Annotated in this window: 60 protein-coding genes (2 of these 60 only partly in view); 35 read left to right on the top strand and 25 right to left on the bottom strand. The window is 67.8% G+C overall.

Translation table 11 applies throughout. The annotated features are described in order from the left end of the window. The 3 genes in view from flgA to B9N97_RS27085 are tightly spaced (at most 45 nt apart) and all read left to right on the top strand, a layout consistent with a single transcriptional unit that may run on beyond the window. Positions 1-273: the end of a flagellar basal body P-ring formation chaperone FlgA gene (gene flgA / locus B9N97_RS27095; protein ID WP_244560951.1), read on the top strand. It extends 429 nt beyond the left edge of the window; only the last 273 of its 702 coding nucleotides appear in the window; the start codon falls outside the window, past its left edge; it ends in the stop codon at positions 271-273. Between the two features lie 22 nt (positions 274-295). Then, complete coding sequence (flgH, locus tag B9N97_RS27090; protein ID WP_085090944.1) at positions 296-1,027, top strand: flagellar basal body L-ring protein FlgH; 732 nt, start codon at positions 296-298, stop codon at positions 1,025-1,027. Between the two features lie 45 nt (positions 1,028-1,072). Continuing rightward, positions 1,073-1,531 carry a hypothetical protein gene (locus tag B9N97_RS27085; RefSeq protein WP_085090943.1) on the top strand — a complete coding sequence of 153 codons (459 nt, stop codon included), beginning with the start codon at positions 1,073-1,075 and terminating at the stop codon, positions 1,529-1,531. A 182-nt stretch (positions 1,532-1,713) separates the two neighbouring features. On the opposite strand, the gene B9N97_RS27080 is transcribed toward B9N97_RS27085, so the two are convergent. Genes B9N97_RS27080 through B9N97_RS27055 form a run of 6 tightly spaced genes read right to left on the bottom strand, consistent with a single transcriptional unit; the run spans position 1,714 to position 6,914 of the window. Next, positions 1,714-2,382, bottom strand: coding sequence for a flagellar hook assembly protein FlgD (locus B9N97_RS27080; protein ID WP_085090942.1), 669 nt, complete (start codon positions 2,380-2,382; stop codon positions 1,714-1,716). Positions 2,383-2,402: 20 nt separating this feature from the next. After that, entirely contained in the window at positions 2,403-3,782 is a 1,380-nt protein-coding gene (locus B9N97_RS27075) for a flagellar hook-length control protein FliK (protein WP_085090941.1), read from the bottom strand. 5 nt (positions 3,783-3,787) lie between these two features. After that, complete coding sequence (locus tag B9N97_RS27070; RefSeq protein WP_085090940.1) at positions 3,788-4,528, bottom strand: MotE family protein; 741 nt, start codon at positions 4,526-4,528, stop codon at positions 3,788-3,790. Further along, positions 4,525-5,175 carry a DUF6468 domain-containing protein gene (locus B9N97_RS27065; protein ID WP_085090939.1) on the bottom strand — a complete coding sequence of 217 codons (651 nt, stop codon included), beginning with the start codon at positions 5,173-5,175 and terminating at the stop codon, positions 4,525-4,527. Before B9N97_RS27065 ends, B9N97_RS27070 begins: the two co-directional genes overlap by 4 nt. Further along, positions 5,156-6,340: a flagellar motor switch protein FliM gene (gene fliM / locus B9N97_RS27060; protein ID WP_085090938.1), complete on the bottom strand. Its 1,185-nt coding sequence runs from the start codon at positions 6,338-6,340 to the stop codon at positions 5,156-5,158. The genes B9N97_RS27065 and fliM overlap by 20 nt, the downstream gene beginning before the upstream one ends. A gap of 19 nt (positions 6,341-6,359) precedes the next feature. Further along, on the bottom strand, positions 6,360-6,914 hold the full coding sequence (locus B9N97_RS27055; RefSeq protein WP_244560950.1) for a flagellar basal body-associated FliL family protein: 555 nt from the start codon (positions 6,912-6,914) through the stop codon (positions 6,360-6,362). Positions 6,915-7,102: 188 nt separating this feature from the next. Between B9N97_RS27055 and fliF the strand changes: the two genes are divergently transcribed. From fliF to B9N97_RS27020, 7 genes are all read left to right on the top strand, one after another. Further along, positions 7,103-8,821, top strand: coding sequence for a flagellar basal-body MS-ring/collar protein FliF (gene fliF, locus B9N97_RS27050; protein ID WP_244560949.1), 1,719 nt, complete (start codon positions 7,103-7,105; stop codon positions 8,819-8,821). Continuing rightward, complete coding sequence (locus B9N97_RS27045; protein WP_085090936.1) at positions 8,821-9,495, top strand: FliH/SctL family protein; 675 nt, start codon at positions 8,821-8,823, stop codon at positions 9,493-9,495. Before fliF ends, B9N97_RS27045 begins: the two co-directional genes overlap by 1 nt. A 21-nt stretch (positions 9,496-9,516) precedes the next feature. Beyond that, complete coding sequence (gene fliN, locus B9N97_RS27040) at positions 9,517-9,855, top strand: flagellar motor switch protein FliN (RefSeq protein WP_085090935.1); 339 nt, start codon at positions 9,517-9,519, stop codon at positions 9,853-9,855. Positions 9,856-9,998: 143 nt separating this feature from the next. Beyond that, positions 9,999-10,778, top strand: coding sequence for a flagellar type III secretion system pore protein FliP (gene fliP / locus B9N97_RS27035; RefSeq protein ID WP_085090934.1), 780 nt, complete (start codon positions 9,999-10,001; stop codon positions 10,776-10,778). A 2-nt stretch (positions 10,779-10,780) separates the two neighbouring features. Beyond that, positions 10,781-11,065 (top strand): hypothetical protein, encoded by a 285-nt coding sequence (locus tag B9N97_RS27030; RefSeq protein ID WP_085090933.1) that lies wholly within the window; start codon positions 10,781-10,783, stop codon positions 11,063-11,065. Positions 11,066-11,074: 9 nt separating this feature from the next. After that, a complete protein-coding gene (locus B9N97_RS27025) occupies positions 11,075-12,103 on the top strand; it encodes a flagellar motor switch protein FliG (protein ID WP_085090932.1) in 1,029 nt (342 codons plus the stop codon). Between the two features lie 30 nt (positions 12,104-12,133). Further along, positions 12,134-12,844 (top strand): hypothetical protein, encoded by a 711-nt coding sequence (locus B9N97_RS27020; protein ID WP_085090931.1) that lies wholly within the window; start codon positions 12,134-12,136, stop codon positions 12,842-12,844. Positions 12,845-12,857: 13 nt separating this feature from the next. On the opposite strand, the gene B9N97_RS27015 is transcribed toward B9N97_RS27020, so the two are convergent. Continuing rightward, the gene (locus B9N97_RS27015; RefSeq protein WP_085090930.1) at positions 12,858-13,301 is read right to left on the bottom strand and encodes a hypothetical protein; all 444 of its coding nucleotides are present in this window, start codon (positions 13,299-13,301) and stop codon (positions 12,858-12,860) included. 388 nt (positions 13,302-13,689) lie between these two features. Between B9N97_RS27015 and B9N97_RS27010 the strand changes: the two genes are divergently transcribed. From B9N97_RS27010 to B9N97_RS26970, 9 genes are all read left to right on the top strand, one after another. Continuing rightward, on the top strand, positions 13,690-14,505 hold the full coding sequence (locus tag B9N97_RS27010) for a winged helix-turn-helix domain-containing protein (RefSeq protein ID WP_085090929.1): 816 nt from the start codon (positions 13,690-13,692) through the stop codon (positions 14,503-14,505). 183 nt (positions 14,506-14,688) lie between these two features. Beyond that, positions 14,689-15,933 (top strand): flagellin N-terminal helical domain-containing protein, encoded by a 1,245-nt coding sequence (locus B9N97_RS27005; RefSeq protein WP_085090928.1) that lies wholly within the window; start codon positions 14,689-14,691, stop codon positions 15,931-15,933. 137 nt (positions 15,934-16,070) lie between these two features. Continuing rightward, positions 16,071-16,478, top strand: coding sequence for a flagellar biosynthesis regulator FlaF (locus tag B9N97_RS27000; protein ID WP_085090927.1), 408 nt, complete (start codon positions 16,071-16,073; stop codon positions 16,476-16,478). Further along, the gene (locus B9N97_RS26995) at positions 16,468-16,929 is read left to right on the top strand and encodes a flagellar biosynthesis repressor FlbT (RefSeq protein WP_085090926.1); all 462 of its coding nucleotides are present in this window, start codon (positions 16,468-16,470) and stop codon (positions 16,927-16,929) included. The genes B9N97_RS27000 and B9N97_RS26995 overlap by 11 nt, the downstream gene beginning before the upstream one ends. Positions 16,930-16,933: 4 nt before the next feature. After that, positions 16,934-17,308, top strand: a complete 375-nt coding sequence (locus B9N97_RS26990; protein ID WP_085090925.1) for a flagellar protein FlaG — start codon at positions 16,934-16,936, stop codon at positions 17,306-17,308. Continuing rightward, positions 17,305-18,096: a DUF1217 domain-containing protein gene (locus tag B9N97_RS26985; RefSeq protein ID WP_085090924.1), complete on the top strand. Its 792-nt coding sequence runs from the start codon at positions 17,305-17,307 to the stop codon at positions 18,094-18,096. The genes B9N97_RS26990 and B9N97_RS26985 overlap by 4 nt, the downstream gene beginning before the upstream one ends. A 39-nt stretch (positions 18,097-18,135) precedes the next feature. Next, positions 18,136-19,290, top strand: coding sequence for a hypothetical protein (locus B9N97_RS26980; protein WP_085090923.1), 1,155 nt, complete (start codon positions 18,136-18,138; stop codon positions 19,288-19,290). A 366-nt stretch (positions 19,291-19,656) separates the two neighbouring features. Next, positions 19,657-21,003 (top strand): GTPase HflX, encoded by a 1,347-nt coding sequence (hflX, locus tag B9N97_RS26975; RefSeq protein ID WP_085090922.1) that lies wholly within the window; start codon positions 19,657-19,659, stop codon positions 21,001-21,003. A gap of 437 nt (positions 21,004-21,440) precedes the next feature. Then, positions 21,441-23,456, top strand: a complete 2,016-nt coding sequence (locus tag B9N97_RS26970; RefSeq protein WP_085090921.1) for a BCCT family transporter — start codon at positions 21,441-21,443, stop codon at positions 23,454-23,456. Between the two features lie 7 nt (positions 23,457-23,463). Here the strand turns inward: B9N97_RS26970 and B9N97_RS26965 are convergent, their stop codons facing one another. From B9N97_RS26965 to fliI, 3 genes are all read right to left on the bottom strand, one after another. After that, positions 23,464-23,838, bottom strand: a complete 375-nt coding sequence (locus tag B9N97_RS26965) for a YbaN family protein (RefSeq protein ID WP_085090920.1) — start codon at positions 23,836-23,838, stop codon at positions 23,464-23,466. 113 nt (positions 23,839-23,951) lie between these two features. Then, positions 23,952-24,542, bottom strand: coding sequence for a hypothetical protein (locus tag B9N97_RS26960; protein ID WP_085090919.1), 591 nt, complete (start codon positions 24,540-24,542; stop codon positions 23,952-23,954). Then, positions 24,539-25,882: a flagellar protein export ATPase FliI gene (fliI, locus tag B9N97_RS26955; RefSeq protein ID WP_085090918.1), complete on the bottom strand. Its 1,344-nt coding sequence runs from the start codon at positions 25,880-25,882 to the stop codon at positions 24,539-24,541. The genes B9N97_RS26960 and fliI overlap by 4 nt, the downstream gene beginning before the upstream one ends. Positions 25,883-26,008: 126 nt before the next feature. Between fliI and B9N97_RS26950 the strand changes: the two genes are divergently transcribed. The 8 genes from B9N97_RS26950 to flhB all read left to right on the top strand — a co-directional run bounded on the left by B9N97_RS26950 (position 26,009) and on the right by flhB (position 32,450). Then, positions 26,009-26,401, top strand: coding sequence for a flagellar biosynthesis protein FlgG (locus B9N97_RS26950; RefSeq protein WP_085090917.1), 393 nt, complete (start codon positions 26,009-26,011; stop codon positions 26,399-26,401). A gap of 23 nt (positions 26,402-26,424) precedes the next feature. Continuing rightward, a complete protein-coding gene (gene flgC, locus B9N97_RS26945) occupies positions 26,425-26,844 on the top strand; it encodes a flagellar basal body rod protein FlgC (protein WP_109154024.1) in 420 nt (139 codons plus the stop codon). An 11-nt stretch (positions 26,845-26,855) separates the two neighbouring features. Then, positions 26,856-27,215: a flagellar hook-basal body complex protein FliE gene (locus tag B9N97_RS26940; protein ID WP_085090916.1), complete on the top strand. Its 360-nt coding sequence runs from the start codon at positions 26,856-26,858 to the stop codon at positions 27,213-27,215. Positions 27,216-27,374: 159 nt separating this feature from the next. Then, positions 27,375-27,641, top strand: a complete 267-nt coding sequence (fliQ, locus tag B9N97_RS26935; protein WP_085090915.1) for a flagellar biosynthesis protein FliQ — start codon at positions 27,375-27,377, stop codon at positions 27,639-27,641. Between the two features lie 8 nt (positions 27,642-27,649). Continuing rightward, complete coding sequence (locus B9N97_RS26930) at positions 27,650-28,405, top strand: lysozyme family protein (RefSeq protein WP_244560948.1); 756 nt, start codon at positions 27,650-27,652, stop codon at positions 28,403-28,405. 90 nt (positions 28,406-28,495) lie between these two features. Next, the gene (flhA, locus tag B9N97_RS26925) at positions 28,496-30,589 is read left to right on the top strand and encodes a flagellar biosynthesis protein FlhA (protein WP_085090913.1); all 2,094 of its coding nucleotides are present in this window, start codon (positions 28,496-28,498) and stop codon (positions 30,587-30,589) included. Positions 30,590-30,605: 16 nt separating this feature from the next. Next, positions 30,606-31,364, top strand: a complete 759-nt coding sequence (locus tag B9N97_RS26920) for a flagellar biosynthetic protein FliR (RefSeq protein ID WP_167393390.1) — start codon at positions 30,606-30,608, stop codon at positions 31,362-31,364. Between the two features lie 3 nt (positions 31,365-31,367). After that, the gene (gene flhB, locus B9N97_RS26915) at positions 31,368-32,450 is read left to right on the top strand and encodes a flagellar biosynthesis protein FlhB (protein ID WP_085090911.1); all 1,083 of its coding nucleotides are present in this window, start codon (positions 31,368-31,370) and stop codon (positions 32,448-32,450) included. Between the two features lie 85 nt (positions 32,451-32,535). On the opposite strand, the gene B9N97_RS35240 is transcribed toward flhB, so the two are convergent. Beyond that, on the bottom strand, positions 32,536-33,063 hold the full coding sequence (locus tag B9N97_RS35240) for a response regulator (RefSeq protein ID WP_143266889.1): 528 nt from the start codon (positions 33,061-33,063) through the stop codon (positions 32,536-32,538). A gap of 332 nt (positions 33,064-33,395) precedes the next feature. Between B9N97_RS35240 and folP the strand changes: the two genes are divergently transcribed. The 4 genes from folP (at position 33,396) to thiD (ending at position 37,668) form a co-directional block, all read left to right on the top strand. Beyond that, positions 33,396-34,553 carry a dihydropteroate synthase gene (folP, locus tag B9N97_RS26910; RefSeq protein ID WP_085090910.1) on the top strand — a complete coding sequence of 386 codons (1,158 nt, stop codon included), beginning with the start codon at positions 33,396-33,398 and terminating at the stop codon, positions 34,551-34,553. A gap of 141 nt (positions 34,554-34,694) precedes the next feature. Next, positions 34,695-35,309 carry an imm11 family protein gene (locus B9N97_RS26905; protein ID WP_085090909.1) on the top strand — a complete coding sequence of 205 codons (615 nt, stop codon included), beginning with the start codon at positions 34,695-34,697 and terminating at the stop codon, positions 35,307-35,309. 158 nt (positions 35,310-35,467) lie between these two features. Then, the gene (glmM, locus tag B9N97_RS26900; protein WP_085091180.1) at positions 35,468-36,841 is read left to right on the top strand and encodes a phosphoglucosamine mutase; all 1,374 of its coding nucleotides are present in this window, start codon (positions 35,468-35,470) and stop codon (positions 36,839-36,841) included. Continuing rightward, entirely contained in the window at positions 36,838-37,668 is an 831-nt protein-coding gene (thiD, locus tag B9N97_RS26895; protein ID WP_085090908.1) for a bifunctional hydroxymethylpyrimidine kinase/phosphomethylpyrimidine kinase, read from the top strand. Before glmM ends, thiD begins: the two co-directional genes overlap by 4 nt. Before the next feature lie 16 nt (positions 37,669-37,684). Here the strand turns inward: thiD and B9N97_RS26890 are convergent, their stop codons facing one another. From B9N97_RS26890 to cyoA, 7 genes are all read right to left on the bottom strand, one after another. Beyond that, a complete protein-coding gene (locus B9N97_RS26890; protein WP_208621268.1) occupies positions 37,685-38,251 on the bottom strand; it encodes a response regulator transcription factor in 567 nt (188 codons plus the stop codon). Further along, the gene (locus B9N97_RS26885; protein WP_244560947.1) at positions 38,238-39,515 is read right to left on the bottom strand and encodes an ATP-binding protein; all 1,278 of its coding nucleotides are present in this window, start codon (positions 39,513-39,515) and stop codon (positions 38,238-38,240) included. The genes B9N97_RS26890 and B9N97_RS26885 overlap by 14 nt, the downstream gene beginning before the upstream one ends. A 91-nt stretch (positions 39,516-39,606) precedes the next feature. Then, positions 39,607-40,377 (bottom strand): SURF1 family protein, encoded by a 771-nt coding sequence (locus tag B9N97_RS26880; protein ID WP_085090907.1) that lies wholly within the window; start codon positions 40,375-40,377, stop codon positions 39,607-39,609. Then, positions 40,374-40,796, bottom strand: a complete 423-nt coding sequence (gene cyoD / locus B9N97_RS26875) for a cytochrome o ubiquinol oxidase subunit IV (RefSeq protein ID WP_085090906.1) — start codon at positions 40,794-40,796, stop codon at positions 40,374-40,376. The genes B9N97_RS26880 and cyoD overlap by 4 nt, the downstream gene beginning before the upstream one ends. Then, positions 40,793-41,452, bottom strand: coding sequence for a cytochrome o ubiquinol oxidase subunit III (gene cyoC, locus B9N97_RS26870; protein ID WP_432264210.1), 660 nt, complete (start codon positions 41,450-41,452; stop codon positions 40,793-40,795). Before cyoC ends, cyoD begins: the two co-directional genes overlap by 4 nt. A gap of 3 nt (positions 41,453-41,455) precedes the next feature. Beyond that, positions 41,456-43,453 carry a cytochrome o ubiquinol oxidase subunit I gene (gene cyoB, locus B9N97_RS26865; RefSeq protein WP_085090905.1) on the bottom strand — a complete coding sequence of 666 codons (1,998 nt, stop codon included), beginning with the start codon at positions 43,451-43,453 and terminating at the stop codon, positions 41,456-41,458. 14 nt (positions 43,454-43,467) lie between these two features. Then, entirely contained in the window at positions 43,468-44,577 is a 1,110-nt protein-coding gene (gene cyoA / locus B9N97_RS26860; RefSeq protein ID WP_085090904.1) for a ubiquinol oxidase subunit II, read from the bottom strand. Between the two features lie 181 nt (positions 44,578-44,758). Between cyoA and B9N97_RS26855 the strand changes: the two genes are divergently transcribed. Then, a complete protein-coding gene (locus B9N97_RS26855) occupies positions 44,759-46,069 on the top strand; it encodes an MFS transporter (RefSeq protein ID WP_085090903.1) in 1,311 nt (436 codons plus the stop codon). 134 nt (positions 46,070-46,203) lie between these two features. Further along, on the top strand, positions 46,204-46,623 hold the full coding sequence (locus tag B9N97_RS26850) for a WD40 repeat domain-containing protein (RefSeq protein WP_143266888.1): 420 nt from the start codon (positions 46,204-46,206) through the stop codon (positions 46,621-46,623). Between the two features lie 2 nt (positions 46,624-46,625). On the opposite strand, the gene B9N97_RS26845 is transcribed toward B9N97_RS26850, so the two are convergent. The 7 genes from B9N97_RS26845 to B9N97_RS26815 form a co-directional block, all read right to left on the bottom strand. Next, on the bottom strand, positions 46,626-47,120 hold the full coding sequence (locus tag B9N97_RS26845) for a DprA-like winged helix domain-containing protein (RefSeq protein ID WP_085090901.1): 495 nt from the start codon (positions 47,118-47,120) through the stop codon (positions 46,626-46,628). Then, positions 47,117-48,619: a nitrilase-related carbon-nitrogen hydrolase gene (locus B9N97_RS26840; RefSeq protein WP_085090900.1), complete on the bottom strand. Its 1,503-nt coding sequence runs from the start codon at positions 48,617-48,619 to the stop codon at positions 47,117-47,119. Before B9N97_RS26840 ends, B9N97_RS26845 begins: the two co-directional genes overlap by 4 nt. A gap of 3 nt (positions 48,620-48,622) precedes the next feature. After that, positions 48,623-49,162 carry a cyclase dehydrase gene (locus B9N97_RS26835; RefSeq protein ID WP_085090899.1) on the bottom strand — a complete coding sequence of 180 codons (540 nt, stop codon included), beginning with the start codon at positions 49,160-49,162 and terminating at the stop codon, positions 48,623-48,625. Positions 49,163-49,171: 9 nt separating this feature from the next. Continuing rightward, positions 49,172-50,344, bottom strand: coding sequence for a zinc-dependent alcohol dehydrogenase (locus B9N97_RS26830; protein WP_085090898.1), 1,173 nt, complete (start codon positions 50,342-50,344; stop codon positions 49,172-49,174). Positions 50,345-50,446: 102 nt separating this feature from the next. Continuing rightward, positions 50,447-51,052 carry a hemerythrin domain-containing protein gene (locus tag B9N97_RS26825; protein WP_085090897.1) on the bottom strand — a complete coding sequence of 202 codons (606 nt, stop codon included), beginning with the start codon at positions 51,050-51,052 and terminating at the stop codon, positions 50,447-50,449. A gap of 75 nt (positions 51,053-51,127) precedes the next feature. Beyond that, complete coding sequence (locus B9N97_RS26820; RefSeq protein WP_085090896.1) at positions 51,128-52,612, bottom strand: glycosyltransferase family 87 protein; 1,485 nt, start codon at positions 52,610-52,612, stop codon at positions 51,128-51,130. A 204-nt stretch (positions 52,613-52,816) separates the two neighbouring features. Further along, on the bottom strand, positions 52,817-53,116 hold the full coding sequence (locus tag B9N97_RS26815) for a hypothetical protein (RefSeq protein WP_085090895.1): 300 nt from the start codon (positions 53,114-53,116) through the stop codon (positions 52,817-52,819). Positions 53,117-53,288: 172 nt separating this feature from the next. Here B9N97_RS26815 and B9N97_RS26810 point away from each other — a divergent pair, with 172 nt between their 5' ends. Both B9N97_RS26810 and B9N97_RS26805 read left to right on the top strand, forming a co-directional pair. Further along, complete coding sequence (locus B9N97_RS26810; protein ID WP_085090894.1) at positions 53,289-53,843, top strand: DUF1003 domain-containing protein; 555 nt, start codon at positions 53,289-53,291, stop codon at positions 53,841-53,843. Positions 53,844-54,044: 201 nt separating this feature from the next. Further along, positions 54,045-54,358: the 5' portion of a metal-dependent hydrolase gene (locus B9N97_RS26805; RefSeq protein WP_085090893.1), read on the top strand. The gene runs 304 nt beyond the window's last position; the window shows 314 of its 618 coding nt (coding positions 1-314); it begins with the start codon at positions 54,045-54,047; its stop codon lies off the right edge, out of view.

Here is a 54,358-nt window from a genome sequence, read left to right as displayed (position 1 = left end):
TCGCCGCGCCGCCAGCTCTCAACCGGGCGGCTGGTGCAGGTCGGTTCGGTCGGCGCGCCCGTCGTCGTCCAGCGCAACCGGCCGGTGACGCTTGTTTACGAGGATGGCGCCCTGCTGTTGGCTGCCCGCGGGCGTGCGCTGCAGGAGGGGGGGGTCGGCGACACCGTGCGCGTCATGAACATCGCCAGCAGCACCGTCGTCACCGGCACCGTCACCGGGGCCGAGACCGTTTCGGTGAGCGGCCCGCGCGTCCCGCAAGCCGCGCGGCCTTAATCTCAGCAAGGGAGCTTCCCAGATGCGCACCGCGCTCGTCCCCATCCTGCTGCTGTCGCTTGCGACGGGCGGCTGCGCGCGGCTGGCCGACATCGGCAGCGCTCCCGCCCTGTCGGAGATCTCCAACCCGGCGCTGCAGCCGGAAGCCCGCGTGATCTCGCTGCCGATGCCGCGACCCTCGACGGCCGAGCAGATCCCAAGCTCGCTCTGGCGCACCGGATCGCGCGACTTCTTCCGCGATCCGCGCGCCAAGGCGGTCGGCGACCTGCTGACCGTGGTCATCGACATCTCCGACCAGGCGCAGCTGCGCAACAGCACCCAGCGCGGGCGCACCAACAACGAGAAGGCCGGCCTGCCCAACTTCTTCGGGCTGGAAAGCCGCCTTCCCGCCGTCCTCCCCGACGCGGTGGATCCGTCCAGTCTGGTCGATCTCGACAGCTCCAGCACGTCGAGCGGCAACGGCACCATCCAGCGCAACGAGCGCATCGCCATGCGCGTCGCCGCCGTGGTGACCCAGGTGCTGCCGAACGGCAACTTCGTCATTGCCGGCCGGCAGGAGGTGCGGGTGAATTACGAACTGCGCGAGATGCGCATCGCCGGCGTCATCCGTCCCGAGGACATCAGCAACGCCAACACCATCGAATACGACAAGATCGCCGAGGCGCGCATCACCTATGGCGGCCGCGGCCAGATCACCGATGTGCAGCAGCCGCGCTACGGCCAGCAGGTGCTGGACGTGATTCTGCCTTTCTGATGATCCAGCCCTTCTGATGATTTGGCCAGTTCGGGAGCCCGCGCCATGAAAGCCGTCCTGCTGTTCGCCGTCGCCGCGGCGCTTGCCTTCGGCGGCGGCTACGGCTTCGGCCGCATCCAGGCCCCGCAAGACTCCGCCCCCGCCGCTTCCGCCGAACCGGCCGCCGGTGGCCCTTATTACGTCGAGGCCGGCCAGCTGGTGGTGCCGACGCTGGAGCGTGGGCGCACCATCGCCTTCATCCTGACCCAGGTCACGCTGGAGGCGTCCAGCGCCGACGACGCGCTGCTGGTCCGCCGCCGCCTGCCGCACGCCCGCAGCGCCATGCTGGAGTCCCTGTTCGACCTCGCCGGCCACGGCCGCTTCAACGGCCCGGCGGTCGACCCGCAAGGCGTCGCCACCGCCCTCCTGGTCGGCGCCAACGGCTCCTTCGGTCGCGAAAACGTCCAGCCGATCCGCGCCGTGCTGATCGACCGCCTGCTGCGCCAGGACAACACGCGGCTGTGATCTTCCTGAGCACCTCCCTCTCCCGCCCCGGGAGAGGGAAGGGGCCCATGCGAAGCATGGGAAGGGTGAGGGGTGATCCAAGGAACCATGCGGTCCGGGATTCTTGCCGTACCCCTCACCCTCCCCACGCCTTCGGCGCGGGTCCCCTCCCTCTCCCGGGGCGGGAGAGGGCATTCCTCCCCTCACGACGCCGACAGCACCGCGCCCGAATCCACCGTGGCGCCGTTCTTCAGCACGAACTTGCTGGCGCCGTCGACGCTGCGCACCTCGGCCACCGTGTCGGTGACAACGGTGGCGGTGTTCAGCGCCTTGCCGTCCTTGTCCTTCGCCGTCACCCGCAGCGTATAGACGCCGTCCGGCGCGGTGCCGCCGCTCGCCGTCCTGCCGGTCCAGTCGAAGACCTGCCGGCCGGTCTTCAGCGACCCGGGGCTGCTGTAGACGACGCTGCCGGCGCCGTTCAGCACCTCCAGCTTCACGCTGGCCGGCGTGCCCTCGACCGTGTAGGCGGCCTGCGCCTTGCCGTCGCTCAGCGACAGCTGGTCGGACGCCACCTCCACCTTGCGGCCGAGCAGGGCCATGTCCATCCGCATGCCGCTGCTCTTCAGCGTGTCCAGCACCTTGCCCAACGTGTCGTTGGAGCGCATCGACTGCTCCACCGTGGACAGCTGCGCCAGCTGGGTCATGAACTGGGTGGCGTCCATCGGCGCCAGCGGGTCCTGGTTGCGCAGCTGGGCGGTCAGCAGCTTCAGGAAGGATTCGTAATCGACGGTGGCCTTCCTGGTCTCTTCGGTGGCGGCCGCCGTGTTCGTCTTCGCGGCCGTCATCAGGCCGGTGCTTGGCGTGTTGGTCATGGCGGGACAGTCTTTCCTGTTCAGACGGTGACGTCGACCAATCCGTCGATCGGGCGCAGCGGCCGGTCGGTCACGGGTTCGGCGGCGTGCTCGGGAACGGCCCCGGCCTGCACGCTCCAGCCGCCGGAGCTGCCGCCCCGGTCGGGAGCGGCGAAGCCGCGCGACTGCCCGTCGCCCTGCAGCGAGAACTGCAGGCTGGAACTGTCGAGCGACAGCCCGGCATCGCCGAGCGCGCGTTCGAGCTGCGTCAGGTCGCGCCGCAGCAGGGCCAGCGTGTCGGCCTGTTCGGCCTGGACGGTCAGCGAGACCTTGCCGTCGCTGACGTCGGCGACGACGCGGATGCGGCCAAGCTCCGCCGGGGCGAGGTCGATGTGGAATTCGCCGCCGCCGTTCTCCGCCACGCGGACCAGCGGGGCCGCAAGCTGCGCCATCGCCGGGCTGTGCGCGGTGGCTGCCCGGCCGGACGCGGCGGCGACGGCATAATGGGTGGCCGCCTGGGCCGGCAGCGTCGGCACCGCCTCGAACCCGGTGGCCGCCGCATCGCCGCTTCCCGCAGTGGGGGGAGTGGAGAAGGGTGGGGCGGGGTCGCGGCCGGCGAGGGCGGTAGCCGCATCGGGAGTGGGCTGTCCAGGCTGTGCCGATTGAGGGGCGGCAGGCGCGCCGGCGGTCTGTTCGGCCTTGCCGGCGGCGGTGCCCTGACGGCCGGCGCCGTGGGCACTGCGGACGGCGGTGCGGGGATCGCTGCTTTCGTCGCGCCTGATCTGGCGCCCGTCCGCGGAGGGCGGCGCTTCGGCGGTTGCGTCCGGCGCGGCGGTGGCCATGGCCGGCAAGCCGGCCTGCACGGTCTGGCTCGAAGCCGGCGCCTCGGCGACCCGGCCGGTGCTGTCTTGTGCCGCGGCATCGGCGCTTGCGGGTGCCGCTGATCCAGACTTTCCGGCCGGTGCATCGGGGGCGGAGGAAGCCGGCGTCGGTTGCAGCGCGGTTGCCGGTGCGGTCGCTGCGGTCTGCCCGGCAGGGTGCTTGCCGTCGCCGGTCGGCCCTGCGGCCTGCGGGGCGGCGGACCCCGGCATCGTCTCCTTGCCGACCGTTGCCGTCGGCACAGCCGTTGCCGGGGCTGCCGGAGCGGCGGCAACCAGCCAGGGCATCAGCGGAGCGTCGGTGCCGCTTGCCTGCACCACCGCCTGGGTGATCGCACCCTGCGCGGCGACGGGGTCGTCCGCTCTCGACTCCTTGCGCTTGCGCAACCGGTCGGGACGCGCCGCGTCGTCGGGTTCCTCCTCCGCGGCCCCGTCCACCAGACTGGCGAAATCCTCGTCGCGGGCATCGTCGCCGGGTGAACCGCCGCGTTGAGTCGGAGCCGGCCGGGGCGGAGCCGAGACGGCATCGGGCATGCTGGTCATGGCGCTCAATTCGTCAGGGTGGGGCGCGGAACGGCTGTCACCGGCACCGAGGCTCCGACAACGGTGGCCGCGGCCTTGCGGTCGCCGGGCAGGGCGCGGCGCTGCAGGATCAGCCGCGTCACCTCGCGCGCCTTGGCGTCGGCCATCTCGGCCAGGATCGGGGCGGCGCGGCGCTCGGCGATGCGGTCCAGCACGTCCACCACGATGTCCGTTTCCATGTCCGTCAGGATGCGGGCGGCGTCGCGCGGCTTCATCGCCTCATAGATCGCCACCATCCGCTTCAAATCCTCCTGCTGCAGGGTGGAGCGCTGGGTCATCAGCGCCTCGACCTCGCGCTTCACGCCGTTCAGCCGCTGGATCTGCGTGCCGACCCGCGCCTCCGTCGCCGCGAGCACCGCCTCGGCCTCGCGCAGGCGGTTCTGGCGGCCGGCGCTGTCGGCCTTCTGCTCGTCGATGGCGGCGCGCAGCAGCGGATCGGTGCAGTTGGGCGGCGCCAGCGCCACCGGCGGCGGAGCTTCGGCCACCGGCGTCGAAACCGGCAGCGGAACGGGCGCCGGCGCGGCGGCAGCTTCCGCCGCCTTCGGATCGGTCGCCTTCAGGTCGGTGGCCCAGGGCCGTTCATGGGCGCCGAATTCGCGGTCGAACTGCTGGGCGATCACCGGGAAGCCGTCGACCAGCGCGCCGAGCTTCAGCGGCAGCACCATCAGCACGGCGACCAGGGTGATGGGCAGGATGCGCGGGATCATGCCGACGCCTCCGACCCGACGGTGCGCAGCCGCGCGTAGAAGGCGCTGGCCGCCGCCTTCGCCGGACCGGCGGGAGGAGCGGGAACCGCCGCTTCGGCAGGCTGGCCGGCGACGGCGCGCAGAGCGGTTTCCAGCGCCCGGAACTCGCCGTGATCGACGTCGGCCGCTTTCAATGCGGACACCAGGGTGGAGCTTGCCGCGGCCTCTGCGGTCACCTCGGCCGGCTTCGCCGCGCTTTCGACGGCATCCGCCCCCTCAACCCTCGCCCGGTTGCGGGTGGCGCGCGCCGTGCTTGCCATGGCGCCCTCGTCCAGGCGGCGGAGCAGGGCGCGGGCATGCTGGACCGATTCCTCCATGCGGGCGGTGGTCCGCTCGCACGATCCCAGGATCAGCGCCATGTCCTCCTTCATGCCCTTGGCGCGGTCCAGATCGTCGGACAGCCGCGCGGCGATCTCCGTCGCCGACGCCACCATGCGCTTCATCGAGGCGTCGGTGTCGTCGATCGACCTGGAGAAGGTCGACACCAGGGCGTTGATCTCGGACTGGCCGGTGCGCAGCAGCTTCAGCCGCTTGTTGACGATGACCAGATAGGCGGTCGCCGTGACCAGCATCACCGCCAGGGCCGCGTCAATGAGAAAGGAGACCATCGATCAGCTCCTGCTTGGTGTCGAGATCGGTGTCGATCTTCACCGCGATGTTGTCGTTGCGCTGTCCCATGTGGCCGGCGAACAGCGGGATGGTCTTGCTGAAGACCAGGACGGTGGAATCGGGATTGATGCGCAGCTTCAGCGACTGGCCCTTCTGCCAGGCCAACACCTCGCCCAGCGGCACCTTGGTCTCCGCCAGCACGGCGACCAGTTCCAGCTTGGAGCGCATCAGCTCGTTCTTCAGGTGGCTTTCCCACACGGTGTCATGGCCGAACTTCTCGCCCATGAACATCTGCACCAGCTTGCCGCGGATCGGCTCCAGCGTGGCATAGGGGATGACGATGTCGATGTGGCCGGTGCGGCGCTCCACCTCCACGGCGATGCGCACGCGGATGATGGCGTTGGTGGCGCGGGTGATGGTGGCGAACTGCGGGTTCACCTCCAGCCGGTCGAAGACGAAGTCGACCTGCGCCAGCGGATCGAAGGACTGCCCCAGATCCTGCAGCACCACCTTCATCATCCGCTCGGTCATCTTGCGTTCGATGGAGGTGTAGGCGCGCCCGTCGATCCGTCCCGGCCTGGACCGCCGCCCGCCAAGCAGCACGTCCATCATGCAATAGATCAGCGCGCTGTCGATGGTCACCAGCATCTGGTTGTCCCACGGCTCGGCGCGGGCGACGCCGATCAGGGCGGGCAGCTCGATGGCGTCCTGGAAGTCGGTGTAGCGCAACCATTCGATCTTCGACAGCGACGCCTCGACATTGGTGGACGCGAACTGGCGCAGCGAGGTGTTCAGCATCCGCACCATGCGGTCGAACACCACGTCCAGCATCGGCAGCCGGTCCTTGTTGACCGTGGTCGAGCTGACCAGCCGCTGGATGGCGCTCATCTCAGGTCCGCCGCCTTCCGGCGCGCCGAAATTCAACAACCGGTCGATCTCCTCCTGGCTCAGCGTCTTGGTCTCGCCGGTCAGCGCCTGCTGCATTGCCTCGGCCATCGCCGCAGCCTCCGCAGCCGGGGGCGGAGCGGGCGCGGCGGTCTGTTGTGCCGCGGCCAGTTCCCACGCGGCGTCTGACCAATCCGCATCCTCGGCCTGAACGGGCTGGGGAGCGGCCATGGACGGGGCGGCCATCGACGTGGTGGGCGGGGCGGGGGTTTCGGTCATCCGGTGCCTCTGGAGGTCGCTATTGCGTGAGCAGGCTGCGCAGCAGCACGTCGGTGACGACGTCGCGCCGGCCGGCGGGGTCGGACAGGATCAGGTTGAAGCGGCGCCTGATCTCGCTGCGCAGGCGGTGCAGCCCGGCCGATCCTTCCAGATCGTCCTGGTCCAGGTTGCGCAGGAATTCCTGCAGGCTGTCGGTCAGCTGCGGCATCGCCTGCTCAAGAACTTGGCGATCTCGCTGGGCGACGGTCAGCGACAGGCCGATCTTCAGGAAGCGGGACGGCGTGTCGCGGCGCAAATTGACGACCAGTTCCGGCATGTCGACCACGGCGTCCGCCGGCGCGGTCTCCGCCGACGGGACCCACAGCCGCTCCACGGCTTCGGTGCCCGCCGCCAGCCAATAGCCGCCGATCCCGGCCGCGGCCACCGCGCCCAGCGCCACCAATCCTGCCAGCAGCCGGGCGACCGGCAGGGCGATCACCAGGATCCGCCCCGACCCGCGCAGCCTGTTCAGGACCTCGTCCCGCGCCGCCGCCGTTCCCGTCGCTGTCTTCGCCATGCCACGCCGTGTAATCATCGCTCCATCCCGCCGGACATTGCCGAAAATTTTAGTCAATCGAGAAACGGGTAAAGTTTTAGAAGCTTTGTCTTCAGCACCGCTCCCGTTTTTTACTCCGCTTAAAAGTCGCGCCGTTAGCGTGACGGGGTGTGCAGGGCGAAGACTAGGCCCGCCGATTTTCAGAAACTTTAAAGGTGCGGGGAACCGTGGACAGTCTGATCGACACCTTGCGGTCGTTGGGGCGCGGTCGGCTGCTCGTCCTGGCGGGCACCGGGCTCGGCATCGTCCTGGCCGTCGCCGGCATGGCGCTGCTGCTGTCGCAGCCGCACATGACCGCGCTCTACAGCGGCCTTGAACCGGCGGAGGCCGGCCGCATCGCCAAGGCGGTGGAGGAGATGGGCGTGCCGGTGAATGCCGGCTTCGATGGCACGACGATCAGCGTGCCGCAGGCCGACGTCTCCCGCGTCCGCATGGCGCTGGCGGAAAAGGGCCTGCCGTCGCACGGCGGCGTCGGCTACGAGCTGTTCGACACCGACAAGCCGCTCGGCATCACCAGCTTCATGCAGCGCATCAACCGCCTGCGCGCCATGGAGGGCGAACTCGGCCGCACCATCGAGACGCTGTCCGGCGTCGAGGCGGCCCGCGTCCACATCGTCCTGCCGGAGCGCGAGGAGTTCTCGCGCAACGCGCCGAAGCCGACCGCGTCGGTGGTGGTGCGCATGCGCGGCCGGGGGTCGATGGACCGCCGCCAAGCCTTGTCGATCCGCCATCTGGTTTCCGCCGCCGTGCCCAACTTGAAGCCCAGCGCCGTAACGGTGATGGACTCCTCCGGCGAACTTCTGCTGACCGAGGATGACGGACCGGGGCTGGCCTCGGCCCGCACAGACGGGCTGCGCGTCGCGGCGGAAACCCGCGTCGCCCGCGCGGTGGAGCAGATGCTGACCGCCCGGCTCGGCGCCGGCAACGTCCGCGTTCAGGTCGCCGCCGAGGTGGAGACCAAGCGCGAGGTGGTGCGCAGCCAGACCTTCGACCCCAACAGCCAGGTCGTCCGCTCCACCCAGACCGTGCAGGAGCAGGACCGCAGCCAGGACAGCAACGGCGAGCCGCCGGTCACCGCCGAACAGAACCTGCCGCAGCGCGACGTGCGTGCCCAGCCGCAAGGACCGCAATCCTCCAACGACAGCAAGCGGCAGGAGGAGACCGTCAACTACGAGATCTCCAACGTCAGCCGCGAAACGGTGATCGAGCCGGGCGACGTCCGCCGCCTCAGCGTCGCCGTGCTGGTCAACGGCACCTGGAAGACCGCTGCCGACGGCACCCGCCAGTACGAGCCGCGCAGCGCGGAAGAACTGCAGCGCCTGGGCGAGCTGGTCCGCTCCGCCATGGGCTTCAGCGAGGCGCGCGGCGACCGGGTGACGGTCGACAATCTGGAGTTCGTCGATCTGGCTCCCGACCTCGCCCCCCGCCCGCTGGGCGACGAGATCGCCGAGACGCTGACCCGCAACATCATGACGCTGATCCAGTGGGTGATCCTGCTGGTGCTCTCCGCCCTTGTGATCCTGGTCGGGCTGCGTCCGCTGATCCGCCGCGTCTTCCCGGCGCCCGAGCCGGTGGCGGCGGAAGCCCCGGCGCTGGCCGCTCCGGCCGGCGGTGCCATGCCGCAATTGACCGGCCCGGCCACGGCCGCCGCCGCTGCCGCCGGTGCGATGCCCACCGACGGCGAGGAAGCCGACCCCGCCCTTGCCGCCGCCCCCATGGCGCCGCAACTGGGCATCGAAGAGACGATGGACCAGCTGATCGAGCTGCGCACCGTCGAGGGCCGCGTCCGCGCCTCCTCCATCCGCCGGCTGGGCGAGCTGGTCGACCAGTATCCGGACGAGGCCATCGATATCCTGCGGTCCTGGCTCTATGAGGAGGTGGCGTGATGGCCGCCTACCCGCGCTACCGCTTCGACCACGGCTTCGGCGCCCCCGTTGCGGTGGCGGAGCCTGCCGAGGTGGAGACCGCCGACCCGCTCGACCTGCCGACCCTGTCGGAACGCGCGCACCAAGCGGCACTGGCCGAGGCCCGCGAGGGCGCGCTGGCGGAGGGGCTGGCCCGCGGCCGGGCCGAGGGCGAACTCACCGCCGCCCGCCGCATCGAGGCGGAGCTGTCCGCCACCCTCGACCAGCTTGCGCAGCGGATGGCGGCGCTCGACGCCTGCCATGCCGCCCTGATGGAGCGGCTGGAGGCCCAGGGCGCCTTCGTTCTGCTGGCGCTGGTCCGCCGCATGGCGCCGTGCCTGCTCGATCAGGTCGCCCGTGCCGAGGTCGAGCGTCTGGCCGCCGACGCGCTCCGCGCCGCCGGCCAAGCCCCCGTGCTGACCCTGCGCCTGCACCCCTCGCTCTGCCCCCCGCTGGAGGAGCGGCTGGCCGGGCAGGGCGTCTTCAAGGGCCGTCTCGACATCCAGGGCGACCCGGCGCTGCCCGTCGGTGCCCTGGAGGCGAGTTGGGGTGCCGGCTCCGTCCGCCGCGACCCTGCCGCCATCGAGGCCGCCATCGCCGACCTCACCGACCGCGCCGTGGCCGCCCTGACACCGGCGCTGTCCCCCGACCTTTAACGATCCGAAGCGAGACTCCGCATGCCTCCCTTGAACCTCGACATGCTCGACGACGATCCCAAGCAGGCCGAGAAGGCCGCCGACAAGCTGGGCGACAAGCCTTATGACGGCCCGATGAACGCCATCTACAACGTGCCGGTGGACGTGCAGGTCGTCCTTGGCCGCACCAGCATGCTGGTGGCGCAGCTGCTGAAGCTCGGCCGCGGCGCCGTGCTGGAGCTGGAGCGCAAGGTCGACGAACCGGTCGAGGTCCTGGTCAACCACCGTCTGGTCGCGCGCGGCGAGGTGGTGATCGTCGAGGACCAGCGGCTGGGCGTGACTCTGACCGAGATCGTACGGACGGAGCTTGAGATCGACTGAGGGGGAATCCCCTCTCCCCCCGGGGAGAGGGTTAGGGTGAGGGGGTCGCGCGGCGGCCCTTTCCCGAGAATCCTACCTATGCATCCCCCTCACCCCGACCCTCTCCCCGGGGGGGGAGAGGGGGAATCCCCGAAAGCCCCCGCATGCGCCTCCGCACCCTAGCCCTCCTCACAGCCCTCCTCCTCGCCGCCGTCCCCGCCGCGGCGGCACCGCTCGACCTCGGGGCGCTGGGATCGCTGACGGACGGGGCGAGCCTGTCGGGGCGGATCGTCCAGGGCATCGTGCTGCTGACGGTGCTCAGCGTCGCGCCCGGCCTGCTGATCATGGTCACCTGCTTCACCCGCATCATCGTCGTGCTGTCGCTGCTGCGCTCGGCGCTGGGGCTTCAGCAGTCGCCGCCCAACATGGTGCTGGTCAGCCTCGCCATGTTCCTGACCTTCCACATCATGGGGCCGGTGATCGACAGCGCCTGGCAGGACGGCCTGCGCCCGCTGCTGAACGAGCAGGTCACCCAGGAACAGGGCCTGGAGCGGATGATCGAGCCGTTCCGCGGCTTCATGGCCTCCCATGTCCGCGAGCGCGATCTGGCCGCCTTCGCTGCCTTCACCGCCAAGCCGAAACCGGCCGGCGACGACACGGCCCCGGCCAAGGACGAGCGCCCGGTGACGGCGGAGAGCGTCGACCTACGCTTGCTGATGCCGGCCTTCCTGCTGTCGGAGCTGCGCCGCGCCTTCGAGATCGGCTTCCTGCTGTTCCTGCCCTTCCTGGTGATCGACATGGTGGTGGCGGCGATCCTGATGGCGATGGGCATGATGATGCTGCCGCCGGTGATGATCGCGCTGCCCTTCAAGATCATCTTCTTCGTGCTGACCGACGGCTGGTTCCTGATCGCCGGCAGCCTGATCCGCTCCTATGGGGTGTGAAGATGGACGACTCTCCTTCCGACGCCCCCGCCAGCTTGGCCGACAGCCTTCTCGCCCTGGCCCGCCGCCGCGGCGTCGCGGTGCCGGAGGACGGCTCGGTCGCCGGGCTGCTGTCCGCCCTCGACCCCAACCCGCTGATCCCGCATCCGCTTTTGCTGGTGGCCGGCGCGGTGATGGCGGTCGCCTTCCGTCACGACCGCGCGCTGGCCCTGCCGCCGGCGGATGCCTTCGATGGCGGGGGCGATCCCGCCCCGTCTTCCGTCCCCTCCGCCGATTACTCCTTCTGAGGTGCCGTCATGGGAACGCCGATCAAGATCCGTGAGAACTACAAGAGCCTGACCGGGGTGGAGAAGAGCGCGGTCATCTTCCTGGCGCTTGGGGAGGAACGCGGGTCGCGGCTGATGGAACGGCTGGACGAGGACGAGATCCGCCTCGTCAGCCGGGCGATGGCGACTCTCGGCAACGTCACCTCCAATCTGGTGGAGACGCTGATGCGCATCTTCACCGAACGGTTCGCCAATGCCGGCTCGGTGATCGGCTCCTACGACAGCACGGAGCGGATGCTGAACCGCTTCCTGCCGGCCGACCGCGTGACGGAGATCATGGGCGAGATCCGCGGCCCCGCCGGCCGTACCATGTGGGAGAAGATGTCCAACGTGAACGAAGGGGTGCTCGCCAGCTATCTGGCCGGCGAATATCCGCAGACGGCGGCGGTCATCCTGTCGAAGATGCGGGCCGACCACGCCGCCAAGGTGCTGGTCCTGCTGCCTCCCGCCATCCGCACCGAGGTGATCGAGCGCATGATCCAGATCGAATCGGTGCAGCGCGAGGTGCTGCTGGACATCGAATCGATCCTGCACAACGAGTTCATGGCGAATTACGCCCGCACCCACGGCAACGATTCGCTGGAGCGGATGGCCGACATCTTCAACCGCATCGACCGCGAGACGCTGACCGAGATCTTCGACGATCTGGAAACGGTGATGCCGGAGCCGACCCAGCGCATCAAGCAGCTGATGTTCACCTTCGAGGATCTGATGCGGCTGGACCGCGTGTCCCTGCAGGCGGTGATCCGCCGCTGCGACACCGGCCAGCTCGCCATCGCGCTGAAGGGGGCGCCGGCCCCCCAGCGCGACCATTTCCTGTCGGTGCTGTCGGAACGCGCCCGCCTGATCCTGCTGGACGAGATCGAGAACATGGGGCCCCTGCGCATGCGCGACGTCAACGACGCCCAGGCGGAGATCGTCCGCGTCGCCAAGGCGATGGCCGACGACGGCACCATCATCATCCCGCAATCCGACGACGCCGACACCGTCGTCTATTGAGCGGAGCGGCAGGCAATGGGAACCAGCTGAATGGGCGCGCGCGACCTCGTCCCCCGGCATGTGCCGCCGCCGGAGCTGCTGGCCGCGCATTTCGCCGCGGCGCCGTCACCCGCCCCCCGTACCGCGGATGACGGGGACGAGGCGGGGCCGCTCGTCCGCCGCCTGCTCGACCTGCTCGATTCGCTGTCGCCGGCCGATGCGGCGCTGGTGCGGGGCTGCCTGCCGCGCTGCGATTCGACCTTCGGCGCCGCGCTCGCCCTGTTCCTGGCGGCGACGGCGGACGGCTGCCGCGGCTGGCTGGGACCTGAGGCGGCGGCCCGGCTGGCGGATCTCGACGGCGGGCTGCTGCTCGACGACTGCGACCGGGCGCTGGCCTCGCGCTTCCAGCCGGTTGACGGACGGCTGTGGCGGCTGTCGCGCGTGCCGCTGCTGGACAGCGACGACAGCCTGTTGTGCGCCGTCGGCATCGAAGACGGCCTGTCCGACCGCCTCACCCTGGTGCTTCAGGCCCGGCCGCAGCGGCTGGGTCCGGTGCAACTGATGGCGACGTTGGCCGCTCGCCGGCTGGACGTGACCCTGCGTCTGGCGGCGGGATTGCCGTCCTCCGCCCTGGCCGACCTGCACGAGACCTTCCGCGCCGTCCTGACCGACTGCCGGCTGGATGGCGCGCTGACCGTCGGCCCGCTGGCCGACGCCTGGCTGGGGCTGGACCGGCCCCTGTCGTCGGATCTGGCGCTGTAGCCGCTATCCCCCCTCAAATCTCCCCGACCGGCCTGATCTGGGTCGGCCCGCCCGGCGCGGGAATTGGCGGCGGCAGCGTCCGCAACGAAGCGCTGGCCGCCTCGCGCATCGCGGCATAGCCGTCTTCCGGGAAGCGGTGGATCAGCGTCCGGTAGGACGCGCGCGCCACCTCCGTGCAGTTCAGGATTCGGAACTGGTCACCCTGGCACAGCAGGGCCACGGCCTCGTCGGTCTTCGGGTGACCGGCGATGGAGGACCCGATTGCGTACCACCGTCCATAAGCCGACCACATGTCGCGCACCGCATCGCCGTCGCATCGGCCGGCGGTAAGCGCTTTTTCAAGGGCTTGGCGGTAATCGCTGTCGGGGGCCTGCGACAATTGCGCACAGCCCGCCAGGACGAACAGGCAAGCAGCGGCGGCGACCGCCGGCAAGACGGGTGCCTTCGTTCCGGACATGGAAATTCCTCAAACGCGGTTGCCCGGCGACGCTAGGGCATCAGGGTTAAACCAGCGTTCATATTCATGAGCGTTGGTTTTCCATCCGATTACTGTCGTTAACCAAGCGTGGCGGAATGATTGCTGGTTGCTTGTGATGATCACTATAAATTCACGTCGAATCTCAAAATAAAACCCGCGTTACATAAAAATTTATCCAGTGTTTATCCAAACGAAACTATTAAAACGGCGTAAAACGCTCGAATGTCCTATATCAACACGGTTACCCCAAAGTGTTGACACACCACCTTTCGATGGGTTCTTTTGAGGCTGTGATAAGCATGTGACATCAACGCAATTGCGTAAAAATCAATGCTTTATCTGCGCTTGCTCGACAATGGAGAATCCAATGCAGGCTTTGCTGATTGAGCCAGCCGATCTGATCGCCGACGCCATCGGCAAGCAACTCGCCCTGTGCAAGGTTAACCATGACCGCCTGGACCTGAATGGCCTGCGCGATCTGGTGGGCGGGCATGGCTCCATCGACATCGGACATGACGCAATCATCATCGGCGACGTCGGCGATACCGAGGCCTGCGTGGCGATGCTCCGCGCCCGCAACGTGACCGCCGCGATCATCTGTCTGATCGAACGCCGCTGCGCCAACACCACCGCCGGAATCCTGCGGGCAGGCGCCGACGACGTGCTGGTGAAGCCGGTGGTCAGCACCGAGATCCGCGCCCGGCTGGAGGCGATCCGCCGCCGCTCCTACGGGCTGACCAGCAACGCGGTGACGGTGGGCCGCCTGACCGTCTTCCTCGACGGCCGCGACCCGGAGGTGGACGGCGAGCGCCTGCGCCTCAGCCAGCGGGAACACGCGATCCTGTCGGTTCTGGCCCTCAACCACCGCCGCGTGGTGTCGAAGGAACACATCTACGAGGAGGTCTACGGCCTGTCCGGCTCCGACCCGCTCGACAAGGTGATCGACGTCTATATCTGCAAGCTGCGCAAGAAGATCGACACGGCGACCGGCGGCGGCCGCTACATCGAGACTGTCTATGGCCGCGGCTACAAGTTCGAGGCGCCGCCCGACCATGTCGCTCCCGACCGCGCACAGCTGATGCTGGACCGCTGGTCGGGCGCCGGCGGGCTGGCCGGCCCCCGCGTGCCCTTCATCCCGCCGGCGGTGCCGCGCAGCGCCGCCCCCCGCGCCATCGGGCGCTGAGCATCACTGAGCATCGCCGACCAACCCGCCCGTCCCGAACGCCCCCGATTTTTTACCCCGGCTTAAACCGGCTCGGTCATCCTCGAATTTGCCGCTCGCGCCCCCGCACAACAGATCGGGAAGGCCGGCGCGAATGGCCCCGGCGTCAGAAAGGCGCCATGCATCTCGCGAATGGAGATACCCATGGCCTCGATTATGACGAACACCTCCGCCATGACCGCGCTGCAGACCCTGCGTCGCGTGACCGGGGATCTGGAGACCACGCAGGACCGCATCTCGACCGGCCTGAAGGTCAACAACGCCAAGGACAACGCCGCCTACTGGTCGATCGCCACCACCATGAAGGCCGACGTCGCCGGCTTCAAGGCGGTCAAGGAATCGCTGGAGCTGGGGTCCGGCACCACCAACACCGCGTCGGTGGCCTCCAAGAACATCGTCGAGAACCTGCAGACGCTGAAGGCCCGCGTCATCGCCGGCCAGACCAACGGCGTCGACAAGTCGCTGATCCAGAACGACGTCGACCAGCTGGTGAAGCTGATCAAGGGCGCCGCCGCCGATGCCTCCTTCAACGGCGACAACCTGCTGCGCGTCACCTATTCCAACGACGGCACGGCCAAGGACAAGAACGTCGCCATCCTGGCGTCGCTCAGCCGCAGCGACGGCAGCGTCGACCCGAGCTACATCGAATTCCAGCGGCAGGACATGCGCGTGGAATCGATCGTCGGCAAGGCCACCATCGAGCAGCAGGTCGATTCGACCAACGCCACCAAGGCCAAGGTCGACATCAAGTTCGGCGCCCCCGGCGACACCTTCATCGACGGCCAGAACCTGGGCCTCGGCAGCCTGACGCTGACGGTGACCAAGGAGGACGGCACCAAGGCCGACGTGACGGTCGACCTGTCGGCCCAGACCTACGACACCGACCTTGCGACCACCCAGGGCAACATCGCCACCGCGGTGAACACTGCCCTGACCGCCGCCGGCGGCGACTTCCAGGTCGCCTTCACCGGCGACACGCTGACCTTCACCGACCAGGACAACAACACCGACGGCAACTTCACCGCCCAGGTGTCCGGCCTGTGGGTCGGCTCGAAGGAGAGCGACGCCTTCGGCGGCCTCGCCGATCTGACCCAGATCGACGTGGTCAACAACTCGAAGAAGTCGCTCGAGGTCATCAACAAGCTGCTCGACAGCGCCATCGGCAAGGCGTCGGTCATCGGCTCCATCGAGAACCGCGTGTCGGTGCAGAACGACTTCGTGTCGAAGCTGACCGACTCGATGAACAAGGGCATCGGTGCCCTGGTCGACGCCGACATGAACGAGGAATCGAGCCGCCTGCAGGCCCTCCAGGTCCAGCAGCAGCTCGCCATCCAGGCTCTGTCGATCGCCAACCAGGGTCCGCAGAACATCCTGTCGCTGTTCCGCTAAGCCCCTGACGGGCGGTGCCATTGTCCAATCCCCTGGACCTTGGCGCCGCCCCGCCGGCTCGTCGTCCATCCCCGAGATCCAAACCGCAACCGGTCCGGCATTCCGCCGCCAAGGACCCCCATCGCAGGGGTGCGCCCATGAGCATCGCCGCCTACCACCAGACCATCGCCGAGTGCGACGATCCGCGAAAGATCGAGTACCGGGTGTTCCTGCGCATCACCCTGGCGCTGGAGAACAACCGCGACGCCGACTGGCGCTCCGCCGCGCTGAAGGATGCGCTGTGGCGGAACCTGGAGCTGTGGAACGCGCTGCGCGCCGACCTGCTGGAGGACGGCAACGCCCTGCCGGAGGCCTTACGCGCCGGTCTGGTCTCGCTGTCCTTCGCGGTGAACCGCAACACCCAACGGGTGCTGCGCGGCGAGGGCGGCATCGACCTGCTGCTCCACATCAACCGCTCGGTGATGCAAGGGCTGCAAGGCGCCGTCGAGGGAATGGGGCAGAATGCACGCGAACTGGCGACGGAGGATCTGTCCTATGGCACTTAAGCTGCGCCTGAAGCCGTGCGAGCGGGTGGTCATCAACGGCTGCGTCGTTCAGAACGAGAACCGACGCTACACCCTGACCATCTCCAACTTCGCCCAGATCATCCGCGGCAGCGACATCCTGCAGGAAGAGGATGCGGTGACCCCGGTACGCCGCGCCTATTTCCTGATCCAGAGCATGCTGCTCGACCCCACGATCGCCGCCAACGGCAGCGGTGCGGCGGCGGAGATGATGGCGCAGCTCTACACCACCTTCACCCGCCCCGACATCCAGGACCGCATCGCCCGCGCCATGGGCCATATCGGCGAGCGCGATTATTACAAGGCGCTGTCCGCCCTGCGTCCGGTGATGGAGTATGAGGGCACGCTGCTGGCGCCTGCTCCCTCCGCTTCGGCGCCGTCCTTCCAAACGGAAGGCCTCGATCTTCACGCGGGCCACCACGCCGGAGGATGACGCCATGCCCACCCCCGTCACCGGCGTGACCGGACCGTCCGGCGAACGCTCCCCCGCCAGCGCCGACATCATCGCGGAGGCGCGCCAGCGTCAGGCCGACCGTCTGCGCGCCGCCCAGGCCGAGACGACCAAGCCGGCCGAGGTGGTGGAGCGGACCGCAAGGACCGATGCGACGGAGGCGGAGGCGAAGCGGGCCGCCCGGCCCTACCGCGTCAACCTCGATCCCGATACCCAGAGGCTCTACACCGAGGTGCTCGACACCGCGACGGGGGAGGTCATCATGCGTATCCCCGCCGGCTATGGCGCCGAGACCGATGCCGCGGATGAGGACCCCGCCATCCCGCCCAGCGGTGAAAAGACCGGGGAGGTGGAGGCATGACCACGCTGGTCGACCTGCGCGTGGTCACCAAAAACCACGACCGCTACGAACAGGCGGTGCGCAGCCGCCCGGCGGTGCAGCGCGCCATCACCTATTTCCAGGACAACATCGGCAAGATCACCAGCACCGAAGACTTCATGAAGGACGACAAGCTTTATCGCTTCGTCCTGGAGGCCTTCGACCTCGGCAGTCAGGCGAAGTCGCGCGGCCTGATCCGCAAGGTGCTGGAAGAGGGGGTCAGCGACCAGTATTCCACCGCCAACCGGATGAGCGACACCAAGTTCCGCGAGATGGCGACCGTGCTCGGCTTCGCTGAAAGCGGCGGCGCCAACCTGAAACAGCCGGCCGTCGTCCAGGCGATCATCGACCGCTACGTCAATGTGACGCTGGAGGTGGAGTCGGAGGACAGGAACCCGGCGGTGCGCCTCGGCCTCTATTTCCAGCGGCGGTCGTCCAACATCTCCAACTGGTATCAGGTGATGGCCGACAACGCCCTGCGCAAGGTGGTCTACACCACGCTGGGCCTGCCCGACCAGACGGCGCTGCTGGATGTCGACAAGCAGAAGGCGCTGCTGGAAAAGCGCATGGACGTCGCCGACCTGAAGAACCCGGCGAAGGTCGCCAAGTTCCTCGACCGCTTCGCCGCGATGTACGACATGCAGAATGGCGGCGCCACTGCGACCGCCGCCATGCCGTCGATCGGCCCGATCTCCCGCAATGGCCGCGCCTCGGTCATCTCCATCGATCCGTCCATCACCATGACGCTGATGAGCTTCCCGCGCTTCTGACAGGGCCGCGGGGCTCGGCCGAGCGGGAGGAGTCCAGCCGTGCAGCCGCCAGCGGGCATCCCCCAGGACCGCAGTCCACCCGACCCCAGGTCCGGCGATTTACAAGATCGCAAGCCCCGCGACCGCATCCGCCCGCCGGCTACCACCGAGGCCGCCGCCGTGCAGCTGCGCGGGACCTCGGCGGCGGCGGAGGATGACGGGCGCGACGCCCTGCACATCCTGCCCCTGTCGATCCTGCCGCTGGAAACGCCGGGGCTGCGCCGGGCGCGGCTGATCAAGAATGTCCGGCTGGAGACGGTGGCGGAGCTGTTCAACGACACCCAGACCGGCAGCGGCCAGATCGGCCTCGACCAGCTGTCGAAATGCTTCGGCCTCGACGGCCCGGAGCTTCGCCGCGACCTGCGCAAGATCGTCCGGATCGGCGAGGCCGCCAGCTTCGACGTCTACAGCCTGCGGTTGGAGCTGCGCCGCCTGAACATCGATGTGGAGGAGGCGGGCGCGCTGCGCCTGTCGGCCGCCAAGCGGGCGGAGCTGACCAGCTACATGCGCGTCTTCACCCGGCCGCTGGTGGAGCATGTCTATGGCGCGCAGGGGGCGGACATCGCCAGCATGGACGAGCTGGTCCGCCTGTTCGCCCAGCCCGACGTGGAGGAGGCGCGGCGCCGGCTGCAGATGACCGCCGACCGGCTCGACATCCCCTTGCACGAGATCCCGGCCTTCCTGGAGGAATATGCCGACATCTTCCTGTCGCTGGCCTATTTCAAGCGCTGCCTGGACCACATCGTCCCCGACGTGCAGGGCTTCCTCGGCTGGATGGCGGAGCTGTTCCAGGTCAGCGAGGTCCGGCGCGACGCCCGCCAGCGCCGCATGCTGGACGAGATCGGCCATGATCTGACCGACATCGCCACCTCCATCACCGGCCGCTTCGAGAGCTTCGACAACCGCTCCCGCGATTTCTGGCGCGACATCAACCCGGACAGCTTCCGCAGCATCCGCGACCTGATCGTCACCCATCACCTGACCATCGGCGGCGTGCTGTGCGGGCTGGCGGTGAAGATGAATCTGTGGAAGCACCGCTTCTCCCGCGGGGGCGGCCCGGTGCGCCGGCTGGAATTCATCCGCTCGGAAATCCTGCCCGGCCTGGCCCACATCAAGACCATCGAACAGGCGTCGCGCAACAGCATGGGCCGGTGAGGGGATACCGCCGGAAAATCGTCCCCATGCCCTTGTTTTGAGCGTCGATCTTCTCATCTAACCCTCTGTGGGCGGCGACGCTCTTGTCCCAGTGCAGTATCGCGTGTCGAGACCGCTTTCCCGGCCGGCGCGGCAACTTCGGTGACCTCCCTTGATCTAAGTTCCCCGGTTCGGCCTCCCGCCTCGGGTGTGCCGACGCTCTCCTCTCCGACCCCGTGACGCGCAGGCTGCCGCGACCCTCCCCCGTGCCGTGGCGCCGCCGGTGGGGTCGGAGAGGACCCCTTCTTCCCAATTTCCGAGCTTCGCATCCGCGAGGGATGCGCGCATGCCCCACGCATCCGGCGCCGGGGCGGACAAAGGAACCCTATGGGCACGCATCAGACCACCGATTTGAAAACCACCGAAACGTCGCGCTCCGCATTGGGCCGCGCCCTCGTCCTCCATCCGGTCCTGCGCGGGGCCGACACCGACCGCAGCCCCGAGGCCTCGCTGGACGAGGCGGTCGGGCTTGCGGCGGCCATCGACCTCGACGTGGCGCAGGCCGCGGTCGTCAAGGTCAACCAGCCGCGCCCGGCCACCCTTCTGGGCGGCGGCGCCATCGAGCAGTATGCCAAGCTGATCGAAGACGCGCATGAGGCGGGTGAGGCCATCGACCTCGTCATCGTCGATCATGCGCTGACCCCGGTGCAGCAGCGCAACCTGGAAAAGGCGTTCGGCGCCAAGGTCATCGACCGCACCGGCCTGATCCTGGAGATCTTCGGCGCCCGCGCCCGCACCCATGAAGGCCAGCTTCAGGTCGAACTGGCGTCGCTGAGCTACCAGAAATCGCGGCTGGTGCGGTCCTGGACCCACCTGGAACGCCAGCGCGGCGGCTTCGGCTTCCTCGGCGGCCCCGGTGAATCGCAGCTGGAGCTTGACCGCCGCCTGATCGGCAATCGCATCGTCAAGATCAAGCGGGAACTGGACGACGTCCGCCGCACCCGCGGCCTGCACCGCAAGGCGCGCGCCAAGGTGCCCTACCCGGTGGTGGCGCTGGTCGGCTACACCAACGCCGGCAAGTCCACCCTGTTCAACCGGATGGCCGGCGCCGACGTGTTCGCCAGGAACCTGCTGTTCGCCACGCTCGACCCGACCATGCGTCAGGTGGTGCTGCCGTCGGGCCGCAAGGTGATCCTGTCCGACACGGTCGGTTTCATCTCCGACCTGCCGACCCATCTGGTCGCGGCCTTCCGCGCCACGCTGGAGGAGGTGCAGTCTGCCGACATCATCCTGCATGTCCGCGACATCGCCCATCCCGACACCGAGGCCCAGAAGGCCGACGTGGAGGCGATCCTGACCGATCTCGGCATCGATCCGGAGCGCGATCCGCGCGTGGTCGAGGTCGCCAACAAGATCGACCTGCTGGACGGGGCGGAGCTTGACGCCGTGCTCGCCCGCACCGAACGGGCCGGCAACGCCTGTGCGGTGTCCGCCGCCACCGGCGGGCGGTTGGACACGCTGTTCCGCATCCTCGACGACCGGATGACCGCCGGCCGCGAGCTGGTGGAACTGGATGTCGCGCATGGCGACGGCGCGACTCTCGCCTGGCTCTACGCCCATGGCGAGGTGGTCCACCGCAGCGACGACGACAGCCACGCCCATCTGCGGGTGGCCATCGAGCCGGCGACGCTGGCCCGCATGGCTCATCCGGGGCAGGACCGCGTCGCCGCCTGACCGGCGGATTGAGGACGGAAGGGAAAGGGCTGCCGGAAACGGCGGCCCTTTTTCTTTGTCCGCGGCGTGGATCGGAAAATGGAAAATTCTGTATTGATTGGGAGGGCACTGGAACAGGCGGCGCGGGTCTGCAGAAGTTCCTATTCAATACCTCATATTACAATAGGGAAAAGAAGAAGGATGGCAGGTATTGAAAGAGCATCGGTGCCATAAGGCCTCATGGATCAGGTCAAGATGTTTGACCGAACCCGTGAAATATGTATGATCCCGCGCTTCGATTTGTGCGGACACGTGATTCGCGCGATGCGAGCAGTTTGCGCAAGGATGCCGATCACTGGCTTTTCCTGGCGGGCTCGCAACATTCACTCACCCGGGTCGTTGTGCTGTCAGCGTCTCGACACGCTTGCGCTTGGGCGGGTCTGTTTCGGAGTGCCAACATGCATGGGATCAACAAAACCGTATCTTTCACTGCCGGGGGGATAATTCTTCTTTTCGTCGCGGTGGCGGCACTGTTCACCGAACCGTTCGGCGCCCAAGTTTCGGCGGTGCAGGCCGCCATCGTCGGGAATTTCGGCTGGTTCTATGTCCTGACCGTGGCCGGATTCCTGCTGTTCGCCCTGTGGCTCTTCATCAGCCCCTACAGCGCGATCAAGCTCGGCAAGGACGATGACGAGCCGGAATTCAGCTATCCCACATGGTTTGCCATGCTGTTCAGCGCCGGCATGGGCATCGGCCTGCTGTTCTACGGCGTCGCCGAGCCGATGCTGCATTTCTCCAACCCGCGCGTCGGCGAGGGCGGAACGCCCGATGCCGCGCGCGAGGCGATGAATCTGGCCTTCCTGCATTGGGGCCTGCATGCCTGGGGCATCTACATCGTCGTCGGGCTGGCTTTGGGTTATTTCGCCTACCGCCACGACCTGCCGCTGACGATCCGCTCGGCGCTCTACCCCTTGCTCGGTGACCGCATCCGCGGCTGGCCCGGCCACATCGTCGACATCGTTGCCATCTTCGGCACGCTGTTCGGCATCGCCACCTCGCTCGGTCTCGGCGTCATGCAGATCAACGCCGGCCTGGAGTATCTCGGCCTGCTCAGCGTCGGCACGGTGCAGCAGATGGTGCTGATCGCCGTCATCACCGCCATCGCCACGGTTTCCGCGGTCAGCGGCGTCGGCAAGGGCATCCGCCGCCTCAGCGAGCTGAACATGCTGGCCGGGCTCCTGCTGCTGGCCTTCGTCTTCCTGCTCGGCCCAACGGTTTTCCTGCTGTCCACCCTGGTCGAGAATATCGGCCGCTATCTGTGGACCCTTCCCTACACCAGTTTCCGCACGCTGCCCTATTCCGGCGCCGAATGGCAGGCCAGCTGGACCATGTTCTATTGGGGCTGGTGGATTTCCTGGGCGCCCTTCGTCGGCATGTTCATCGCGCGGGTGTCGCGCGGCCGCACCATCCGCGAATTCATCGGCGGCGTGCTGTTCGCGCCGGTGGCCCTGACCTTCGTCTGGTTCACCGTGTTCGGCGAGACCGCCATCCACATCCAGATGTTCGAAGGCGGCGGCATGGCCAAGGCGGTGGCCGACAGCGTCCCCACCGCGCTGTTCGTCATGCTGGACCGCCTGCCGCTCAGCGTCATCACCTCGGCCATCGCCACGCTGATGGTCATCACCTTCTTCGTCACCTCGGCCGATTCCGGCGCGCTGGTCATCGACATCATCGGCTCCGGCGGCAACCAGGATCCGCCCATCGCCACCCGCATCTTCTGGGCGGTGCTGTCCGGCGTCGTCGCCGCCATCCTGCTGCTGGTCGGCGGGCTGCAGGCGTTGCAGACGGCGGCGGTCACCACGGCGCTGCCTTTCGCGGTGGTGATGGTGCTGATGTGCATCAGCCTTGTGCTCAGCCTTCGCGAGGAACGCAGCGTGGCGCAGGATCGGCGCAAGACCCGCGAATCCATCGGTTCCGGCGTACCTGCCGATGTTCCCGCCGAAGGGGCCGTGCCGCAGCAGCCGGCGACGATCGACGGCGATTGGCGGCAGCGGCTGGCCGCGATGGTCGGCCGCCGGACCGCGGCGCAGGCGTCCCTTCCTCCCGGCAGCACGGCGGCGCGGCAGGAGGTCGCCCGCTTCATCGCCGAGACGGTGCAGCCGGCGCTGCGCGACGTGGCGCTGGAACTGGAACGGCACGGCCGGCGCGTCGAGATCGAGACGGGCACCTTCAGCGCCGGCATCGCCGTGCTGCGCAACGGGGAGGAGGAGTTCTCCTACTCCATCCGCGCCCGCGCCTATCATCCGATGACCTTCGCCTTCCCGGAGATGCAGGACAAGCGCGCCGCATGGCAGCGGCGCGTGGAGGTGATCCTGCGCGGCGGCCTCCACAAATACCTGCCGCCGGACCGCACCACCCGCGAGGCGATCACCCAGGACGTCGTCCACGAATACGGCAAGTGGCTGGGTTGGTAGGAGAGGCCTATCTGTCCGACGGGGGCGGACGCGACACCACATACACGGCCACGGCCGCCATGGCCAACCCGGTGCCGGCGAGCACCGGGTATCCGGGCGACGACAGGGCGAGCACGGCGAAGCTGGACGACATCCCGCCGACCGCCATGACCTTCGCCTTCACCGGAATGGCGCCGCGGTCCTGCCACTCGCGCACGGAATGGCCGAACCGCGGGTCGTTGCGCATCCGCTCCCGCAGTTCGGGATTGCCGCGGGCATAGGCCCAGCCGGCGACCAGCAGGAAAGGGACGGTCGGCAGGATGGGCAGGAACGCCCCGGCGGTGGCCAGACCGACCGCGCCATGGCCGACCAGGAGCCACAGCCGCCGCCGTCCCTTACCCATGCGATTGCTTCCGTCCAGATCACTTCCGTCCACTGCCCGACCGCCCGCTCGTCATGCATCCCGGCTCCGGATCATTGAACCGTGCCCGGCGGTGCCGTGCAAGCGCGGGTTGGTCACCCCGTCTTGCGCACCACCCCCGGCGCACCGGCCTTGGCCGTAGCCTCCATGCTGTAGAGCTTCGCCAGCAGTTGCGGCGCCGGCTGCTCACCCGCCGGTGCGGCGGCGCTCCCCGCCGTCTCCGCGGGCGGATCGGATTTGCGCCGCAAAGCCTCCGCCAGCGACTGGGGGGAGGGCAGGGCGGAATCCGCGCCATCCCCGCCGCCGCTCATCCAGGGCAGCGTCCCGGCCGGCGCACCCTCCGCCGCCGTCTCCGTCCCATCCTCCAGCAGGCTGCCGATATGGCCCAGCACGCTGTCGCCTGTGACCTCCTCGAAGGCCACCATCGCGGCGCTGCCGATCAGGCCGGGCAGGCCGCCGAACAGGAAGCCGCCGGCCAGCCGCGCCGGGATCGAGATGCTTTCCCCCGTCGCCTCGCGATAGACCGACGACACCACCGGCAATTGCTGGAGCGGGTTGACCACGTCGAGCAGGTCGTCGAACCCGACGCTCATCCTGTCGGCCAGCGTTTCCTCCGGCTCATTGGGCTTGCGCTGTGCCGTCGGCGGGCTGACGGCCTGGGCGGCCAGTCTCGTATTCACGCTCATGCCTGGTCTCCGATGGCGGCGAGCAGCGCGTCCAGCCGCGCGAAGCTCTCGGCGGATGGCGAGGGATCGTCCTTGCCCTGGCGCAGGAACTCCTCCAGCCGGGGGTGCAGGTCGATGGCGGCGTCGGTCTCCGGATCGGTGCCGCGCTTGTAGGCGCCGAGCCGGATCATCTCCTTCATGCCGTCATAGGTGGCGGCCAGCGCGCGGGCGCGGCCGACGATGCGGTTCTCCCGCGCGTCATGGCAGCCGGGCAGGGTGCGCGACACGCTGCGCAGCAGATTGACGGCGGGATAGCGCCCTTGCTCGGCGATTTTGCGATCCAGCACCAGATGCCCGTCGAGGATGCCGCGCACCGCATCGGCAATCGGTTCGTCATGGTCATCGCCATCGACCAGAACGGTGAAGATGGCGGTGATGTCGCCCTCACCACTCCCTTCCGGCCCCGGCCCCGCGCGTTCCAGCAGGCGCGGCAGCTCGGCGAAGACGCTGGGCGGATAGCTCTTGGCGGTCGGCGGCTCTCCCGCGGCCAGCCCGATCTCGCGCTGGGCCATGGCGAAGCGGGTGACGCTGTCCATCAGGCACAGCACATGCTTGCCCTGATCCCGCAACTCCTCGGCCACTGTCATGGTCAGCAGCGCGGCCTGACGGCGCATCAGCGGCGGCTCGTCCGACGTGGCGACGATGACGACGGAGCGCGCCAGCCCCTCCGGTCCCAGATCGTCCTGGATGAATTCGCGCACCTCGCGCCCGCGTTCGCCGATCAGGCCGATGACGATGGCGTCGGCCTCGGCATGGCGGGCGACCATCGCCAGCAGGGTCGATTTGCCGACGCCCGACCCGGCGAAGACGCCCAGCCGCTGCCCGCGGCAGAGCGGCACGAAGCTGTCGATCACCCGGATGCCGCTGTCCAAACGCGTCCCCACGCGCCGCCGGGCGCAGGCGGCCGGCGGCGGCTGGCGCAGGCTCCGCGGATGCTCGCCATTGTGCAAGGGGCCTTTGCCATCGATCGGCTCGCCCAGCGCATTCACCACCCGGCCGAGCCAGCCGGGACCTGGCCGCAGCATGAAGGCGGTGTCGTCGGTGACCGCGGCGCAGCCCTCCGCCACGCCGTCGAGAGTGTCGAAGGCCATCAGCAGCGAGCGCCCGTTGCGGAACCCGATGGTCTCGCACAGCACGCGCCCTCCGCGCAGCGTCTCCGCATGGCATTTGTCGCCGACCGACAGCACGCGCTGCAGCCCGTCGACCTCCAGCGTCATGCCGGCGGCGGAGCGGACTTCCCCGCGCCATTGGCGCGTCGGCAACCGGTCGAGTTCCGCCGCCAGGGTGGCGAGTGCCGGCATGGTGGCGTCTCCATCATGACCATCAATGCCAGACAGCCTAGAGCAGCGAATTTAAATCCGGTTTTAAACGGGCGGGATCATCGTCCTGCCTTGTGTTCCGGTGAGATGTGATGGAACGAGGTCGCAATGGATTTGAGTAAAATCGGTTTCTTCCAGCTTGCCGGCACGCGCCTAGACTATCTGGCGCAGCGGCAGAAGCTGATCGCCGAGAATGTCGTGAACGCCAACACGCCCGACTACCAGGCGCGCGACCTGAAATCCTTCGACAGCGTCATGGAGGGCATCCGCCCGGTGGAGACCGCCCGAACCTCCGCCCTGCATCTGGCAAGCACCCGCACCACCACGCCCTACCGCGAGGAAGGCAAGGCGGGCCTGTGGGAATCGACCCCCAGCGGCAATGCGGTGTCGCTGGAGCAGGAGATGATCAAGGGCAGCGAGACCCGCGACGCCTTCGCGCTGACCACCAGCCTGTTCCAGCGCAATGTGCAGATGCTGCGCATGGCCTGGAGAAACGGCTGACGAGCTTAGGACGGAGACGACCCATGATGAACGATGTCCTCGGCGCCACGCTGAAGATCGCCGGCGCCGGGCTTCAGGCGCAATCGACCCGCCTGCGCGTGGTGGCGGAAAACCTCGCCAACGCCGACAGCACCGCCACTGCCAAGGGCGGCGACCCCTACCGCCGCAAGACGGTGTCCTTCGACAGCGTGATGGACCGCGGGGTGGGCGCGGAGCTGGTGCAGGTCAAGCAGATCGGCCGCGACCGCAGCGACTTCCAGCTCGCCTACGACCCCTCGCACCCGGCGGCCGACGACAAGGGCTATGTCAAGAAACCCAACGTCCAGCCGCTGATCGAGATGATGGACATGCGCGAGGCCGGCCGCGCCTTCGAGGCCAGCATGAACGTCATCGAACAGTCGCGCGCGATGATGAACCGCGTCGTCGACCTGCTGCGCAGCTGAGGAGTCGTCCCATGATCGAGATGTCCGTCGGCCGCGTCGCCGCCGCCTACGCCGCCAACCGCAGCCCCGCTATCAGCGGGCTCGCCGAAACCCAGGCGGCGACCTCGCCCCTGTCCGCCGCCAACGGGACCGACGCGGTGGCCGCCACTGCCGAAAGCGACTTCGGCGGCTTCCTCGACAAGTCGATCTCCCAGGCCGTCGACACGCTGAAGGAGAGCGAGCGCGTCTCGCTCGCCGCCGTATCGGGCAAGGCCAGCGCGCAGGACGTCGTGCGCTCGGTCCTGGCCGCCGAGATGACGGTGCAGAGCGTCGTCGCCATCCGCGACAAGATGGTCCAGGCGTACCAGGAGATCATGCGCATCGCGGTTTGAGTCCTCGCACTTGCCCCCACCCTAACCCTCCCCCGCTGGGCGGGGGAGGGGACCAGTGCTGATACGGAAAAGCGGCGGCAGTCCCTCCCCCGCCCAGCGGGGGAGGTTAGGTGGGGGTCTAACTTCCCACTCCACACGAACTCCCAAGGACCCACCCCCATGAACCAGGCCGACGTGTTGGAGGTGCTGCGCAGCGGCATCTGGACGACCCTGCTGGTCGCGGCGCCGCCGCTGATCGTCGCGGTGGTGGTGGGCGTGTCGATCTCGCTGGTGCAGGCGCTGACCCAGGTGCAGGAGATGACGCTGACCTTCGTGCCGAAGATCGTCGCGATCCTGGTGGTGACGGTGCTGGCGCTGCCCTTCATGTACGGCACGCTCGCCACCTACGCCGACCGGCTGAGCGACCTGATCGTCGCCATCGACTGATGTATCGGTTGCGAGCGGTCATCCCCCTTCTCGGGCTGCTCGTAAGTCCGGCCGGCGGTGCGGCGGCGCCGCCGGCCAACCATTCGCAGATCGGCGTGTGGAGCACCGCGCTCTACGCCCCGCCGACACCGCCGCCCCAGCCCGCCGCCAAAGCCCTGCCGCCGGAAGCGCAGTGCATCGCCGCCATCCTCGACGCCGAGAAGGCGACCGGCATCACCGACCATCTGCTGCTGGCGATGGGCTTCACCGAATCCGGCCGGCGCACGGAGGATCGCCTGTTCACCGCCTGGCCCTGGACCGTCAACACCGAGGGCCGTTCCCACTATTTCCCAACCCGAGATGCCGCCATCGCCTTCGTGCGCGAGACCCAGGCACGCGGCGTGCAGTCCATCGACGTCGGCTGCCTGCAGGTGAACCTGCGCTGGCACCCCGACGCCTTCCCCGACCTCGCCACCGCCTTCGATCCGGTCGCCAACGCCCGCTACGCCGCGTCCTTCCTCTCGGCCCTGCGCCGCGACCACGGCTCGCTGGAAACCGCCATCGCCCGCTACCACTCCGCCCAGTCCGAGCGCGGCGAGGCCTATCGCCAGCGGGTGACCGGCAATCTGCGCTGGGTCGCCGGCGCGCTCGGCTATCTGGAGACCCTGGCCGCCGGCCCCAGCGGCGCCGCCCCGACCTGGACCGCGGCGGAGCGCGGGCGGCTGAGCTTCCTGTCCGGCCTGTTCGCCGACGGCCCGGCCCGCCCGCTGCTGCCAACGCAATGACAGGCCAAGGGAGCCGTTTAAATCCCGGTTTTACCGCACCCCCCTATCCTTGCCGAAACACGCCTTCTCCAAAAAACGGTTGGGACCCCCATGACCCTCACGGATCACGTCCGCAGCCGGTTCGGCCTGCTCGGCGACATCGGGCTGGCGAACCGCGACGTGCTGTTCGCGGTCGGCATCCTGCTGGTGCTGGCGGTGCTGTTCCTGCCGGTGCCGTCCTGGTTCCTCGATCTCGGGCTGGCGCTGTCCTTCTCGGTCGCGGTGCTGGTGCTGATGGTGTCGCTGTGGATCCCGCGCCCGCTGGACTTCTCGTCCTTCCCCACCGTTCTGCTGGTGGTGACGATGCTGCGGCTGGCGCTGAACATCGCCTCGACCCGGCTGATTCTCAGCGAGGGGCATCACGGCCACGCCGCCGCCGGCCACGTCATCCAGGGCTTCAGCCAGTTCGTGATGGGCGGCAACTTCGTCATCGGCGTGGTGATCTTCTGCATCCTGGTCGTCATCAACTTCGTCGTCATCACAAAGGGCGCCACCCGCATCGCCGAGGTCGGTGCCCGCTTCACGCTGGACGCCATCCCCGGCAAGCAGATGGCCATCGACGCCGACCTCTCCGCCGGCATGATCGACGAGGCCGAGGCCCGTCGCCGCCGCAAGGAGCTGGAGGACGAAAGCACCTTCTACGGCGCGATGGACGGCGCCTCGAAATTCGTGCGCGGCGACGCGGTGGCCGGTCTGGTCATCACCGTCATCAACGTGCTGGGCGGCATGGCCATCGGCATCGTCCAGAAGGGGATGAGCTTCGACGCCGCGGCATCCGCCTACACCACCCTGACGGTGGGCGACGGGCTGGCGACGCAGATCCCGGCGCTTGTGGTGTCGCTGGCGGCCGGCCTGCTGGTGACCAAGGGCGGCAACATCGGCTCCGCCGAAAAGGCGGTGATCGACCAGTTGGGCGCCTATCCGAAGGCGCTGCTGGTCGCGGCCGGTCTGCTGGCGGCGCTGGCGCTGACGCCCGGCCTGCCGATGGCGCCCTTCCTCGCCATCGGCGCCGCCTTCGCCGCGCTCGGCTGGTACGCCCCGCGCCGCAAGGCCCGCGCCGCAGCGCTGGCCAAGCTGGAGGAAAGCCGCAAGGCGCCCCCCGCCGTCGCCGAAGAGGCGGTGGAGGACATGCTGAAGGTCGACGAGGTGAAGGTGGAGGTCGGCAACCACCTCGTCCCGCTGATCCTCAACAAGAACGGCCCGCTGACCACCAAGGTGAAGACCCTGCGCAAGCGCTTCGCCACCGAGTTCGGCTTCGTCCTGCCGTCGGTGCGCATCAAAGATTCCAGCTTCCTGCCGCCCAAGAGCTACGTCATCAGCATCATGGGGGTGGAGGCGGCGAAGGGGGAGGTGCGGCCCAAACACCTGCTTGCCATCGACCCCACCGGCGGCGCCGTTCCCGACATCGCCGGCGACGCGACGCGCGAGCCGACCTTCGGCCTGCAGGCCAAATGGATCGACCCGGCCCGCCATGAGGAGGCGGTGGCGAAGGGCTACACCGTCGTCGATCCGGAAAGCGTCATCACCACCCATTTGACCGAGGTCATCAAGGACAACCTCTCCACCCTGCTGACCTTTGCCGCCCTGCAAAAGCTGATCGACGGGCTGGGCCGCGAGTACCAGAAGCTGATCAACGACATGGTGCCGAGCCAGATCTCGCTGGTCGTGCTTCAGCGCGTTCTGCAGCAACTCCTCTCTGAACGGGTGTCGATCCGCAACCTGCCCGCCATCGTCGAGGCGGTGGCGGAGGCGGTCGGCTGGACCCGCCACATCACCCTCATCACCGAACATGTGCGCATGCGGCTGGGTCAGCAGATCCACCAGGGCTTGGCCGGTCCCGACGGCTTCGTCTCGGTCATCGCGCTCAGCCCGCGATGGGAGCAGGCGCTGCTCGACCACATCGTGGTGGAGGGTGACGACCGCCGCTTCGTCATGCCGCCCAGCCAGGTGCAGGAGTTCCTGACCGCCGTGCGCCTGAAGATCCAGAAGCACGCGACCTCCCAGGTCTGGCCCGCCCTGCTGGTGGGGGCGGAGGTGCGGCCCTTCGTCCGTTCCCTGCTGGAACGCGTCAGCCCGATGACCCCGGTGCTGAGCCATGCCGAGTTGCACCGCAAGGCGTCGCTCAAGACCGTCGATCAGGTCTAGCCGGATGCCCGATCCCATGGGAGACTTCAGCCAACTCCTGACCCTGGAGATCTACCGCGGCTTCATCGTGCTGGCGCGGGTGGCGGCGGCCATCGGCCTGCTGCCGGGCTTCGGCGAGGCGGCGGTGCCGATGCGGGTGCGGGCGGCGCTGGCGATCATCGTCACGCTGGTGCTGCTGCCGGGGGTGGACGGGCTGCCCGACCATATGCCGGACCAGCCGGTGGAGATGCTGCGCGCGCTGACCGGGGAGACGCTGGTCGGCGCCTATCTCGGCCTCGGCGCCCGGCTGTTCATGGCCGCCTTGCAGACCACCGGCGCCCTGGTGGCCCAGGTGGTCGGGCTCAGCAACCCCTTCTCCATGGAGGCGGCGGGGTTCGAGGGCGGATCGGTGCTGTCCGGCGTGCTGCTGATCGGCGGGTTGGCCCTGCTGTTCGCGTCCGACGTGCATTACCTGATGATCGGCGCGCTGGCGCGCTCCTACGGCTCCTGGCCGGCGGGGGTGTTCCCCGACCTCGGCATGGTCGCCCAGCGCTTCGCCGAGCTGCTGGCAACCACCTTCCGGTTGGGCGTGGGGCTGGCGGCGCCCTTCATCCTCTATGGGCTGGTGGTGAATGTGGCGCTGGGGCTGGTCAACCGGGTGATGCCGGCGATGCCCGTCTATTTCGTCGCCACCCCCGGCGTGCTGATGGTCGGCATGGGCCTGTTCATGGCGACCGCCGGCGCGATGCTGACCGCCTTCGTCGCCGCGCTCGGCGGCTGGCTTTCAGGCTCGTAAGCCATGGCGGAACAGGACGACGAGCAGAAGACCGAGGAACCGACAGAAAAACGCCTGCGCGAGGCGGCGGAGAAGGGCGACGTCCCCCGCGCCCGCGACGTCGGCCTGCTGTCGGCGATGGTCGCCGCCTGGATGATCGTGCTGATGGCGCTTCCCGGTGTCGCGTCGACCCTGTCGGCCCTGCTTCTGCCGCTGATCGAGAACCCCGACGACATTCGCATCGACGGCAGCGCCGTCGACGTCATCCACAGCCTCGCTTGGCTGATCGGCGGCGTCGCGGTGGCCCTGCTGCCGGTCCTGGGCATCCTGCTGGGCGGGGTGGTGGTGTCGGCGCTGGGGCAGGGGCCGTTCGTCGTCGCCTCCGACCGCATCCGGCCGAAATGGTCGCACCTGTCGCCAGCGTCGGGCTGGAAACGGATCGCCGGCCGCCCGGCGCTGGTCGAATTCGCCAAGAGCCTGGTCAAGCTCGCCATCATCAGCATCGCGGCGTGGCACGCGCTGGCGCCCTACATCGCATGGACGGAGGATACTGTGGGCATGGACGTCGCCGGATTGCCCGTGCTGCTGCGGGACGTGACCTTGCGGCTGCTGCTGGCGGTGCTGCTGGCGACCGTTCTGATGGCGGCGGTGGATGTGCTGTGGAACCGCCTGGAGTGGCGCCGCCGCCTGCGCATGAGCCACCAGGAGATCAAGGACGAATACAAGCAGATCGAGGGCGATCCCAACGCCAAGGCCCGCCTGCGCGATATCCGCCGCTCGCGCTCCAAGAAGCGGATGATGGCGAACGTCCCGCGCGCCACGGTGGTCATCACCAACCCCACCCATTTCGCGGTGGCCCTGGAATACGAACGCGGCCGCACCGCCGCTCCCATCTGCCTCGCCAAGGGCGCCGACCTGATCGCGCTGCGCATCCGCGCCCTGGCGCAGGAGCACGGCATCCCCATCGTCGAGAACCCGCCGCTGGCCCGCGCCCTCCACGCCTCGGCGGAGGTCGATGCCACCATCCCGCTCCAGCATTACCAGGCGGTGGCGGAGGTCATCACCTATGTGCTGAAGCTGAAGGGCGGGCTGACGCGGCGCGGGTGAGGGAGGATGAATCGCCCTCTGTCCCACAGGAGCGGGACGTCATCTCAAATGCCGCTGTCGAGGACGCAGAACTTCTGGCTTTACGTCAGCGAGGGCTACTGGATTCCTCCAGGACGTCGGTGCCTTCAAGCATTGGATTTGCCATATTGAAGCAATTATCTTCGCAGTGCACGTAAAGTAGATTTTTAATCTTCTTCATAAAATCAACCGGCTTGAACGGCATTGAAACCAATGCGCATATTCCTGCATCTGCCACTTTCTCCGCCATTTTCGGTGTCACTGCAGAGCTGATGATTACGAATGGGATTATCGAGATATGTTTTATTTTTTCCTCTAGACATGGGTCTTTTGTCTGGCGGAATCTGATCATCTCTAACAGTTGAAGCGCTTTTTCTCGGACTGTATCTGCGTTTACAATGACAATGCCGATCTCGTTCTCTGAAAGAAGCAAGAGAGCGTCTTCGGTGGAAAATGAGCGGTAGATGTGCTTCAGTTTAAGGACGGAAAGGGTTCTTTCCATTAATTCGCTGGACGATATACTGAAGTCAACAATCAAGGCGGACGCTGACTTAAAATTACATGGTTTCCTGCAAATGTTGTTTGCGATACCCATTATTGAAATAACCTAGATGCAAAGTTACCATATTAAGTTTGAGAATAGATTATGAAGATATAATTAAAGAATATTCGGGGAAACCCCTATTTTCCTCAGCCGAATCAAAGACAAGCCACTCATAGGCGCCATACGTGATCCATCTCCGCCACTCTCAGACGGCCGCAAGATGGACCGTTCGCCGAAAGCTGTTCCACGCCGTTCCATCGTCCGCCGATCACCGCCTTGTTCCAGGGCAAGGGAGGGAGCCGTCCGCTATGGCACCCTTGCCATCCCGCCGGGCGCATGCCAGGAACGATAGCGTCAGCCTGTGATGTGAAGGGGAATTCCCGATGCCGCCGCTCTCCGCAAAGCCCGCCGCCAAAGCCGCCGCGCTCAAGTCCGCCGCCGGGTCGCTCGCCGGCTTTTGCCCCTGGGCGGCGGAGGATGGCATCCGGGTCTACCTCCGCCCCATCGGCCTGATGCCCATAGCCGCCTGGGCCAAGGGTGCGGCGGTGCCGCTGGCCGGCGGGCGCTTCGCCTTCTCCACCGCCGAACTGATCGTGCGCGACCAGGGCTCCCGCATCGACCGCGCCTTCGCGCCGCTGTCGGAGATCATGGCCTGGGGCTGGGAGCGCTCGCGCCCGGTGGCGGAGGCGCTGGACCGCCAGCTCGGCGCCCTGACCCGCGCCCGCCCGCCCTTCGCCAATCTTCCGCCCGACCGGCCTCTCATCATGGCCATCGTCAACGTCACGCCGGACAGCTTCTCCGACGGCGGCGACTTCCTCGACCCCGCCGCCGCCATCGCCCATGGCGAGGCGATGCTGGCCGCCGGCGCCGACATCCTGGACGTCGGCGGCGAGTCCACCCGCCCCGGCGCCGACCCGGTCCCACCGGAGGAGGAGGAGCGGCGCGTCCTGCCGGTCATCCGCCATTTCGCCAACAAGGGGGCGACCGTCTCCGTCGACACCCGCCACGCCAGCGTGATGGAGTCCGCCGCCGCGGCCGGCGCCCGCATCGTCAACGACATCGCCGGGCTGTCCGACCCGCAGGCCCTGCCGGTGGTCGCCCGCACCGGCACCCCGGTGGTGGTGATGCACATGCAGGGCGATCCCGGCACCATGCAGGCCAACCCGACCTACCGCGACGCCGCGCTCGACGTGTTCGACTGGCTGGAGGAGCGGATCGCCAGCTGCGCCGCGGCCGGGGTGCCGCCGGAGCGCATCGCCGTCGATCCCGGCATCGGCTTCGGCAAGACGACGGAGCACAATCTGGACATCCTGCGCCACATTGCGCTGTACCATGCCCTGGGCTGCACGGTGCTGATCGGCCTGTCGCGCAAGGGCTTCATCGGCCGCCTGTCGCGTGGCGAGCCGCCGAAGGAGCGGCTGCCCGGTTCCCTCGCCGCCGGTCTGGAGACGCTGAACCAGGGCGCGCAGATCCTGCGCGTCCACGACGTCGCCGAGACCGCGCAGGCCCGTGCCGTCTGGGAGGCGCTGCATCCACGGTAAGGACCGCGCCCGCCGATTGAGGACAATGTCGATCGTCCACGCCGGGGCGGAAATGCTGCGGCTGGGTAAACGGGGGCGGCGCGCGGGTGGGATGGGACCGGCATCCGGCCATCGGCGACAGACAACAGCGGAAGCGAAGCCATGCCCTACATCCTCGAAGGCAACATCAACGACAAGAGCGGCGTCAGGGTCGAGTTCGAACCGGAGGTCGATGAACGCGTGAGAGCCTGCCTCTCCATCGACCCGTCGGAGGAGGACCTCGCCGCCGTCCCGCGGGAGATGACGATTGCCAAGCCGCGCATCCCCAAGGTACCGGAGATCATCCAATGGGGAGGAGGGAGATATTTCTTCTGCGAGCGCCTGCGGGCGATGGTGGAGGAGATGGAGCCCAGCGTGCACCGGTCGGTTCCGGTGGCGGTGCGGACCCGGGAGCCGTTCCACGGCACCACCGAGCATGGCGTCTGGCACCTGATGGTGCCGCCGCCCCGCATCCCGGCCCTGGTCATCGAGGAGACGGAATTCTGGCAAGGCTTCGGGCGGGAGGCCTACGACCGGGGGGACAGGTTTCTCGCCGTGGACAAGAAGGCCCCCTGCGTTCTCGACGGGGCGGTGATCGCCGGCCGGCACCTGTGGCGGCTGCCGCGGGAGTTCAAGACCGATTGGTTTTATTCCGACGAGCTGTGGGACCGGATGAAGGCGGAAAAGATGAAGGGGCTGGCGATTACCAAGTTCTGCACCATCCGCAAGAACCACTGACCTGACGCAGGGGGCTTCGTCCCGTCTGTAACCCTTTCGCGCAGCCGCCGAAGGGGTCTTGACCCGGCCGGGCTGCCGCGCGAAGAAACATCCTTCGCTTGCGCTTCCCGCCACCCGATCCGACATCGGGCTGGAACCGGCTCCTGCACGAGGTTTTCATGACGCGACACCTGTTCGGCACCGACGGCATCCGTGGCACCGCCAACATCGACCCGATGACCGCCGAAACGGCCCTGCGCGTGGCGATGGCGACCGCGCTGCAGTTCCGCCGCGGCGACCACCGCCACCGGGTGGTGATCGGCAAGGACACCCGGCTGTCCGGCTATCTGCTGGAACCGGCGCTGACCGCCGGCTTCATCTCCATGGGGATGGACGTGGTGTTGGTCGGGCCGCTGCCGACCCCGGCGGTCGCCATGCTGACCCGCTCGCTCCGTGCCGATATGGGCGTGGTGATCTCCGCCTCGCACAACCCCTATCAGGACAACGGCATCAAGCTGTTCGGCCCCGACGGCTACAAGCTGTCGGACGAGGTGGAGGCGGCGATCGAGCGGCGCATGGCGCTGCCCTTCGGCCCCGATCTCGCCGGTCCCGCCGACCTCGGCCGCGCCAGCCGTCTGGACGACGCCACCGGCCGGTATATCGAATATGTGAAGAACACCTTCCCGCGCGGCCTGCGGCTGGACGGGCTGAAGATCGTCGTCGATTGCGCCAACGGCGCCGCCTACAAGGTCGCGCCCAAGGTGCTGTACGAGCTGGGCGCCGACGTGATCCCGGTCGGCGTCAGCCCCGACGGCACCAACATCAACAAGGGCTGCGGCGCCACCGCCACCCACACCCTGCAGGAACAGGTGGTCGCCCATGGCGCCCATCTCGGCATCGCGCTGGACGGCGACGCCGACCGCCTGATCATGGTGGACGAGGCCGGGCGCCCGATCGACGGCGACCAGCTGATGAGCCTGATCGCCACCTCCTGGGCGCGGTCGCAGACTTTGCGCGGCGGCGGCGTCGTCGCCACCGTCATGTCCAACCTGGGCATGGAGCGCCATCTCGGCGGCCTCGGCCTGCATCTGGCCCGCACCCCCGTCGGCGACCGCTATGTCGTCGAGTTGATGCGCGAGCGCGGCTACAATGTCGGCGGCGAGCAGTCGGGCCATGTCGTGCTGTCCGACTATTCCACCACCGGCGACGGGCTGATCGCCGCGCTTCAGGTGCTGGCGGTGCTGATCCAGGCCGACGGCCGCGCGGCCAGCGAGGTCTGCCGCGTCTTCGATCCTGTGCCGCAGAAGCTGACCAACGTCCGCTTCTCCGCCGGGACCAAGCCGCTGGAGGATGCCGTCGTCCAGCAGGCGATCAAGGACGGCGAGGCTCGTCTGGCGGCGAGCGGCCGTGTGCTGATCCGCAAGTCGGGCACCGAGCCGCTGATCCGCGTGATGGCGGAGGGCGACGACGAGACGCTGGTCCACAGCGTGGTCGCCGACATCGCCGACGCCATCCAGGCCAGCGCCGCCCGCAGCCTGGAGGCCGCGCAATGAGCGACGGCAGCGTGAGCGGCAACAGCGTCAAGGGCCGCGTCCTGATCGTCGCCGGCTCCGATTCCGGCGGCGGCGCCGGCATCCAGGCCGACATCAAGGCGGTCAGCGCGCTCGGCGCCTATGCGATGACCGCCATCGCCGCGCTGACGGCGCAGAACACCACCGGCGTCTATGGCGTGGTGCCGGTCGATCCCGCCTTCGTCGCCCTGCAGATGAAGCTGGTGCTGGAGGATATCGGCGCCGACGCGGTGAAGATTGGCATGCTCGCCAACGCCCCGGTCATCGAGGCGGTGGCGGCGGAGTATGAGGAACGCGCGGTCAACGTGCCGCTGGTCCTCGATCCGGTGATGATCGCCAAGAGCGGCCACCATCTGCTCGACCCCGACGCCGTGCTGACTTTGCGCCGGCGCCTGCTGCCGCTGGCCGAGGTGGTGACGCCCAACCTGCCGGAGGCCGAGGCGCTGACCGACCTGCCGATCCGCGACCTCGACGACATGCGCCGCGCCGCCGAGCTGATGCTGAGCTTCGGCCCGAAATCGGTCCTGCTGAAGGGCGGCCATCTGGAGGACGACACCCTCTACGACCTCCTTCTGACCGAAGAGGGCGAAACGGTGTTCGAGGGCCGCCGCGTCCACACCCCCCACACCCACGGCACCGGCTGCACCCTGTCCTCGGCCATCGCCGCCGGTCTGGCCCAGGGCATGACCACCCGCGACGCGGTCGCCCGCGCGCGGCGCTATGTCGAAACCGCGATCCTGACCGCCCCCGGTCTGGGCCACGGCCACGGCCCGCTCAACCACCTGCACACGGTGCGCGAGTTCTCGTAAAGGGGCGGGGGCCCCATCACGGCACCCGCTTCTTCTCCAGCTTGCGCGCCAGCGTGCGCCGGTGCATGCCGAGCCGCCGCGCGGTCTCGGAGATGTTGAAGTTCGTCTCCACCAGCGTCTCGTGGATGCGCTCCCACTCCAGATTCTTGATCGAGGTGGTGCGGACGGCCGGCGCGATGGAGGTGTCTCCCTCGGTGCGCTCGAAGGCGGCCTCGATGTCGTCGGTGTTGGACGGTTTCGCCAGATAATGGCAGGCGCCCAGCTTGATCGCCTCGACCGCGGTGGCGATGCTGGCGAAGCCGGTCAGCACGACGATGCGGGTTTCCTCGTCCGCCTCGTGCAGCTCCTTCACGCATTCCAGCCCCGATCCGGTGGCGAGCTTCAGGTCGATCACCGCATAGTCGGGGTCCACCGTCTGCAGGATCTCCCGCATCTCCTCCAACCCGGCGCAGGCGTGGACCTCGTAGCCGCGGCGTTCGAAGGACCGGCGCAGCGCACGGGCGAAGGACGCATCGTCCTCGACGATCAGCAGGGTGCGGTCGCCCTGCTCCATGTCCGGCGTCTCCAGTTCAGTCGTCTCCATCGGCGCCTCCCGGCGACAGGGCGGACAGCGGCAGGGTCAGCGTCACGGTGGCGCCGCCGGCCGCCCGGTTCTTGGCCGAAACGGTCCCGCCCAGCTTGCGCAGCACATTGACCACCAGGAACAGGCCAAGCCCGCTGCCCGGCCGCTTCTTGGTGGAGCGGTAGGGCTTGCCCAGCTCCTCCAGGATGGCGGGGTCGAATCCGGGGCCGCAATCATTGACCGCCACCACCAGATTGTCGCCCTGCCGCAGCGCGGCGACGCCGATCCAGTCCGGCGAGGCCTCCAGCGCATTGTCCAGCACGTTGAACAGCACCTGTTTCAGGGCGAGGTCGGCGATCATCCGCTCCTCCGGCCCGACGGTGTTGTCATAGTCGAAGCGGCCGGGCGAGCGGCTGGACAGCCAGTCCTCCACCAGACCGTCGAGGAACCCCTTCACCGTGGTGCGCACCGTGCCCTCGCCGCGCGCCTCGCCCGACGACATCAGGATGCCCGACACGATGGCCTTGCAGCGGTCGATCTGGTTCTGCATCTCCGCCACTTCCTCCGACAAATCGGGGTCGGCCATCAGCGACGGCATGCGGCGCCAGTCGTTGAGGATCACCGACAGGGTGGCGAGCGGCGTGCCCAGCTCATGCGCGGCGCCCGATGCCAGCAGCCCCATGCGGACGATGTGCGCCTCTTCCATCGATCGCTGGCGCAACTCCGCCAGATAGGCGTCGCGGGCGCGCAGGTTGCGGTTGATCTGGGTGAGGAAGGGGACCAGCAGGCTCGCCGCCAGCACGAAGCAGATGAACATGCCCTGGATGTGCAGGCTGAACAGCTCGCCCTCATAGGCATGGGGCAGGGGAAGCGGCTGGTGGGTGCCGATCAGCCAGGTGAAGCCGGCGGTCGCCACCAGAACCAGCGCCCAGGCCGACCACGCCTCCAGCAGCACCGCCCCCAGCGCCACCTGCAGCAGATACAACGAGATGAAGGGGTTGGACGCCCCGCCGCTGAGATAGAGCTGCAAGGTCAGCGCCCAGACGTCGATCAGCAGTTCCAGGAACAGCTGGGTGTTGGAGACGGCGGAACTGCGGCGGATCTGGATCAGGCTGGCGATGTTCAGCGCCACCAGCACGAAGATCACCGCCGCCATCGGTAGCAGCGGCAGGCGGATGCCCATCTGCGCATGGACGATCAGGATCGTCACGATCTGCCCGACGACGGCGAGCCAACGCAGCTGGACGAGCAGGAACAGGTTTTTGCGGTCGGTGGTGTCGCGCACGAAAGACGTCCTGTTCCTCGCCCGGTTCATCAGCATACCGACTTATATAGAGAGTTACCGGCGGGAGGGGAGCTTTGTCGGAGCGTCTGTTTCATGCCCTCCGACGCCGCATCTCGCTGCGGAAGACATAGAGGACGGCGCCGATCAGCATCAGGTCCAGCGCGAACCAGGTCAGCGCATAGCTGAGATGGCTGTTGGGGAAGCTGACCACCGTCAGCCCGCCGACCGGCCAGCCGCCGGGATTGCGGGTGCCGTCGGCATCGATGAAATAGGGGGCGACCCGCTCAAGCCCCTTCGCCGCGGCGATGGCGGCGACGTCGCGGGAATACCAGCGGCCGGCGGCCGGATCGTTGCTGCGCAGGAACCCGCCCTTCGGCTCGGTCAGGCGCAGAAGGCCGGTGACGGTCACCTCGCCCTGCGGCTGCCCCTCGGCGCGGGTGGCGGGATCGCGCTTTTCCGGCGGTACGAAGCCGCGGTTGACCAGCACGGTGAAGCCGCGGTCGCTGACCAGCGGCGTCATCACCCAGAAGCCGCCGCCCAGGTCGGTGACGGCCTGCACCAGCGTTTCGCGGTCGTTCAGGAGGTGGCCGGTGACGGCGACGCGGCGGTACTCGTCCGACGCGGCCGAAACCGACGGCCACGCCTCCGGCCCCGGTGCCGGCACCGGAGAGGCGTGGATGCGGGCGTCCACCCGCTCGATCAAATCCAGCTTCCACACCCGGCGTTCGAGCTGCCAGATGCCGAGCGCGGTCAGGCCGGCGACGCCGGCCAGGGCCAGAAGGCCGAAGAGGGCCAGCGCCCAAGCCGGGCGGGCCCTCTTCTTTGTGCCGCCCGCAGGGGGCGCGGACGGCAGTCCGGTCACGGCATCTTGCTCATGTCGTGGGTCATGCCGGGCATCATGTTGTAGTTCAGGTGGTACATCACCCAGAGCGAACCAGAGAACATGATGAAGACGACGATGATCGTGAAGATCATCGCCAGCATCGACCAGCCGCCTTCGACGCGGCCGTTCATGTGCAGGAAATACACCATGTGGACGATGATCTGGACGACTGCCAGCGCCAGGATCACGACCGTGGTGGTCGCATTGTCCAGCGTGCCGTTCATCACCAGCCAGAACGGAATGACCGTCAGGATCACCGACAGGACGAAACCGATCATATAGCTGCCGAAGGTGCCGTGGGCGCCCGCGGGGTGGCCGTGGTCGTCATGACCATGACCGTGGTCGCCATGGCCGTGGCCCTGATGGGCGTGGTGGTCGCTGTGCGCGTGGGTGCTCATCGCAGCGCTCCCATCAGATAGACGAAGGTGAACACACCGATCCAGATGACGTCCAGGAAGTGCCAGAACATGCTGAGGCACATCAGGCGCCGGCGGTTGGCCGGGATCAGGCCGCGGCGGGCGACCTGGACCATCAGCGTCACCAGCCACACGCTGCCGAAGGTGACGTGCAGCCCGTGGGTGCCGACCAGCGTGAAGAAGGACGACAGGAAGGCGCTGCGGCCGGGACCGGCCCCCTCATGGATCAGGTGGGCGAACTCGTACAGCTCGATGCCGAGGAAGGCGAGGCCGAACAGCAGGGTGATGAACAGCCAGGCCTGGGTCTGGCCGGTGCGGCCCTTTTCCATCGCCAGCATGGCGAAGCCATAGGTAATGGAGGACAGCAGCAGCATGGAGGTGTTCAGCGCCACCAGCGGCAGGTCGAACAGCTCCTTCGGCGTCGGGCCGGCGGCGTAGCTGGTGCCCAGCACGCCGTAGGTCGCGAACAGCACCGCAAAGATGAGGCAGTCGCTCATCAGGTAGATCCAGAAGCCGAGCGCGGTGCTGGCGGCCTCGTGGGCGTGCTCGTCCCTCACATAGAAGACGGGCGGGGTGGCGTCACGCGGGGTGTCGTGCCCCGCGTGGCTGCCGTGCATGGCTTCAACGGTCGTCGTCATGCTTTACACCTGTCCGGAGAGCAGACGGGTCCGCTCGTTCTCGGTCCGCACCACCTCATCCACCGGGATGTGGAAGTCGCGGTTGTAGTTGAAGGTATGGTTGATGGCGACCGCCAGCAGGCCGATGAAGCTCACCGCGGCCAGCCACCAGATGTGCCAGACCAGGGCAAAGCCGAGCACGGTGCTGATGCCGGCCAGGATGACGCCGGTGCCGGTGTTGCTGGGCATGTGGATCGGGCGGAAGCCCTCCAGCGGACGGTTGTAGCCGCGCTTCTTCATGTCCCACCACGCGTCGTTGTCATGGATGACCGGCGTGAAGGCGAAGTTGTAGCCCGGCGGCGGCGAGGAGGTCGCCCATTCCAGGGTACGGCCGTCCCACGGGTCGCCGGTGACGTCGACCAGTTGGTTGCGCTTCAGGACGCTGACGGCGATCTGGATCAGGAAGGAGCCGATGCCGAGCGCGATCAGGACGGCGCCGAAGGCGGCGATCTGGAACCAGATCTGCAGCGACGGATCCTCGAACACGCGCAGGCGGCGGGTGACGCCCATCAGGCCCAGGACGTAGAGCGGCATGAAGGCGAAGTAGAAGCCGATCACCCAGAACCAGAAGGACATCTTGCCCCAGAACGGATCCAGGCGGAAACCGAAGGCCTTCGGCCACCAGTAGTAGATGCCGGCGAACAGGCCGAACAGCACGCCGCCGATGATGACGTTGTGGAAGTGGGCGATCAGGAACAGGCTGTTGTGCAGGACGAAGTCGGCGGGCGGAACCGCCAGCAGCACGCCGGTCATGCCGCCGATGACGAAGGTCAGCATGAAGGCGATGGTCCACATCATCGGCAGTTCGAACCGGATGCGGCCGCGATACATGGTGAACAGCCAGTTGAAGATCTTCGCACCCGTCGGGATCGAGATGATCATCGTCGTGATGCCGAAGAACGAGTTCACGCTGGCGCCCGAACCCATGGTGAAGAAGTGGTGCAGCCACACCAGGTAGGACAGGATGGTGATGACGACGGTCGCGTAGACCATCGAGGTGTAGCCGAACAGCTTCTTGCCGGTGAAGGTGGAGGTCACTTCCGAGAAGATGCCGAAGCACGGCAGGATCAGGATGTAGACTTCCGGATGGCCCCAGATCCAGATCAGGTTCACGTACATCATGGGGTTGCCGCCCATGTCGTTCGTGAAGAAGTGCGTGCCGACATAGCGGTCCAGCGACAGCAGGACCAGCACGGCGGTCAGGATCGGGAAGGAGGCGACGATCAGGACGTTGGTGCAGAGCGAGGTCCAGGTGAAGACCGGCATCTTCATCATGGTCATGCCGGGGGCGCGCATCTTCACGATCGTGCAGATCAGGTTGATGCCCGACAGCGTCGTTCCGACGCCTGCCACCTGCAAGGCCCAGATGTAATAATCGACGCCGACGTCCGGGCTGGCCTCCAGACCCGACAGCGGCGGATAGGCCAGCCAGCCGGTGCGCGCGAACTCACCCACGAACAGCGAGGCCATGATCAGCACGGCGCCGCCGACGGTCATCCAGAAGCTGAAATTGTTCAGGAACGGGAAGGACACGTCGCGTGCGCCGATCTGTAGCGGCACGACATAGTTCATCAGCCCCGTCACCAGCGGCATGGCGACGAAGAAGATCATGATCACACCGTGGGCGGTGAAGACCTGATCGAAGTGGTGGGAATTGAGGTAGCCTTCGCTGCCGTTGAAGGCGATGGCCTGCTGGGCGCGCATCATGATGGCGTCGGCGAAGCCGCGCAGCAGCATGATCAGGCCCAGCACCATGTACATGATGCCGATGCGCTTGTGGTCGACGGTGGTGAACCACTCCGTCCACAGATAGCCCCACAGCTTGAAATAGCTGAGGGCGGCGACCAGCGCGATGCCGCCGAGCACGACCGCGAAGAAGGTCGCGACGACGATCGGCTCGTGATAGGGGAAGGACTCCAGGCTGAGGCGCCCGAAGAGGAAGGTCGTCAGTGTCTCAAGCATGCCGGTGTGCCCAATCAGGGATTGGCCAGCCGCTGCGGCCCGGCCGGGGAGGCGGACGCGCTGATCGGCGTGACGGTGGGGCGCTGCACGGCGCCCGAGTTTGCGGCGGCTTCAACGGCTTCGGCCACGGTGCACAGGCCGGTCGGCTGGGTGTCCGGGAAACCGGCCAGCGTGTTGGCCCGCAGGATGGCGTCGGCCGCGGCCTTGCCGCCGGCGTTCAGCCCGCCCGCGCGGTCGATGGCGGCCATGTCGCTCATGCACATGGTGCCGGGACGAACGCACATGTTGACGACGGCGTTGAACAGCTTCGGATCGACGCTGCCGTAATGCTGGACCGGAACCGCCTCGCTCGGCTTTTCCAGCGCCAGATAGGCGTTGCGGTCCAGCGAGCCGTTGGCCGACTTCACCTTCGACACCCAGCCGTCGAAATTCTCGTTCGACAGGCCGAGGAAGTTGAAGCGCATGTGCGAGAAGCCGGCGCCGCTGTAGTTGGACGAGAAGCCCTTGTAGGTCCCCGGCTCGTTGATCACGGCGTGGAGCTTCGTCTCCATGCCCGGCATGGCGTAGATCATCCCCGCCAGCGCCGGAACGTAGAAGGAGTTCATCACCGACGACGCGGTGATGCTGAAGCGGATCGGCCGGTCCACCGGGGCGGCCATCTCGTTGACCGAGGCGATGCCGTATTCCGGATAGACGAACAGCCACTTCCAGTCGAGCGCCACCACCTGCACGTCCAGCGGCTTGGCGCCGGCGGGAACGGGCTTGTCGGCCGCGATGCGGTCGAGCGGACGGTAGGGGTCGAGCTTGTGGGTGGTCACCCAGGTGATGGCACCCAGGCAGATGATGATCAGGAGCGGGGCGGCCCAGATCACCAGTTCAAGCTGCGTCGAATGGTCCCAGTCCGGTTCGTAGCGGGCCGTGTTATTGGACTGACGGTAACGCCAGGCGAACAGCACGGTAAGCGCCATGACCGGGACGATGATCAGCAGCATCAGCAGGGTGGAGATGACCACAAGGTCACCCTGCTGGCTCGCAACGTCGCCGGCCGGGTTCAGCACGACCAGGTTGCAGCCACTCAACGCCGCCATCACTGGCAGCAGGGCGATTGCGCGATAACGGCTCAAGGCAGGACCTGTTTCATAAGGTTTGCTTTGGGGAGACAGCTAGCGGCCATAGCCCAGCTGCGACATTGGACAATTTGTCCAATGCCTGACTCCTGCGCGCTTGACAGGTCACCGATGGTTGAGGTGACATATTGTATGATCTGCGGATCATCGCAAGCGAAATAACGCAGCCGGAGCCGACATGATGACTTCATCGATTGCGGCCGTTGAACGGGATGCGAGGCTGGTGAACGCGCGGCATCACGGGGTCAACCCCGGAGAGATTGCCATCGGCGTGATCATCGGCCGAACCTCCGAGTTTTTCGACTTCTTCGTTTACGCCATCGCTTCCGTGATCGTCTTCCCGAAGCTGGTGTTCCCCTATGTCGATCCGCTGACCGGGACACTTTGGTCTTTCGCCATCTTCGCGCTGGCCTTCGTCGCGCGACCGATCGGCACCTTCATCTTCATGGCCATCGACGAGAATTACGGGCGCAGCGCCAAGCTGACCATCGCCCTGTTCCTGCTGGGCATTTCCACCGTGGCGCTGGCCTTCCTGCCGGGATACGAGGCGATCGGCGTCGCCGCCGCATGGCTGCTGGCGCTCTCGCGCATCGGGCAGGGCATCGCGCTGGGCGGGACCTGGGACGGTCTGGCCTCGCTTCTGGCGATGAACGCACCGGAAAACCGACGCGGCTGGTATGCCATGATCCCGCAGCTGGGCGCGCCCATCGGCCTGATCGTGGCGAGCGGCCTGTTCGCCTACATGGTCAACAGCCTGTCGGCGGAGGATTTCTTCGCCTGGGGCTGGCGCTATCCGTTCTTCGTGGCCTTCGCCATCAATGTGGTGGCCCTGTTCTCCCGCCTGCGACTCGTGCAGACGCCGGAGTTCGAACGCCTGTTCCTGAACCGCGAACTGCAGCCGGCTCCCGTCGTGGAAACGCTGCAGATGGAAGGCAAGCGCGTGGTGATCGGCGCCTTCGCCCCGCTGGCCAGCTTCGCCCTGTTCCACATGGTCACCGTCTTCCCGCTGTCCTGGATCTTCCTGAATGCGAATCAGGAAACCGGTGCCTTCCTGGTCATCGAGGTGATCGCGGCCGCCTTCGGCATCGCGGCCATCGTCGCATCCGGCTACATCGCCGACCGGGTCGGTCGGCGGACGCTGCTCGGCAGCTGTGCCGCCGCCATCGCGGTGTTCAGTGGGTTCGCGCCGCTGCTGCTCAACGGCGGGCAGACGGGCGAACTGGTGTTCATGGTGCTGGGCTTCGTCATCCTCGGCCTGTCCTTCGGCCAGTCCTCGGGGTCGGTGGCGTCTGGCTTCACCCAGCAGTACCGCTACACCGGGTCGGCGATGACCTCCGATCTGGCCTGGCTGTTCGGGGCCGGCTTCGCGCCCTTCGTCGCGCTGTACCTGTCCAGCCATTTCGGGCTGATCGCCTCCGGCCTCTACCTGCTGTCGGGCGCGATCTGCACGCTGGTGGCGCTGCGGATCAACAAAACACTGTCGTCCTGACGGGGCTGCGCCCGCCCGCCGCCGCTCTTGCGGCGGGCGGGCGTCCCTCGTGACTTGTCGCCCGTGACTTGCCGGATACGCCTTCGCCGCCAATCTTGATCGGTGCAACGAACCGGAAAAGGCGGCCCGACCCCATGCGATCGTCATCCCATTCCCGTCCCGCTTCCCTCGGACGCGGGCGCCTGCTCGTGGTGACGCTGGCCGCCCTGGCGGGCCTGTCGGCCTGCGCCGGGTTCGAGCCGGACTACCGCAAGCCGGGCGCCCAGCGCCTGACCGGGCCGGAGGTGTCGACGCTGCTCGGCGGCCACACGCTGAGCATCGTCAACGCGCGCGGCAAGTCCTACATGAACCGCTTTTCCAAGGACGGGTCGATCGTCATCTCCGGCTCCAAGGGCAATGAATACGGCCAGTGGACGGTGTCCGGCGACCGCTATTGCCTGACGCTGGACATCGATCCGCGCCAGCAATGCATGGAGATCTACAAGCTTCCCGACGGCCGCTACCAGATGGTCAACGCCGACGGGACGCTGCGCAACACCTTCACGGTGGATTGAAGTCAACCCGACTCGAGCGCGTTGACCGTCAGCCGCCCGGCCGGCCAGGAGCGGACGAGCCCGGCGGCGCGCAGTTCCGGCAGGATGCCGCCGACCTCCTCGGCGGACAGCCCGGTCGCCTCGACGATGGCGGGGCAGGTCCGCGGGCCCCCTTTCAATGCCGACAGGACCGCACCGGCGGTTGCGGGCAGAGCCTCGGCCGGGCGCGGCGGGATGCCGGCGCGGGCGGCGGCGATCATCAGCGCCAGCATGCGCAATTGACCAAGCCGCTGCATCGCGTCCCCGCCCGGATCGTCCTGCAGGGACAGCGCGGTGTGGCAGCGGGCGGCGGTTCGGGCGAGCGCCGCGAGGTCGTCGCCCCGACCAGTCGCGATGGCGCCGACCGCCTCCTGGGCCAGCGTCTCCAGTTCGGCGTCCGCGACCGCCCAATCCCCCCGCCTGACGGCGCCGAGCAGCTCGTCGCCCAGCCTCATCAACGCCGCTTCGAACGCGCTCATTCGCATCCCTCCGGTTCCGGATCGGGCAGGGCGGGCCAGTCGGCCGGCGTCCAGCGGGCGCAGACATAGCCCGGAGCCGGGTCGGACAGCGGCAGGGTCAGGCAGGCGATGCGCGGGGCGCCGGCAAGGCTTGCCCGCGGCTGGAACAGCAGGGCGACGCCGCACTCTTCGATCACCTTGTCCTCTTCACCGTTGGCGCGGCAATAGCGGTTGAAGCGGTGCGACAGCGCCATGCTGTTGGCGACGATCACCCGGCAATAGCCGGCGCGCGACGACGCTCCGCCCTCCTTCGCCTGCCAGCGTTGGGTGGTCAGTCCGCTGTCCATCACCGGGGTGACCAGCCAGTCCACCATCATGCCCGACGCGATCCAGGCGCTGGGCTGCGTCCGCCCCAGATCCTCGCAGATGGCGACGGCGACCCGGCCGAGGTCGGGCAGTTCGAACAGGGTGAAGCGGTCGCCGGTCTCGATGTCCTCGCGGGCGCAGTCCAGCAGCCGGCCGTTGCGGTCGCGCAGGTCGTAGGAGCGGCATTGGTCGCTGTCGAGGTCCCAGCAATGCAGTTTGGTCTGTTCGCCGACCACCCGGCCGCAGCGGTCGAGCAGCAGCACGCGGTTGCGCGGCCGGTCCCCCGTCTCCTTCACGCCGAGCAGCACATGGCGGATCGGCCCGTCCACCGCCTGGGCGCGCAGCGCCTCCTGGATCGCGGCCAGCGAGTCGGGATGGACCGAAACCTCCGGGAACAGCACGAAATTGGCGCCCTGCTCGGCCAGCCGGGCGATGGCGTCGGCGGCGCGGCGGCCAAGCGCGCGCGGGGCGGGATCGTACCAATCCTCGCCGTCCCGGCGGAACCGGCGGATGGCGAGGTCGTCCTCCGCCTCCGCCAGCGGGACCACGCCGATGATGGGCGTCCAGGCAGGGTCGCTCGGGTCCTGGTCCGACACCGCAGCAATGCGCCGGTACTCCACGGCGATGCGCCGTTCCGGGTCGCCCTCGCGCTCGGCTTCGATGGTCAGGCTGGGCAGCACCACCAGCAGGTTGGTGAACAGATCGTCGGGATCGAAGTCACCCGCATCGGCACCCGGCGCAAGGGCGCCGGGCGGCGCCGTCTCGCGGATGTTCATGGCACGGGCGAGCAGGCCGGGCCGCAGGATCAGCTGGCCGTCGGCCGGGTCGGCGTTGAACCGCCCGTCCCGATTCAGGCGGCGGCGCGCCTCCAGCCGCCCGGCCGGAAGAGGGTCGTCGGCCAGATAGCGATAGCGGCAGGCCAGCGGCGCGAACCACGAATCGATGGCCTGCGCCGCCGCCAGGGTGCGGTCGAACCCCGAGCCGGCCCATTCCTCCAGTGCCAGGACGCCCTCCCGCAGGCGCTCCGCCGCCTCATCGGCCAACCGGCCGGCGCGGACGTGGTCCGCCTCCAGCTCTTCAGCCAGGGTGCGGACCTCGTCGCGGCGCTCCCGCAGCCGGCCCCACAGGGCCATGAACAGGTCGGCCGGATGCATGCGTCACGAGGCGCCGGCTTGGCCGGTCGCCGGCTGGAACTGCAGGATCTTCGGCGTCCGCATGTCCTCGGCGATGGGGGCGTCGCTGGCAGCGCCCCGCATGGCGGAGACGGCGCGGGGGAAGCCGCTGCGACCGCTGTAGTCCGGCACCGGCAGGCTGCGGTAATGGGCCTCCTCCTGGTGCAGCTTCTGGGCGCAGACGATGTCCAGCGCCGTCGCCGCCAGAACGGCGCCGAAGGCGATGCCGGCATTCCCGGCGCGCCGGTTGTCCCGCATCCCCTCCGCCAGCGTCGCCATGTCGACGGCGTCGCCGGCGATGCGGCCCCAGATCCAGGGCTTGGGATCGCCGAGAGCCAGCAGGCCGACTCCGGTGGTGATCTCCCGCACGCCATAGGCGCGGATCAGGTTGGTCCTGTCCTCCATCCCCATCCAGCGGGCGATGCTGCGTCCGGCCATCAGTTCGGCGACGCCGAGCCCGATGCTGAACCAGCCGAGCCCGCGGGCGAGATTGTCTCCGGCCGAGGAGCGGTTGTAATAGGCCATGTCTTCACCTCAGGGCTTGAGGACCACCTTGATGCAGCCGTCCCGCTTGTCGCGGAAGGTCTTGTACATCTCGGGTCCCTGATCGAGCGGAACGGTGTGGGTGATGACGAAGGACGGGTCGATCTGCCCTTCCTGGATCCGGTTCAGCAGGTCGTCGGTCCAGCGGTTGACATGGGTCTGGCCCATGCGCCAGGTCAGTCCCTTGTTCATCGCCATGCCGAAGGGCATCTTGTCGATCAGCCCGCCATAGACACCGGGGATCGACAGGACGCCGGCCGGGCGGCAGACATAGATCATCTCGCGCAGCACATGGGCGCGGTCCGATTCCAGCATCAGCGCCTGCTTGGCGCGGTCGTACATCGAATCGAGCGTGGCGGTGGCGTGCGCCTCCATGCCGACGGCGTCGATGCATTTCTCCGGACCCTTGCCGCCGGTCAGCTCGTTCAGCCGCTCGACGACGCTCTCCTCCTCGAAATTGATGGTGATGGCGCCGCCGGCCTTGGCCATCGCCAGCCGTTCCGGCACGCGGTCGATGGCGACCACCTGTTTGGCGCCCAAGAGGACGGCGCTGCGGATCGTCATCTGTCCGACCGGGCCGCAGCCCCAGATCGCCACCGTGTCGGTCGGCTGGATGTCGCACTGGGCGGCGGCCTGCCAGCCGGTGGGGAAGATGTCGCCCAGGAACAGCACCTGCTCGTCGGTCAGCCCGCTGGGGATCTTGATGTGGGTGCGGTCGGCCATCGGCACCCGCACATATTCCGCCTGCCCGCCGGCATAGCCGCCGGTCAGGTGGGTGTAGCCGAACAGCCCGGCGGTGGTGTGGCCGAAGACCTTGTCGGCCAGCGCCTTGTTGCGGTTGGAGCGTTCGCAGACCGAATAATTGCCGCGCTTGCACTGGTCGCATTCGCCGCACCAGATGGTGAAGGGAACCACCACCCGCTCGCCGACCTTCAGCGCGCTCTTGGCTTCCGATCCCACCTCCATCACCTCGCCCATGAATTCATGACCGACGATGTCGCCCTTCTCCATGCCCGGCATGAAATTGTCGTGCAGGTGAAGGTCGGACCCGCAGATGGCGCAGGTCGTCACCTTGACGATGGCGTCGCGCGGATGTTCGATCTCTGGATCCGGGACCGTGTCGCAGCGGATGTCGTTGGCGCCGTGCCAGACCAGTGCTCTCATCGATTTCTCCCGGACTTTCGCCCTCGTTACGGTTCCATTCAGCAACAGGACCGTCGGCCGGAGCGTTCCGGTTCCGGCCGGCCCCTCACCGTAAGGCGATGGTCAGAGGATCAGTGCCTTCTCGCGGGCGACGCCGCCCGACATGATGGCGGTCTGGCCGTCGTCCAGGCTGTTGCGCAGGGCGGGGAAGTCGATCTCCTCCTCCTGGCGGATATGACCGTCGACGATGCGCTTCAGGTCGAGCGCCACGGCGAGCCAGTGGGGATCGTCCTTCGGCGTCTGCTCCAGGACGAAGAGGTGCATCTTGATCTCGGCATGCTCGCCGTAGAGATGCTTGGCGTCCTCTTCCTTCCGGGCTTCCTCGTGCAGCAGCGGATAGACGACGTCCTCCTCCGCCATGGCATGGGCGGCCAGCCGGCGCTTCAGGCGAAGCAGCAGCTGGGTGCGGCGGACGGGCGCATCCATCGGGGTCTGCACCATCTCCGCCAGCAGCGACTGGATGTGGCGGTGGTCGTCGATCAGCGCGTCGATGCCGTCGCGGCCGGCGGCGTGGCGGGCGGTACCGGCCAGCTGCGCCACCACCGGGGGCAGCAGCCGGCTTGCCACCAGCGCCAGCGCCGCCCCGCCGGCCATCATCGCCAGCCCGCGCGCCGACAGCCAGCCCGTATCGTCTCCGTGCGAATAGCCTGCTCCCGAGTACCGTGCCATGACGGGGCTCCTTCCTGCCGGTTGGGTGATCCTGCTCACCAACAGGCGCACGAGCCCCGGCGTTCCGGCGGGCCGTCAGGCGGCGGGCAAGTGCGGGGCGGAGGATTGCCGCGCCGTCTTCGGCGCATCCGCCGTCGTCACCAGCAGGTGGAGCAGCAGCAGGGCGGTGAAGAACAGGTAGGATTGCAGGAAATTGTAGGGGGTATCGGCAAGCTCGTTCAGGGGATGGAAGAAGTCGTTGCTCAGGATCGCGAATCCGATGCCCAGCAGCAGCAGTTTGCCGAGGCCGCGGCGCCGGTCCCGGGCGGCGAGGTCGATCAGAACGAACAGCAGATAGGCGCAGACCGGCAGCAGCACGCCGTAATGCGGAATCCAGGCGATCGGCGTGCCGATGGTGAAACAGGTTCCGGCCACCAGGAAGGAGGCGATGGGCTGCCGCCGGTCGGTCCCGGCCCCATTGCCGCCGACCCCGTCCCTGATCCGCCACAGCAGGCCGAACAGGACGAACAGGATGCCGGAGACCAGCGTCGCGCCATGGACGAGCGCATTGTAGGCCGGGAACGCGCTGCCCCGCCATTCGGTCTCGCCGTTGGTGTTCAACAGCAGGTTCGGCCCGTTCTGGAGCAGGCGGTGCAGAAGCCCGTTCAGGGTCTGGTTGGCGTAATAGCTTTCGCCATGCTGGCCCAGGAACGACAGCACGTCGAGGTAATGCAGCGACGGGCCGAGGCCGTAGAGGGCGCTGGCGGCGGCGAAGCCGGGAACCACCACCGCCGCCCAGCCGATGGCGAACCCCCATTCCCGGCGCAGCAGCGCCCAGATCAGGAAAAGCGACATCTGCGGCTTGATCAGCGTCGATGCGCCGAGCATGGCGCCGGCGAGCGCCCGCTGGTCGCGCACGTAGAACAGGGTGGCGAAGACGAAGGCGGCATTCAGCCATGCCTGCATCTGGCCGACGGCGAAGGCCTTGACGATCGGGAAGAAGCACAGCGTCGCCACCGCGCCGAGCGCCGCGAGCATCAGCCGGCTGTTGCCGTTGCGCACGGTTTGGTCGAACCCCATGCGTTCCGCCAGTTCGCGCATCAGCAGCGCCATGCCGCCGGCGGTGGCGACGACCATCAGCAGGTTGATCAGGGCATAGATGCGCAAGTGAAGCAGGCCGACCGCCGACATCGCCTCCAGCACCAGCAGGGAGGTCAGCGGATATTGGAATTTCACATGCTTGGTAAAGAATATGGCGTCGTAGACGTTGCCTTGCCCATGCTCATGCAGCCAGGTGAAGGCCGTCATCATCGGTTCCCAGGAATCGAGCGGCAGCCGTTCCGGTTTCTGGCCCAGGATCAGGAGCACGACGTCCCACACCGTGGTGTCGAGCTCGGCATGCAGATAGGGTCTGAGGACGACGCCAAGCAGCGTGTCGGCACTGAGAACGAACAGAAACGCGGCGGACAACATCCAGGCGGCGAAGCGGTGATTGCCGATGATATCGGCCGCCCGGCCGCCATTGTTCATCGGCGTCTCCACACCTCCGTCCGCCGCGCTTGCCAATTCCTTCGTATCCATCGGCGACCACTCCCTGGCGTTGTGCCCGGCTTCAACTGCCGGCCGTTTTGCGAAACTATGCCAGAGCACTGGGGATGGGGAATGTGCCCCACCCGTGCCGGATGGGAGTAATGCCATTATGCGCCAGGCACCCGCGGCGGTAGCAAGCTACCCCGCCGCGGCCGCTGCCGGCGCGTTCGGACGAAGGACGGTGGAGGGAAGCGGTCAGCCCGGCTTTCCCGCCTCCCGGTTGCGCGGCCGCTTGCCGGCGTCTTCCTTCGGCGTCGGCGGAGCGGCGTGCTGGTCGGGCAGGTCGCGGCGCTGGCCGGTGCCCTCGCCGACGGTGACGGTGGTCGACGGCCCGCCGCCGACGCTGTGCGGCAGGTCGTCGGAACTGCCGGTGCCCACGCCCATGCCCTGGCCGGCGCGGCCGGGAGTGACCGGGCCGCCGCCCTGGGCGCCCGGATTGGGGCTGTCGGCGTTGGAGACGTGGCGGTCCCGATCCTGATCCTTGGGTTTGTCCATCTGGTCCTCCCGGGTTGCGGTTGCCCTTCGGCCAACATGCCGGCCGGGCCGGAGTTCCGGCACTCGCCCGACGGACAGGGGCCGGAACGCCTGACGACCGCCACGGTTTTGAGTCGGCGCCGATCAGGCAACGGCCGGACCGCCGCGAATCATGGAGGCTCACGGAGACGCCATGTCGGCACAACGCCCGCCCACCTATCCACCGCCCCATGCCCCCGGTCTCAGCGCGGTGCTGGAACGCAACATCCAGGCGCTGCAGGCCCGCCGCAAACGGGAGGAGGTGGAGGCGACGCTGCAGGACCGCATCGCCGACAGGGTCACCCGCTTCACCGGCAGCATGCGCTTCGTCTATCTGCACCTGATCCTCTTCGGCGGCTGGATCCTCATCAATCTCGGCTGGTTGCCCATCGTCCGGCCCTGGGACCCGTCTTTCGTCGTGCTGGCGATGATCGCGTCGGTGGAGGCGATCTTCCTCTCCACCTTCGTCCTCATCAGCCAGAACCGCATGGCCGCGGTGTCGGACAAGCGCGCCGACCTCGACCTGCAGATCAGCCTGCTGGCCGAGCATGAGGTGACGAAGCTGGTCACGCTGATCTCGGCCATCGCCGACCATCTGGGGGTGGAGACGGAGGTCGACGCCGAACTGGACGTCATCCGCCAGGATGTCGCCCCCGATGCCGTGCTGGACGAGATCGAAGCGACCCAGGCAAAGGACCGTCCGGAGTGAATCGCCGGCCGGCGCCGGTCTTCCGGCAACCCGCCGTTGCCGAACGCATGGAGGTTATGCGTCCAGGGAATCCCTCCGTTCTACTTGGGTTATTGTTCTGGAACCGGAAGGTATTCTAAAGTCAAACTCCCCCCAATTTCGGGTCCGGCACAGAAGCCATCCCGACAGAGACCAGTTTCAGGCCCCGGTGACCCGACGGTGATGGCGTCCTCTCACATAATCGTCGGTGGCGCCACCTGGTTCTACCTGTCGAGCCGGTACGGGATGACCTTCGACGCGGTCGCCTTCGGCGCGGCGATTCTGGGGGCGCTGGCGCCGGACATCGACCATCCGAAATCGACGCTGGGCCAGATGGTCAAGCCGCTATCCACCGCGGTGTCCAACATCTTCGGCCATCGCGGCGTCACCCATTCGGCGCTCGCCATCGCCGGCTGCCTGTGGGTCCTGCATGAACATGCGGCTTACCAACGGTTGCTGATCCCGTTCATCGTCGGCTATCTCACCCATCTGGCCGG

Source organism: Azospirillum oryzae, assembly GCF_900177515.1.
Lineage (GTDB): Bacteria > Pseudomonadota > Alphaproteobacteria > Azospirillales > Azospirillaceae > Azospirillum > Azospirillum oryzae_A.
Note: the sequence above shows the minus strand (reverse complement) of the source record. Positions and strands in the feature narration are given on the sequence as shown.

Coding starts and splice junctions, on each gene's coding strand:
- flgH (WP_085090944.1), top strand. CDS start 296: ATGCGCACCGCGCTCGTCCCCATCCTGCTGCTGTCGCTTGCGACGGGC.
- B9N97_RS27085 (WP_085090943.1), top strand. CDS start 1,073: ATGAAAGCCGTCCTGCTGTTCGCCGTCGCCGCGGCGCTTGCCTTCGGC.
- B9N97_RS27080 (WP_085090942.1), bottom strand. CDS start 2,382: ATGACCAACACGCCAAGCACCGGCCTGATGACGGCCGCGAAGACGAAC.
- B9N97_RS27075 (WP_085090941.1), bottom strand. CDS start 3,782: ATGACCAGCATGCCCGATGCCGTCTCGGCTCCGCCCCGGCCGGCTCCG.
- B9N97_RS27070 (WP_085090940.1), bottom strand. CDS start 4,528: ATGATCCCGCGCATCCTGCCCATCACCCTGGTCGCCGTGCTGATGGTG.
- B9N97_RS27065 (WP_085090939.1), bottom strand. CDS start 5,175: ATGGTCTCCTTTCTCATTGACGCGGCCCTGGCGGTGATGCTGGTCACG.
- fliM (WP_085090938.1), bottom strand. CDS start 6,340: ATGACCGAAACCCCCGCCCCGCCCACCACGTCGATGGCCGCCCCGTCC.
- B9N97_RS27055 (WP_244560950.1), bottom strand. CDS start 6,914: ATGATTACACGGCGTGGCATGGCGAAGACAGCGACGGGAACGGCGGCG.
- B9N97_RS27045 (WP_085090936.1), top strand. CDS start 8,821: ATGGCCGCCTACCCGCGCTACCGCTTCGACCACGGCTTCGGCGCCCCC.
- fliN (WP_085090935.1), top strand. CDS start 9,517: ATGCCTCCCTTGAACCTCGACATGCTCGACGACGATCCCAAGCAGGCC.
- fliP (WP_085090934.1), top strand. CDS start 9,999: ATGCGCCTCCGCACCCTAGCCCTCCTCACAGCCCTCCTCCTCGCCGCC.
- B9N97_RS27030 (WP_085090933.1), top strand. CDS start 10,781: ATGGACGACTCTCCTTCCGACGCCCCCGCCAGCTTGGCCGACAGCCTT.
- B9N97_RS27025 (WP_085090932.1), top strand. CDS start 11,075: ATGGGAACGCCGATCAAGATCCGTGAGAACTACAAGAGCCTGACCGGG.
- B9N97_RS27020 (WP_085090931.1), top strand. CDS start 12,134: ATGGGCGCGCGCGACCTCGTCCCCCGGCATGTGCCGCCGCCGGAGCTG.
- B9N97_RS27015 (WP_085090930.1), bottom strand. CDS start 13,301: ATGTCCGGAACGAAGGCACCCGTCTTGCCGGCGGTCGCCGCCGCTGCT.
- B9N97_RS27010 (WP_085090929.1), top strand. CDS start 13,690: ATGCAGGCTTTGCTGATTGAGCCAGCCGATCTGATCGCCGACGCCATC.
- B9N97_RS27005 (WP_085090928.1), top strand. CDS start 14,689: ATGGCCTCGATTATGACGAACACCTCCGCCATGACCGCGCTGCAGACC.
- B9N97_RS27000 (WP_085090927.1), top strand. CDS start 16,071: ATGAGCATCGCCGCCTACCACCAGACCATCGCCGAGTGCGACGATCCG.
- B9N97_RS26995 (WP_085090926.1), top strand. CDS start 16,468: ATGGCACTTAAGCTGCGCCTGAAGCCGTGCGAGCGGGTGGTCATCAAC.
- B9N97_RS26990 (WP_085090925.1), top strand. CDS start 16,934: ATGCCCACCCCCGTCACCGGCGTGACCGGACCGTCCGGCGAACGCTCC.
- B9N97_RS26985 (WP_085090924.1), top strand. CDS start 17,305: ATGACCACGCTGGTCGACCTGCGCGTGGTCACCAAAAACCACGACCGC.
- hflX (WP_085090922.1), top strand. CDS start 19,657: ATGGGCACGCATCAGACCACCGATTTGAAAACCACCGAAACGTCGCGC.
- B9N97_RS26970 (WP_085090921.1), top strand. CDS start 21,441: ATGCATGGGATCAACAAAACCGTATCTTTCACTGCCGGGGGGATAATT.
- B9N97_RS26965 (WP_085090920.1), bottom strand. CDS start 23,838: ATGGGTAAGGGACGGCGGCGGCTGTGGCTCCTGGTCGGCCATGGCGCG.
- B9N97_RS26960 (WP_085090919.1), bottom strand. CDS start 24,542: ATGAGCGTGAATACGAGACTGGCCGCCCAGGCCGTCAGCCCGCCGACG.
- fliI (WP_085090918.1), bottom strand. CDS start 25,882: ATGCCGGCACTCGCCACCCTGGCGGCGGAACTCGACCGGTTGCCGACG.
- B9N97_RS26950 (WP_085090917.1), top strand. CDS start 26,009: ATGGATTTGAGTAAAATCGGTTTCTTCCAGCTTGCCGGCACGCGCCTA.
- flgC (WP_109154024.1), top strand. CDS start 26,425: ATGATGAACGATGTCCTCGGCGCCACGCTGAAGATCGCCGGCGCCGGG.
- B9N97_RS26940 (WP_085090916.1), top strand. CDS start 26,856: ATGATCGAGATGTCCGTCGGCCGCGTCGCCGCCGCCTACGCCGCCAAC.
- fliQ (WP_085090915.1), top strand. CDS start 27,375: ATGAACCAGGCCGACGTGTTGGAGGTGCTGCGCAGCGGCATCTGGACG.
- flhA (WP_085090913.1), top strand. CDS start 28,496: ATGACCCTCACGGATCACGTCCGCAGCCGGTTCGGCCTGCTCGGCGAC.
- B9N97_RS26920 (WP_167393390.1), top strand. CDS start 30,606: ATGGGAGACTTCAGCCAACTCCTGACCCTGGAGATCTACCGCGGCTTC.
- flhB (WP_085090911.1), top strand. CDS start 31,368: ATGGCGGAACAGGACGACGAGCAGAAGACCGAGGAACCGACAGAAAAA.
- B9N97_RS35240 (WP_143266889.1), bottom strand. CDS start 33,063: ATGGGTATCGCAAACAACATTTGCAGGAAACCATGTAATTTTAAGTCA.
- folP (WP_085090910.1), top strand. CDS start 33,396: ATGCCGCCGCTCTCCGCAAAGCCCGCCGCCAAAGCCGCCGCGCTCAAG.
- B9N97_RS26905 (WP_085090909.1), top strand. CDS start 34,695: ATGCCCTACATCCTCGAAGGCAACATCAACGACAAGAGCGGCGTCAGG.
- glmM (WP_085091180.1), top strand. CDS start 35,468: ATGACGCGACACCTGTTCGGCACCGACGGCATCCGTGGCACCGCCAAC.
- thiD (WP_085090908.1), top strand. CDS start 36,838: ATGAGCGACGGCAGCGTGAGCGGCAACAGCGTCAAGGGCCGCGTCCTG.
- B9N97_RS26890 (WP_208621268.1), bottom strand. CDS start 38,251: ATGGAGACGACTGAACTGGAGACGCCGGACATGGAGCAGGGCGACCGC.
- cyoD (WP_085090906.1), bottom strand. CDS start 40,796: ATGAGCACCCACGCGCACAGCGACCACCACGCCCATCAGGGCCACGGC.
- cyoC (WP_432264210.1), bottom strand. CDS start 41,452: ATGACGACGACCGTTGAAGCCATGCACGGCAGCCACGCGGGGCACGAC.
- cyoB (WP_085090905.1), bottom strand. CDS start 43,453: ATGCTTGAGACACTGACGACCTTCCTCTTCGGGCGCCTCAGCCTGGAG.
- B9N97_RS26855 (WP_085090903.1), top strand. CDS start 44,759: ATGATGACTTCATCGATTGCGGCCGTTGAACGGGATGCGAGGCTGGTG.
- B9N97_RS26850 (WP_143266888.1), top strand. CDS start 46,204: ATGCGATCGTCATCCCATTCCCGTCCCGCTTCCCTCGGACGCGGGCGC.
- B9N97_RS26845 (WP_085090901.1), bottom strand. CDS start 47,120: ATGAGCGCGTTCGAAGCGGCGTTGATGAGGCTGGGCGACGAGCTGCTC.
- B9N97_RS26840 (WP_085090900.1), bottom strand. CDS start 48,619: ATGCATCCGGCCGACCTGTTCATGGCCCTGTGGGGCCGGCTGCGGGAG.
- B9N97_RS26835 (WP_085090899.1), bottom strand. CDS start 49,162: ATGGCCTATTACAACCGCTCCTCGGCCGGAGACAATCTCGCCCGCGGG.
- B9N97_RS26830 (WP_085090898.1), bottom strand. CDS start 50,344: ATGAGAGCACTGGTCTGGCACGGCGCCAACGACATCCGCTGCGACACG.
- B9N97_RS26825 (WP_085090897.1), bottom strand. CDS start 51,052: ATGGCACGGTACTCGGGAGCAGGCTATTCGCACGGAGACGATACGGGC.
- B9N97_RS26820 (WP_085090896.1), bottom strand. CDS start 52,612: ATGGATACGAAGGAATTGGCAAGCGCGGCGGACGGAGGTGTGGAGACG.
- B9N97_RS26815 (WP_085090895.1), bottom strand. CDS start 53,116: ATGGACAAACCCAAGGATCAGGATCGGGACCGCCACGTCTCCAACGCC.
- B9N97_RS26810 (WP_085090894.1), top strand. CDS start 53,289: ATGTCGGCACAACGCCCGCCCACCTATCCACCGCCCCATGCCCCCGGT.